Annotated in this window: 45 protein-coding genes (1 of these 45 only partly in view); 15 read left to right on the top strand and 30 right to left on the bottom strand. The window is 48.4% G+C overall.

Going from position 1 to position 57671, the window contains the following annotated elements:
• The 17 genes from BMZ56_RS11950 to BMZ56_RS11870 all read right to left on the bottom strand — a co-directional run.
• A protein-coding gene (locus tag BMZ56_RS11950) for a rhomboid family intramembrane serine protease (RefSeq protein WP_090626855.1) crosses the window boundary here: on the bottom strand, window positions 1-301 show its beginning. It extends 434 nt beyond the left edge of the window; 301 of the gene's 735 nt are visible here — the first part of the coding sequence; its start codon is at window positions 299-301; the stop codon falls past the left edge of the window.
• 15 nt (window positions 302-316) lie between these two features.
• On the bottom strand, window positions 317-2140 hold the full coding sequence (gene mutL, locus BMZ56_RS11945; RefSeq protein WP_090626854.1) for a DNA mismatch repair endonuclease MutL: 1824 nt from the start codon (window positions 2138-2140) through the stop codon (window positions 317-319).
• Between the two features lie 11 nt (window positions 2141-2151).
• Window positions 2152-5019 (bottom strand): excinuclease ABC subunit UvrA, encoded by a 2868-nt coding sequence (gene uvrA, locus BMZ56_RS11940; protein WP_177195137.1) that lies wholly within the window; start codon window positions 5017-5019, stop codon window positions 2152-2154.
• Between the two features lie 238 nt (window positions 5020-5257).
• The gene (locus BMZ56_RS11935; protein WP_245893186.1) at window positions 5258-6580 is read right to left on the bottom strand and encodes a sugar MFS transporter; all 1323 of its coding nucleotides are present in this window, start codon (window positions 6578-6580) and stop codon (window positions 5258-5260) included.
• 38 nt (window positions 6581-6618) lie between these two features.
• Entirely contained in the window at window positions 6619-7716 is a 1098-nt protein-coding gene (locus tag BMZ56_RS11930; RefSeq protein WP_090626852.1) for a mandelate racemase/muconate lactonizing enzyme family protein, read from the bottom strand.
• Between the two features lie 9 nt (window positions 7717-7725).
• Window positions 7726-9234 (bottom strand): SusD/RagB family nutrient-binding outer membrane lipoprotein, encoded by a 1509-nt coding sequence (locus BMZ56_RS11925; protein ID WP_177195136.1) that lies wholly within the window; start codon window positions 9232-9234, stop codon window positions 7726-7728.
• A gap of 23 nt (window positions 9235-9257) precedes the next feature.
• Complete coding sequence (locus BMZ56_RS11920; protein WP_090626849.1) at window positions 9258-12392, bottom strand: SusC/RagA family TonB-linked outer membrane protein; 3135 nt, start codon at window positions 12390-12392, stop codon at window positions 9258-9260.
• A gap of 68 nt (window positions 12393-12460) precedes the next feature.
• Window positions 12461-13447 (bottom strand): formylglycine-generating enzyme family protein, encoded by a 987-nt coding sequence (locus tag BMZ56_RS11915; protein WP_090626847.1) that lies wholly within the window; start codon window positions 13445-13447, stop codon window positions 12461-12463.
• Window positions 13444-15717 carry a glycoside hydrolase family 20 zincin-like fold domain-containing protein gene (locus BMZ56_RS11910; RefSeq protein ID WP_090626846.1) on the bottom strand — a complete coding sequence of 758 codons (2274 nt, stop codon included), beginning with the start codon at window positions 15715-15717 and terminating at the stop codon, window positions 13444-13446. The genes BMZ56_RS11915 and BMZ56_RS11910 overlap by 4 nt, the downstream gene beginning before the upstream one ends.
• Before the next feature lie 244 nt (window positions 15718-15961).
• Complete coding sequence (locus BMZ56_RS11905; protein ID WP_090626844.1) at window positions 15962-17317, bottom strand: Gfo/Idh/MocA family protein; 1356 nt, start codon at window positions 17315-17317, stop codon at window positions 15962-15964.
• A 215-nt stretch (window positions 17318-17532) separates the two neighbouring features.
• Complete coding sequence (locus BMZ56_RS11900) at window positions 17533-18855, bottom strand: M20 metallopeptidase family protein (RefSeq protein ID WP_090626842.1); 1323 nt, start codon at window positions 18853-18855, stop codon at window positions 17533-17535.
• 5 nt (window positions 18856-18860) lie between these two features.
• A complete protein-coding gene (locus tag BMZ56_RS11895) occupies window positions 18861-20141 on the bottom strand; it encodes a 3-keto-disaccharide hydrolase (protein WP_090626841.1) in 1281 nt (426 codons plus the stop codon).
• Window positions 20138-21448 carry a Gfo/Idh/MocA family oxidoreductase gene (locus BMZ56_RS11890; RefSeq protein ID WP_090626839.1) on the bottom strand — a complete coding sequence of 437 codons (1311 nt, stop codon included), beginning with the start codon at window positions 21446-21448 and terminating at the stop codon, window positions 20138-20140. The genes BMZ56_RS11895 and BMZ56_RS11890 overlap by 4 nt, the downstream gene beginning before the upstream one ends.
• A gap of 13 nt (window positions 21449-21461) precedes the next feature.
• Window positions 21462-22457 (bottom strand): polysaccharide lyase, encoded by a 996-nt coding sequence (locus BMZ56_RS11885; RefSeq protein WP_090626837.1) that lies wholly within the window; start codon window positions 22455-22457, stop codon window positions 21462-21464.
• Between the two features lie 213 nt (window positions 22458-22670).
• Window positions 22671-23450, bottom strand: a complete 780-nt coding sequence (gene agaR / locus BMZ56_RS11880; protein WP_090626836.1) for a transcriptional repressor AgaR — start codon at window positions 23448-23450, stop codon at window positions 22671-22673.
• Between the two features lie 112 nt (window positions 23451-23562).
• Entirely contained in the window at window positions 23563-24681 is a 1119-nt protein-coding gene (locus BMZ56_RS11875) for an amidohydrolase family protein (RefSeq protein ID WP_090626834.1), read from the bottom strand.
• Window positions 24682-24717: 36 nt separating this feature from the next.
• Window positions 24718-25728, bottom strand: coding sequence for a D-alanine--D-alanine ligase family protein (locus BMZ56_RS11870; protein WP_090626833.1), 1011 nt, complete (start codon window positions 25726-25728; stop codon window positions 24718-24720).
• Window positions 25729-25903: 175 nt separating this feature from the next.
• Between BMZ56_RS11870 and BMZ56_RS11865 the strand changes: the two genes are divergently transcribed.
• The 9 genes from BMZ56_RS11865 to BMZ56_RS11825 all read left to right on the top strand — a co-directional run bounded on the left by BMZ56_RS11865 (window position 25904) and on the right by BMZ56_RS11825 (window position 38434).
• Entirely contained in the window at window positions 25904-27139 is a 1236-nt protein-coding gene (locus BMZ56_RS11865) for an SIS domain-containing protein (protein WP_218146549.1), read from the top strand.
• A gap of 77 nt (window positions 27140-27216) precedes the next feature.
• A complete protein-coding gene (locus BMZ56_RS11860) occupies window positions 27217-28179 on the top strand; it encodes a carbohydrate kinase family protein (protein WP_090626831.1) in 963 nt (320 codons plus the stop codon).
• Complete coding sequence (locus tag BMZ56_RS11855) at window positions 28163-28984, top strand: class II fructose-bisphosphate aldolase (protein WP_090626829.1); 822 nt, start codon at window positions 28163-28165, stop codon at window positions 28982-28984. The genes BMZ56_RS11860 and BMZ56_RS11855 overlap by 17 nt, the downstream gene beginning before the upstream one ends.
• 46 nt (window positions 28985-29030) lie before the next feature.
• Entirely contained in the window at window positions 29031-30056 is a 1026-nt protein-coding gene (locus BMZ56_RS11850) for an amidohydrolase family protein (RefSeq protein ID WP_090626828.1), read from the top strand.
• A 55-nt stretch (window positions 30057-30111) separates the two neighbouring features.
• On the top strand, window positions 30112-30702 hold the full coding sequence (locus BMZ56_RS11845; protein ID WP_090626826.1) for an RNA polymerase sigma factor: 591 nt from the start codon (window positions 30112-30114) through the stop codon (window positions 30700-30702).
• Between the two features lie 88 nt (window positions 30703-30790).
• A complete protein-coding gene (locus BMZ56_RS11840; RefSeq protein ID WP_090626824.1) occupies window positions 30791-31966 on the top strand; it encodes a FecR family protein in 1176 nt (391 codons plus the stop codon).
• Between the two features lie 160 nt (window positions 31967-32126).
• Window positions 32127-35543: a TonB-dependent receptor gene (locus BMZ56_RS11835; RefSeq protein WP_090626823.1), complete on the top strand. Its 3417-nt coding sequence runs from the start codon at window positions 32127-32129 to the stop codon at window positions 35541-35543.
• 17 nt (window positions 35544-35560) lie between these two features.
• On the top strand, window positions 35561-37021 hold the full coding sequence (locus BMZ56_RS11830; protein WP_090626821.1) for a RagB/SusD family nutrient uptake outer membrane protein: 1461 nt from the start codon (window positions 35561-35563) through the stop codon (window positions 37019-37021).
• Window positions 37022-37033: 12 nt separating this feature from the next.
• The gene (locus tag BMZ56_RS11825; protein ID WP_090626819.1) at window positions 37034-38434 is read left to right on the top strand and encodes a sulfatase family protein; all 1401 of its coding nucleotides are present in this window, start codon (window positions 37034-37036) and stop codon (window positions 38432-38434) included.
• 32 nt (window positions 38435-38466) lie between these two features.
• On the opposite strand, the gene BMZ56_RS11820 is transcribed toward BMZ56_RS11825, so the two are convergent.
• The 7 genes from BMZ56_RS11820 to BMZ56_RS11790 all read right to left on the bottom strand — a co-directional run bounded on the left by BMZ56_RS11820 (window position 38467) and on the right by BMZ56_RS11790 (window position 44076).
• On the bottom strand, window positions 38467-39324 hold the full coding sequence (locus tag BMZ56_RS11820; protein WP_090626817.1) for an N-acetylglucosamine kinase: 858 nt from the start codon (window positions 39322-39324) through the stop codon (window positions 38467-38469).
• A gap of 298 nt (window positions 39325-39622) precedes the next feature.
• A complete protein-coding gene (locus BMZ56_RS11815) occupies window positions 39623-40372 on the bottom strand; it encodes a zinc ribbon domain-containing protein (RefSeq protein ID WP_090626815.1) in 750 nt (249 codons plus the stop codon).
• Entirely contained in the window at window positions 40373-41470 is a 1098-nt protein-coding gene (locus tag BMZ56_RS11810; RefSeq protein WP_090626813.1) for a Nif3-like dinuclear metal center hexameric protein, read from the bottom strand.
• 12 nt (window positions 41471-41482) lie between these two features.
• A complete protein-coding gene (locus BMZ56_RS11805) occupies window positions 41483-41938 on the bottom strand; it encodes a hypothetical protein (protein WP_090626811.1) in 456 nt (151 codons plus the stop codon).
• 143 nt (window positions 41939-42081) lie between these two features.
• Window positions 42082-42540, bottom strand: coding sequence for a GNAT family N-acetyltransferase (locus BMZ56_RS11800; RefSeq protein ID WP_090626810.1), 459 nt, complete (start codon window positions 42538-42540; stop codon window positions 42082-42084).
• An 8-nt stretch (window positions 42541-42548) separates the two neighbouring features.
• Window positions 42549-43295, bottom strand: a complete 747-nt coding sequence (locus tag BMZ56_RS11795) for an alpha/beta fold hydrolase (RefSeq protein ID WP_090626808.1) — start codon at window positions 43293-43295, stop codon at window positions 42549-42551.
• 1 nt (window position 43296) lies between these two features.
• Entirely contained in the window at window positions 43297-44076 is a 780-nt protein-coding gene (locus BMZ56_RS11790; protein ID WP_143072912.1) for a hypothetical protein, read from the bottom strand.
• Window positions 44077-44296: 220 nt separating this feature from the next.
• On the opposite strand from BMZ56_RS11790, the gene BMZ56_RS11785 reads away from it, so the two are divergent.
• Window positions 44297-44854 carry a cupin domain-containing protein gene (locus BMZ56_RS11785; RefSeq protein ID WP_090626803.1) on the top strand — a complete coding sequence of 186 codons (558 nt, stop codon included), beginning with the start codon at window positions 44297-44299 and terminating at the stop codon, window positions 44852-44854.
• A 5-nt stretch (window positions 44855-44859) separates the two neighbouring features.
• Here BMZ56_RS11785 and BMZ56_RS11780 read toward each other — a convergent pair whose 3' ends face one another.
• Window positions 44860-46515, bottom strand: coding sequence for an FAD-dependent monooxygenase (locus BMZ56_RS11780; RefSeq protein ID WP_090626801.1), 1656 nt, complete (start codon window positions 46513-46515; stop codon window positions 44860-44862).
• A complete protein-coding gene (locus BMZ56_RS11775) occupies window positions 46458-47165 on the bottom strand; it encodes an SAM-dependent methyltransferase (RefSeq protein WP_090626799.1) in 708 nt (235 codons plus the stop codon). The genes BMZ56_RS11780 and BMZ56_RS11775 overlap by 58 nt, the downstream gene beginning before the upstream one ends.
• A 79-nt stretch (window positions 47166-47244) precedes the next feature.
• Here BMZ56_RS11775 and apaG point away from each other — a divergent pair, with 79 nt between their 5' ends.
• Entirely contained in the window at window positions 47245-47631 is a 387-nt protein-coding gene (gene apaG / locus BMZ56_RS11770) for a Co2+/Mg2+ efflux facilitator ApaG/CorD (RefSeq protein ID WP_090626797.1), read from the top strand.
• Between the two features lie 14 nt (window positions 47632-47645).
• On the opposite strand, the gene BMZ56_RS11765 is transcribed toward apaG, so the two are convergent.
• A complete protein-coding gene (locus BMZ56_RS11765; RefSeq protein WP_090626795.1) occupies window positions 47646-48212 on the bottom strand; it encodes a DUF6266 family protein in 567 nt (188 codons plus the stop codon).
• 10 nt (window positions 48213-48222) lie between these two features.
• Window positions 48223-48867 (bottom strand): DUF6266 family protein, encoded by a 645-nt coding sequence (locus BMZ56_RS11760; RefSeq protein WP_090626793.1) that lies wholly within the window; start codon window positions 48865-48867, stop codon window positions 48223-48225.
• A 309-nt stretch (window positions 48868-49176) separates the two neighbouring features.
• On the opposite strand from BMZ56_RS11760, the gene BMZ56_RS11755 reads away from it, so the two are divergent.
• From BMZ56_RS11755 to BMZ56_RS11740, 4 genes are all read left to right on the top strand, one after another.
• Window positions 49177-49839, top strand: a complete 663-nt coding sequence (locus BMZ56_RS11755; protein WP_090626791.1) for an oxidoreductase — start codon at window positions 49177-49179, stop codon at window positions 49837-49839.
• Window positions 49836-51698, top strand: coding sequence for an ABC-F family ATP-binding cassette domain-containing protein (locus BMZ56_RS11750; RefSeq protein ID WP_090626790.1), 1863 nt, complete (start codon window positions 49836-49838; stop codon window positions 51696-51698). Before BMZ56_RS11755 ends, BMZ56_RS11750 begins: the two co-directional genes overlap by 4 nt.
• Window positions 51699-51758: 60 nt before the next feature.
• Window positions 51759-53618 carry a tRNA uridine-5-carboxymethylaminomethyl(34) synthesis enzyme MnmG gene (gene mnmG / locus BMZ56_RS11745; protein WP_090626789.1) on the top strand — a complete coding sequence of 620 codons (1860 nt, stop codon included), beginning with the start codon at window positions 51759-51761 and terminating at the stop codon, window positions 53616-53618.
• 212 nt (window positions 53619-53830) lie between these two features.
• A complete protein-coding gene (locus BMZ56_RS11740; RefSeq protein WP_245893184.1) occupies window positions 53831-55366 on the top strand; it encodes an Ig-like domain-containing domain in 1536 nt (511 codons plus the stop codon).
• Here BMZ56_RS11740 and BMZ56_RS11735 read toward each other — a convergent pair whose 3' ends face one another.
• Both BMZ56_RS11735 and nadB read right to left on the bottom strand, forming a co-directional pair.
• The gene (locus BMZ56_RS11735) at window positions 55367-55888 is read right to left on the bottom strand and encodes a gamma carbonic anhydrase family protein (protein WP_090626787.1); all 522 of its coding nucleotides are present in this window, start codon (window positions 55886-55888) and stop codon (window positions 55367-55369) included.
• A gap of 78 nt (window positions 55889-55966) precedes the next feature.
• On the bottom strand, window positions 55967-57553 hold the full coding sequence (gene nadB / locus BMZ56_RS11730; protein ID WP_090626786.1) for an L-aspartate oxidase: 1587 nt from the start codon (window positions 57551-57553) through the stop codon (window positions 55967-55969).
• Window positions 57554-57671: the final 118 nt, after the last annotated feature.

Below are 57671 nucleotides of genomic sequence, written 5' to 3'. Positions count from 1 at the left end.
GTCCTGTAATTAGGTAGTAATTTAGAAAGCGTTTTGACCCGATGACCTGCTCTAGGACCGGGCCGAACATAAACAACGCAAACATGTTGAAAAAGATGTGCCCCAACCCGCCATGCATAAACATATACGTGACAACCTGCCAAATCTTGAAAAACGGAGAGTCGGGATAGTATACGCCAAACAACCGGTTTGCTTCTGGAAAAATCAATGCGCTGCCGATAAAGCAGATGATATTGACAATCAATAGGTTCTTGACAACGGGCGGTATCCCTGAAAACGGTGATGCGGTGTTGTTAAACATAGTATTCTTCAAAAATTAACGCTCGAACCGTTCAGACAGTTCTTGCAATGTAAATGTAAGGATTACGGGTTTACCGCTCAATGACGCATTGGGCATTTCGCAGGCAAACAGCCGATCAATCAATTCAGCCATGTCGTCCGTCGATAGGGCCGTACCCGGCTTAATGGCGGCATGCCGGGCCAGGCTTCGGGCCAGCTTCTCCCGCCTGGGTAATTTCAACGCTGCCTGGTTATTTTTATAGTCTTCCAACAACTGTTCCAATACCTGCCGCTCACTCATTCCCGACGTCAGATCTGCCGGAATGCCCTCTACGACAAATGTATGCTTCCCAAATTCCCGGATCTGGAAGCCCAGTGCCTGTATATCAGGCAATAAGTCGTTAATCAGCTGGAAGTCTGCGGCGTTCAGCGTAACCGTCTGCGGAAATAAGCTTTGCTGACTCGCACCTTGTCGGTTTTCCAAGTGCTGGCAGAACTGCTCAAATAGGATGCGTTCGTGCGCGGCCTGCTGATCGATCAGGATGAATCCCGAATGAATTTGCGATACGATATACCGGTTGTGCAGCTGGAAGGGTTGCTTTTTCCCTGCATGCGGTTGTTCGGCAGACGAATCCGCATCGTTTCTATGAAGTCCCAGCTGAGCGGGCGCTTCTTTCTGCGAAATCTGGTATAACGTGTCCCAATTTTGCGGGATGGGCGATACCTGCCGGCTGCCGCTGGCCTTTCCGCTGTCAAACGGATTGAAATCCGGATTGAACGTAACGGAGGGAGGCGTGATTTCCTCCAGCGGCTTCGGACTGATCATCTGGCTGAACCCCGTCTCCTGGTTAAAGTCCAGGGTAGGTGTGATGTTATACCGTCCTAACGATCGTTTTACGGCCGATTGGATAATGGCATAGATCGCCCGTTCATCTTCGTATTTGATTTCCGTTTTTGTGGGATGGACATTGATGTCGATTTTCGCCGGATCAATCTCGATAAACAACACATAAAGCGGAAAACTTTCCGATGGTAGGATATCTTCATACGCTTTCACCACGGCGTGATTCAGATAGGGGTCTTTCACGAAGCGGCCATTCACAAAAAAAAACTGCTCTCCCCGTGTTTTCTTCGCGTATTCGGGCTTTCCAATAAATCCTTTGAGATTAATGATCGTGGTTTCTTCTTCCACCGGTACCAGCCGTTGGTTATAACCGCTGCCAAAAATATGGACAATCCGTTGTTTGAGACTTTCCCCGGGTAGGTGAAACAATTCATTATTGTCGCTATGAAGCGTAAAGAAAATGCGCGGATACGCCAAGGCCAATCGTTGGAATTCATCCACGATGTGACGCATCTCCACCGGATTGCTTTTCAGAAAATTACGCCTTGCAGGTATGTTATAAAACAAGTTTTTGACCGCAATGCTAGTCCCCGCTGGAAGCGCTTCCGGCTCCTGCCCGACCACATTCGACCCTTCTATCTCCACCCGCGTGCCCAATTCGTCTTCCACGCGCCGCGTTTTCAGTTCCACATGCGCGATGGCTGCAATGGAAGCCATGGCTTCACCCCGGAACCCCATCGAACGGATGGCAAACAGGTCCTCCGCTTTACGGATCTTTGAGGTGGCGTGGCGCTCGAAACAAAGCCTTGCGTCGGTCATGCTCATGCCACAGCCGTTGTCAATCACCTGGATGAGCGATTTTCCTCCCTCTTTCACGATTAGCCGAATTTTGTCGGCTCCTGCATCGATCGCATTTTCGATCAACTCCTTTACTGCCGATGCCGGGCGCTGCACCACTTCTCCCGCGGCAATCTGGTTGGCCACGGCATCCGGCAACAGTTGGATAACGTCTGACATACGCTGCGAAGTTACGAAAACGTCGCTACTCCACGCATTTCCTGGGCAAGAAAACGAGCGGTTTCACTCCGCTTGCAGTAGATTAGGTCTTCCGGTGTGCCGCTGAAAAGGATCTCGCCACCGCCGGCACCACCCTCCGGACCCAGGTCTATCACCCAGTCGGCCACTTTGATGACGTCCAGGTTATGCTCAATAATTAATACGGTGTTTCCACGGTCTACCAACCGATTAATTACTCCCAACAACACATTTACATCCTCGAAATGAAGTCCCGTGGTCGGTTCATCCAAAATATAGAACGTTTTGCCGGTATCTTTTTTGGAAAGCTCCGTGGCCAGCTTCACCCGCTGCGCTTCGCCTCCCGAGAGCGTTACCGACGACTGCCCAAGCGTAAGGTAGCCCAGGCCGACATCCTGCAACGTCTTAATTTTACGGTAAATGGAAGGGATATTTTCAAAAAAGCTGACGGCCTCGTCTATGCGCATGTCCAGCACATCACTGATGGATTTACCCCGGTAGCGGACTTCCAGCGTCTCCCGGTTGTAACGCTTGCCGTTGCACGTTTCACACGGCACCTGCACATCCGGCAGGAAATTCATTTCGATCACTTTCATCCCCGCTCCCTGACAGGTTTCGCAGCGTCCCCCTTTTACATTAAAGGAAAAACGGCCGGGTTTATATCCGCGGATTTTGGACTCGGGCAGCTGCACAAACAACGCGCGGATGTCCGAAAATACACCGGTATACGTAGAGGGATTGGAACGGGGGGTACGCCCGATGGGGCTTTGGTCAATTTCGATCACTTTATCGATGTGCTCCAAGCCTTCGATTTTTTTATAGGGAAGGGGCGTTTTCTTCGCCCGGAAGAAGTGACGGTTCAGGATGGGATATAACGTCTCCGTGATCAGACTTGACTTGCCGCTTCCAGAAACGCCGGTTACGAGCACCAACTTCCCCAAGGGCAATTCAACATTCACCTTGCGCAGGTTGTGACCAGTTGCCCCAGATAGCCGCAGGCTGTGGCCATTTCCTTCCCTGCGTTTTTCCGGTATCCGAATCTCTTTCCGGCCATTGAGGTAAGCAGCGGTAAGCGTATTGGCTTGCATGATTTCGGCTGGTTTTCCCTGCGCCACAACCAGCCCCCCATGCGCGCCCGCCGCCGGCCCCATGTCAATTACGTAATCGGCATGAAGAATCATATCCTTATCGTGTTCCACCACCAAAACGGAGTTACCGATATCCCGAAGGTTTTTTAGGGCGTTGATAAGCCGCTCATTATCCCGCTGATGCAGGCCGATACTGGGTTCATCCAAGATGTAAAGCACGTTGACCAACTGCGACCCGATTTGCGTTGCCAGCCGAATGCGCTGCGCTTCGCCACCCGAAAGTGTTTTGGCGGTGCGGTCCAACGTCAAGTAGTTGAGGCCCACATCCAGCAAAAACCCAAGCCGGGCGCGTATCTCTTTCAGAATTTCCGTTGCAATGATGGTTTGCCGTTCGTCTAACCGTTGCGCCACCTCCCCGAACCACGCTGCTAGTGTGGTGATGTCCATCACCGCCAGTTCGTGGATGTTCTTGTCCGCAATTTTAAAGTGCAGCGATTCCTTTTTAAGCCGTGCACCGTGGCAGGCCGGACAGATTCGCTGTGCACGGTATTCTTCCAAATTCTGCCCATTTGAGCCGAGACGCTCGTTTTGGTCCTCCAGCATTTTGAAAAGCCCTTCAAACAAAATCTTGTAATCCTTGGTATTCCAGCTGCTGTACGTCACCGGCACGACCACTTCTTCTTCCGCGCCGTTGAGGAGGATATTTAATTGTTCGTCCGTAAGCTTTTCGATGGGGGTGGTCAATGAAAAGTCGAACTTCTTGGCTACCGCCTTAAGCACCTGGAAATTCCACGTATCCCGATATTCACCCAGCGGGGCAAGCCCCCCCTTCTGAATGCTGAGCTTGGAGTCAGGAATAACAGCATGGCGGTCGATTTCATACACATAGCCTAATCCGTCGCATTTTTCGCATGCCCCATAGGGCGAATTGAACGAGAATGTGTTCGGCTGCGGTTCGTCATAGGAAATACCCGACGCTGCATCCATCAGGTAACGGCTGTAGAAATGCTCGTTATTGGCCTTATCGCTGATCTTGATGATTCCCTTGGCTGCTTTCATCGCCTGCATCACCGATGCATACAGGCGTTTCCGGTCCTTCTCCGATACGAGTAGCCGGTCGATGACCATTTCAATATCGTGGATCTTATAGCGGTCTACCTGCATTTTCGGTACCAAATCCAGCAACTCGCCATCCACACGCACTTTCACATACCCTTGTTTACGGATCTGTTCAAACAGCTCCCGGTAATGGCCTTTGCGCCCCTTCACCACCGGCGCCAGCACATTGATGGCCTGTCCCTCGAACTGCTGGATGATGCGGTCGACCACCTGGTCTTCCGACATCCGCTCCATTCGTTTGCCTGTTACGTAGGAATACGCTTCCCCCGCCCGGGCAAAGAGCAGTCGCATAAAATCATACACTTCTGTGATGGTACCCACCGTAGAGCGCGGGTTCTTGCTCGTCGTTTTCTGCTCAATGGAAATCACCGGGCTGAGTCCCGAAATCTTGTCGACATCCGGGCGCTCCATGCCCCCGAGAAATTGCCTGCTATATGCACTGAATGTTTCCATGTAGCGGCGCTGTCCTTCCGCGTAGATCGTATCGAACGCCAGCGAAGACTTCCCGCTGCCGCTCAACCCCGTAATGACAACCAGTTCATTTCGTGGAAAACTTACATCAATGTCTCTGAGGTTATGTACGCGAGCGCCGAATACCTGTATTTCCCCACCTTCGTGGGATTCACCCAGATCGGGCGTCATTTGTTTCGTCATGTACCCTAATCAATAAATCATGTGGTACGCAAAATTAGCCAAAATTGCCTTAACAAGCAAGATTATTCGCCATGTCAGTCTTCATTGACAGATGATTGCTACGCAATTAGCAGTCACTAATCAGCCGCTAAAGATAATGGTTTATAGGTGAAATCCACTAATAAATGCTAAAATTATTGGACAAATACATCAAAGAACTCTTCGCAGGGCACTTACTTTTCCCGTACTTTTCTGCTGTTTATCCCTTCCTCACCCTACCTAATCGATGGCCTTTTATAGCATAATAAAAAATTACGAAATAACAGGGCAACATAATTAGGTAAGCCTGTTGTGAAGCATTTGCCGTGGCCATGACCTTGGCTACCCCTGCAGACATTGACTGCTGCACTTGATGGTCAATAATCGCCCCGTAAATAAGTGGAATTAGGGCGCCTCCAGAAATGCCCATGATAAGTAAAGACGACGCAGCCTTGGTATAACGGCCCAAACCCGCGAGCGTCAGTGGCCAGATGGCCGGCCACATAAGCGAATTAGCCAAGCCCAACAAGGCCACCGATCCAACGGATAGGTAGCCCTCCGTCGACACCACACTGATCGTCAGACCGATTCCCAATAAGGCGCTTACTTTCAGTACATTTTCCTGGCTAATGTATCGAGGTACTGCAAAGGTACCAATGATATACCCAACGACCATGGCAACCAATGTGCCGGTAGTAAACAGTTTTGCCGTAGCAAAGGGAACACCTTGTGACAGTCCGTAACTAATAATCGTATCGCCCGCCATCACCTCAACGCCCACATACAGGAAGAGCGTGAAAACGCCTAAAATCACATGCGGAAACTGGAACACACTTTTCTTGCCAACCGCCTGAACGGTCGTGTGATTATCGGCGTTCGTATCGATTTCAGGAAGGCCGGATTTGAATATGAGATAAGCAAGCACCAACAACACCACAATAATGGCAATATAGGGTGGTATAACGCGCATGGCCATTTCATCGAGTGCGGTAGCTTTTGCCGTTGCCGAAAGCGAATTGATGCGAGCCAGCAGGTGATCGGTGTCGTCTAATTTTAAGAACAATCCAAGTATAATCGGCGCCAAGGCGCCTGCCAGTTTGTTGCAGATACCCATGATGCTCATGCGTTTCACCGCTGATTCGATCGGGCCAACAATGGTAATGTAAGGATTAGATGCGGTCTGCAGGATGGCCAGCCCGCTGCCCATGACGAATAAGCCCGTCAAAAAGAGAAAATACATCCGGCTGAATGCCGCAGGAATAAACAGCAGCGCGCCGAATGCCATGATGAGTAGCCCTACGCCCATGCCATTTTTGAAACCAAAGCGACGGAGCGTCGCTGCCGATAGGGGCGCCATTACCAAATACGCCATGTAGAACGCAAATGTGACGAAATACGACTGGAACTTGTTTAGTTCACATGCGATTTCAAGATACGGGATAAGTACCGAATTGAGCCAGGTAATAAAACCAAATATAAAAAACAATGCACCAATGATAGCTATCGGGCTGATGTTTCTTTTATGTTTTATGGTATTTTCCAATGTTAAGCAAATTTAGAAATGAAGATAAACGACGCTGTTTAAATGGTAATCCGTTCGCAGTTTTTCAAAAACTGTTCATCTGCATCGGCTCCCAAGCCTGGCTCATCGTTGATATTCAACGTAAAATCAGTATATTGAACACCGCCGACCACCGGGTCAGCCAAATGACCAATAAGACAGGAATCCATATCATAATGCACAATTCCCCGGCATGCGTAAATCAGGTGTAGGTTTGCACTTAGCGCAATGCGGCTCTCTAACATCCCGCCCATCATACAGGGAATACCTGCATGCTGTGCCACATGATGTAATTGCAGCGCCTCGTGTATTCCACCAGACTTGGCTAGCTTGATATTGATAGCATCACAGGCTCCGGCTGCGATGAGGCGTTGGGCGTCATGGTGATCGTAACAGCTCTCATCCGCCATAATTCTAACTGACGATAAACTTCTGAGTTTCGGTAAAAGATGGTCATTCCAGCTGCGCATCGGCTGTTCACAGAACTCAATATCCAGTTCCCGCATGGCTTGTAATATATTCAATGCGTCTGTATAACTCCAGCCCTGATTGGCATCTACGCGAATGAGAATATCCGGGCCGACCACGCGACGTATTTTAGCTAACCGCTTGAGATCAGATTTAATATCGTTGCCCAGTTTAATCTTTAATATCGTAGCTCCTTGCGCTACAAATTTCATCGCCTGGTCAGCCATTTCATCCACCGTAGCTATGCCCACAGTAACGTCGGTAATAATTTGCCGTTTTTCTCCCCCAAGAAACTGCCATAGCGGCTGACCTGCATTTTTAGCAGCCAAATCATACAGACACATATCAAAAGCACTCTTAATGGTGCTATTGCCATCAATAAAATGGTGCAGCTCCTGCATGCGTGATTCGATATCCATCGGATCGCGGCCTTTCCAGAGCCGGGCGAATTCCCTGGCTACAACCAAGCAAGTATCCTGGGTTTCTCCGACGATCATTGGAAATGCAGAACACTCTCCCACGCCATATCGATTTTCGTTAGTATGAACTCGGATAAATACGTTTTGGGCGTGAAGCATGGTGCCTGTTGCGATTGCAAAAGGCACCATGGGAATGCTAAACCGATAAATATCGATATGGGAAATAATCATGGAAATGCGTTAGTTAGGCGGAAACATTCCTTGTTTCGGATGCGTGTAGGGAAGTCCGGGCTTTTTATCCCACCATACCTTGCTAAGGAACGTGTCGCCGCCCGGAAGCTGATCGATCGCCTGACGAAGATTTTCCGCATTCTTCCCGAATTCATCGATCGGATAGGTCATGCGCCGGGGTATCTGCCCGTTGGTAGCCCCTTTCATGCTTCCAGTCCACATGGCTGGATATCCAGTCCGACGCCATTCGGCCCACGCTTCTGTGGCATTGGGGTAAATGGCGATGTATTTCTGTAAAATAATTTTCTTCAGCTGTTCTTCCTCATCGCCAGCTAAAGCCACCAACGGTTTGGCCGTATAGGCGGCGGCTTCATCTTCAAGGCCCACCTGTGCCATGGATTGTTGAATACCTTGCTGATACATCTGCTGAACATTTTCGGTCGACAAGCCGGCCAGCGCAGCTTCCGCACGCAGAAAGTATACTTCAGCACTATTCATGACCATGATATCCGCAACTTCGCCCGTCAACAGTGGTCCGATTTCGGCCGTATTGGTACGATCGTAGTAATTCCGTTCCTCCTCTCCTTCCAACTGAATGGGTCGGCCTTTATAGCCGCTCACCCCATCGGTAGATGCCACCGCATAGATCGGTAATCGCGGATCATCCCGCTCAATCATCACTTCTGAGATGGCAAAACCGAACCGGATCGGGTTAGCTCCTGAGAGACCGCTGGTGTAAACGGGGTTTACGTTATCCACCGGAGTGGAACCACCCGGCGGCAAGGTTGTTAGTAGCGCATTGTGGGAATTGTCTTCCAACAACGGTGCCGTCACCACTTCCTGGATGTGCTGGCCTGCTAATGTGGCATCCGCATAACGGATGCGCATGGCCATGCGAAGGCGCAATGAATTGGCAAACCTCCGCCACAATTCCGGATCACCTTTATAGATGAGGTCTGCATTGCCGAACGAAATCTGATCCGGCGCGGTACTAAGCATCTGAGCCGCTTCTTTCAACTCATTCAATAGATTCCCATAAATCGAGGCTTGCGACTCATAGACCGGCTGGTTAATGACATTGACGGGGTCCTTTGCTGCTTCACTGTACGGGATATCCCCGTAGGCGTCGGTCATTCGCTGATAAAGGAATGCGTTCCAGATCCGGGCGATGGCCACCTGATTGCTTTTCCGAGAATCTGGAGATACAATCCTGATCAGCTCATTGAGGTTGACAATAAACCGCCGATAGTAATTAAAGGGGTTAGCGCAGTCGCAGGGGAGAAAGATATCACCTGTTTCTTCATAGGCAACATAGCCAGCGTATTCCCGCATGGACCATGGCGTGTTCGGTCCGAAATACTCAAACACCGAATGTTTGAGCGACCACGTGAGCAGCATATCCGGATTTAAATTCTCCTCCTTAACCATCGCGGGATTTGTATTGATCTCCTCGAAATTCTGGGTACACGAACCGCCTAATAACGCGATCAGTGCAAGCTGTAAATATCTCTTTTTCATGTTAAACAAGATCATATGATACATTATAAAGCGAATGATAGGTTGAAGCCAAACGTCCTGGTTGTGGGCATTGCTGCTACCTCATACCCCTGTGCTGCTGCCGTGGGCGCAAAAGCGGTTTCCGGTGTTATGCCCATTTCTTTCATTAAGGGATCTCGTTTCAGATAAAACAAATTCCTTCCGACCACCGACAGCTTAATATGCTGAAAGGGCGTACTTTTCAAAAATCCAGGCCGGAACGCATAACCGAGCGTTAGTTCACGCAAAGCGAGGTAGTCTGCATCCATGATCATTTCTTCACCCACATTCCCCCACGCGCGTTGCCCATAATAGTTTTCAGGCGTCAGCACGATGTCGCTTTGCTTATACGTACCATCTTCCTGCAAAATGACACCATCATTGATCAGGTTTTCCCGATCGTTGGTGAATACACCTGTTCCTTTGGCGTGCTGATGATATCGGCTGAATGAAAACACCTGACCCCCAATTCTTATATCCAATAAACCGCTTAACGACACTCCTCTATAATTAAAGGTACTCGTTAATCCGCCCAGAAAATCAGGCTGTATATTCCCGAGCACAACCTGTTCTGCCGCACGCTGAGCGACACCCGTCTCGCTAAGCAAGAGGCGTCCATCGTCCGTGCGGAGATACGGGAATCCGACGATATTGCCATAAGCTTCGCCAACCCGGGCTTCAATCCGGCCATTTGCATTTTCGATCAGCACGTGCGTCGAAATATTTGGAGCGAGCGAAACGACCTGTGACCGGTTCCTGGATAAGTTCAGTGAAAGGTCCCAGCGGAAACCGCCTACTTCTACGGGTGTCCCATTAAGCAGCAGTTCCACGCCATGGTTCTTTATCTCACCGGCATTGATGACGCGGGTAGCGTAACCCGTAGCCATCGATACCTGGACCGGCAGAATCTGGTTTTTGGTCGATTGTGTATAATAGGTGAAATCGATTCCTAACCGGTTCTTGAAGAACCGTAATTCGGTACCGGCCTCGAAGCCGGTCGTCAGCTCATTCTTCAAATCAAGGAGCGGTACCTGACTGCGGAGGGTAGCATAAGGCAATCCCGGCCCATATCCAACCATGTCAAGTGCGTATCCGCCGGTCGTTTGGAAAGGCACCGCGTCGTTACCCGCCTGCGCGACAGAGAGCCGAATCTTACCGAACGATAATATCGGGTTGTTGCGCATGCCTAGCGCGTCTGTAAAAACGAAACTTGTTGCAATGGATGGATAGAAAAATGAGTTGCTGTTTAGCCCCAAGGTAGAGGACCAGTCGTTCCGACCGGTGACATCCAGGAACAAATAGTCTTTATAGCCAACCTGTCCTGCGAAGTATACGGAATTCATCTGTTTCCGACTCAATGAGTTCCGAGGCCTTACAATCTGGGCATTGCTGATGTGATACACGTAAGGTATATTGAGATTCTCCCCGCTCAATCCTACAACCTCCTGTTTACGGTTTAAGTGATTCGCACCCACAGAGAAGTACCCTTTGAAATCTTCCGATAGGTCACCGTTTGCCGTCAGCAACACGTCAAAATTTTCCTCCTTTACATGCCAGGTGGCATTGTCTACCGTTCCAGGCATCAAGGCGGCAGGCGGCGAATAGGTCCCTTTCCGATCAAATCGGACATCGGTATAAAAATCCGTTCCGGCACGTGCCTGCAAGCTTAACCAACTCGTGAAGGCGTACCTACCCATGAGCATACCGATAACCCGGTCCCGTTTATCATCATTCTGGAATTCGTTCACCAGCCAATAAGGGTTATACGGCGTTCCCGATTTCCAGTTAACCATGGTTCCATCTTCCTTCTTATAGTCTTTGAGCCAGTTTAGGTCGACAAATCGTGGTGTCAGATAAAGACTGTAAGCTGGATTCTGGGTGGTTATACCGGTCGCTTGCCGATTCTCGCCGCCCTGTCGGATATAGTTCAATTTACCTTCGACGAAAAGTTTATCGGTGATGTTCGATGTCGCTCTTAAATTGAAAGTCTGCCGCTGCAGTTTGTTATTGGGTATAATTCCGGTATTCCGCATGTCCGAAACCGATAACCGAAAGGAATTCTTATCTCCCCCGCCTGAAACGGCAATCGTATTCGTCCATGTCTTTCCGGTGTCGAAAAAATCCCGGATGTTATCGGCAGGCTGTGGCGAGTAGGGCCTGGGGCTCCATTCCGGCATATAGGTAAACATGATCAGCTGGCCATCCAGCGGGCCCCCAAACTGGTCGCCATTTCCCGTCTGGGCGGGATAGCTCGTACCTTCATACTCCATAGATCCAAAGCTATTGGTACCACCATACCCAACACCCCACCTATCCTGCATCGTCGGGATGACATTGATGGTTTCCATCACAAAATTGGAATTGAATTCGACGCCAAGGCCTTTCCGGCCTCTACCGCTTTTGGTGGTAATTAAAATGACACCATTTGCTCCGCGTGCACCATAAAGTGCTGCGCCAGCGGGGCCTTTCAGCACAGACATTTCCGCAACGTCATCGGGATTTATGTTATTAATACCATCGCCATAATCCTTACCTCCGAAGATACCGGCCTGATCCAGCGTTTGATTATCAATAGGCACACCGTCTACCACATACAGGGGTTGATTTTCGCCGGCAATAGAGCTGCTGCCTCGGATCACCACAAACGATGATGAACCAGCCCCACCCGTTGTAGCATTTACGTGTACACCCGCAACCTTACCCTTCAGGGAATTGGCGATATTTGATTCCCGGGCTTCCGTAACGGTCGACAGGTCGACTTCCTGAATGGAATAACCTAATGCTTTCTTTTCCCGTTCGATACCAAGCGCCGTCACCAATACTTCCCCGATTTCGGTAGCGCCCTCCTGCAGTTCCACATGGATTACCGTGCGGTTATTGATGGGCACGTGCTGCGTGACAAAGCCCACATACGACACCACCAACACACCGCTGCCGGATGCCGCTGTTATCGAATAGGTTCCGTCTTGGTTCGTCTGCACGGCGGTCGACGTGCCCGCAACCTGTATGGAGGCACCAACAACCGGTTGGCCATTTGCCGTAACGCGACCAGAAATCGCCTGCTGTGCGCTTCCATAAAGCGAAAAGCAACAGGCAATTAGCGTTACCGTCCATAATTTGTTGAGTAGTTTCATTTTCATTTCATAATAGTTTTACGTGTAAAACATGGTTAATTGATTGTCTAACGTGTTAACGGAATAGTGTATGGTTAATAATCGGGTAAGGGTGAAGTGAAATAGGCTTCGATTTGCGCGGCGGTCGGTTGCTTCAAGGGCCGTACGATCCGAAAGCCCACAAATGACGCATCCGTCAACCACCAATCGCTCTTGGGAATCTGGGGGTCACGTTGTTTCCATTCGGGCCGCGATTGTCCGCGGGCAGCGGAACGCAATGCCGGTGCTGGCGCTTCCCAATGCCCACCACGCACCGCGTGCGGATAAAGTCGGGTAGCCTTCGCCCACGGATTTTTGGTGTCGGATCGGGTACGGTAAAAATCGGCCACGTATTGGTCCAGTGTCCATTCGGCCACATTGCCATGCATGTCGTGCAATCCCCAAGCGTTTGGCTTTCGCGTGCCCACTGTATGGTATTTCCCGCCGCTGTTTCCCAGGTACCAAGCGTAGGCGCCCAGTTGGCTCGCATCCGACCCAAAACCATAGGCGGTCTGGGTGCCGGCCCTGCAGGCGTATTCCCACTCCGCCTCGGTGGGAAGCCGGTGGAATTTACCGGTCTTTGCTGTCAACCATTTGCAATAAGCCATTGCCGCATATTGGGTCATATTCACCGCTGGAAATCCACTTTTCCCCATGCCGAAACTCATGTCCATGAAGGGTGGCGTGGGGCGCGTTACGCCGTCAACTAGCGGGCGTGTCGCATCGGGTACCTTGCTAGCGGTCGCCTGCTTTTCCAATTCAGCATAGACAAACAGTTCATATTCATCCCACGTGACCTCACATTTCCCCATCCAGAATGCGTCGACTGTCACCGTTCCTGTCGGTCCTTCGTCGGCGTTCCTTCCGTTTTCGGAGGCGGGGCTTCCCATTTGGAACGTACCCTTTGGGATCGCTACCATGTCAAAGGTGACCGTTGTGCCGGGAATGGTTGCCACGTACGATTCCATCCCCTGAAAAGAGGGGTACCCAACGGAAAGCAAGGCGGAAAACGTGAGCTGAATAAGGGTAACGACAGTTATCATTTTAAATACATTTGCTCCGGTTTGACGATACGTTCGTAAAAAAAGTCCCGATAAGCGGTCAGCTTATCCAGATAGTTTTCGAGTCCCAAAAGCTGTTCGTCATAGATGTGGTAGGTCAGGTCGGGCGTCCGGTTGGCAAAATGGCGGGCACGGTCTTGCTGGAAGAAAAATTTCTTTTCATCCGTATCCATACCTTTGGGCAAACGCGTTTTTTCCCAAACGTTAACCAAGTAATCAAATACTTCTTTGCGTCTTTCTAACTGATCGCTCACCGTAGCTCGCGCTTGATCCAAGTAATAAAGGGTTGAATCGAGATCGAGGAACCGTTGTTGGTGTGCCTTGGTAATCGAATGTTCAAGGGAAGACAGGTCGAGGTACGTTTTTGCGGTATGTTCAATCAGCTTCGCGATGGATGTGAATACCTCAAAATCGTATTTATTATCAATATCAGCGGCTCGGTTATTTTTGCAAATCTGCAACGCGCGCTCCATTTTCCCGAGAAATTCATTCGCCAGGGTTACCCGATGCGCATACTCCGTGTTCCAATAGGGGTTGTATTCCAGTACGTCCGTCCGCGGCAGGTCGGGAATATGGGTTTTCCCGATTTCGCCGTGGTGCCAGACATTGCGCTCAAAGCTTTCCATATAGAAATAGGCGCCTTCATTGAGGAGCGAGAAAAGCTCTTCCATATCCGTAACGTCATCTCCGTAGTAATTTCTAAAGTACTTTGTGGTAAATTCGGCCAGTGACTGATCGGATCGTGCGTTCCATGAGAACTCTGCGGCGGTAATAAAACGCAGCATCCACGTTTGGTTGTGAAGGCCGGAATCGTCCCACGACGTACAGATCATGCCATCAAACACGTTCTCGCCCAAACGCGAACGGAAGAAATCATAGGAGTGTTCCAAACTGCCTTCGATAACCTGCGGATTATTGCGCATGGCTCCCTTTTTTCGGTGAAAATAAGGTACAAAAAGACATTCGATTCCCGCATTCGGGTCATACGCAAAGAGCTGAAAACCCAGCGCCTTCGCCTGCCGTGCGTATTTCAGTTCCGGCGTTTCATAGCCGTAGGCTTCTGTTAATACAATTCCCTCGTGTGGCGTGACTTTGTACCGCGGCGGTAGTTCCTGGCCCACCCCCTCGTCGGTCGTCACGTCCCGCGTCCAGCCCATCGGTCGTTCCCAAACCATCACCTCGCGTCCCGTTTTCTGCAAACGCCGGGCGCTTTTTTCTACAAACAGGTGATACAGGCCATTCCGCCCGATTTCCTTTGCTTTTTCGCGCGTTGTGGGGCCTTTCCCCAATTCAAAGGTTTCGTCCGAGCCTATGTGGATGTACCGGGAACCCGGAGTGGCTTCCATCGCATCGGCCCAAAGATCGAACAGCAATTCATAAGACCCTTCATTCAGCGGGTCGAATTCCCAATTGGAGGCAGGAATCTCCCGCAGGTGCGCGTATTGCGGCCACTTCAGGATGAAGCTGACATGGCCCAACCCCTGCACCAACGGCACGATCTGGACGTGGTAGTTCTGCGCGTACCGGGTAATCTCCTGCATCTCTTGCATTGTGAACGCTCCGGGGGCCCCGACTTCGGGATGGCTGGGATAAGCAAATTTGTCTTCCCATTCCCACACCAACAGGTTTATCTTGTATTTAGCCAAATCACGAATAAACCCTTCGACGTATTCACGTGTGTCCTGATGGTGTTTAGTGTCATAATGGACGGCCCGATGGGTGGTGTGCGGCCAGTCCTTGATGGCCATGCCCTGTACAAAGGGAGACGCGCCATCGCCCGATTGAATGAGTTGGCAAAGCGTCTGTACGCCGTAAAACAAACCCGGTTCACCCGAAGCGCTAACGGTTATGCCCTTGCTCGTCACATGCAATTGATAACCTTGATTCCCATGCTTCCTTTCTGCACCTCTTTTCGTCAATACGATATGTGCGCGGCGCCGATCCGTTGTCAATTCCGTGCGGATGTTCCAGCGATCGCTCAATTGACGCCGTAGCTCGCTGGTGGCGAACTTGTCCTTTTCACTTGCATCGCGATCGATCGTAATCATTAGCGGATTGGGAAGATCAAACGTTTCCCCGGTAAGCTGAACGTCCTGCGGATAGGGAATCAAGGTAATGCCGGCTTTATACAGCGGCGTATCTCCTCGTGCTGGTGAAGGGAAGGACACATACAAAACAAAAAGCAACACAGGTGAGATTACATCGATAAGTCTTTTCAAATAGCTCCAATTCACACAACGGTTTCTTTTCATAATTTGCTTTTTCTATTGACCAGCGAATATTAATCGAATATTCAATAATCAAATATAGATAAAATCTTTTGTTTTAACCAAAAGATTATTTATTTTTCTTTCGTAACCTTTGTTTTTTCGAATTGTATCGATTACGAAAGCAAATAGCCTTTCATGAGGGTGCACCGCGAATCCTCGTGATAGGTGAAAAAGGCAACAAAAATAAACGACGCTTTACGGTTATGGAAGGTGGGTGCAGCGATAATCAAAGAGCGAATATCGGTTTACGGTTTTTCCATTTTCCCCGCGTAAAGTCAGGAATCTTAATCGGGGCAGATCCCTGGGCGATGGATTGCTCCGATAAGGGTCCGATGACCGACCATGCCGCGGCATCGTAGACATCCATTGGTGGTACTGCCTGTTCTCGGATGGCATCCACAAATTCTTTGATCACAAAATAGTCGATACCGTCATGCCCTGTCTTCTCGGCTTCGGCTCCGAATTCTTTCCACAGGCGGTGGTCATATTGTGCGAGGTAGGACTCAAAAGATTCCCATTTGTGATCCTCCGATTCGTGTTCAATGTAAATCTCATTGGGTTCGTACTCGTTTTTATACCGCCATATTCCCTTCGTACCCTGCACGGTATATCCAAGGGAGTACGGACGGGGCAAATTCGTATCATGAGTTAGGGTAATGGTTTCACCGTTGACACATTTGATCATCGTACGCACCACATCGCCTAGCTTGAAAACTACATTGGCATTCGGGTGGTCTTTTCCGCCATTGTCAACGATGTAATTATGGAGCCCGCTGCTTTTGGTGGCCATGGAAACTAGGTGGTCGAACTGATTTCCCCGGTTGATATCTACCATTTCCGCCATCGGCCCCAGCCCATGGGTAGGATATAGGTCGCCATTACGCGCTACTGCGTGTTGGGTGCGCCAGCGTGCTTCGCTGAAGCCCTTGTCGCCGAATTCGACGCCACCGCCATACGGTTGCTTTCCGTTATTAAATTTGACGTGCCGCAGATCATGCAAATATCCGCCTTCCAGTTGGACGACTTCACCCAGTCTGCCTTGCCTAACCATATTCAGGACGGCCAAGATATCCCGCCGATAGCATGCATTCTCAAGGATCATGCAATGGCTTCCCGTCGATTCGTGTGCATTCACCAGCTCCCAGGTTTCCTCCACGGTGATTGACGCGGGCACTTCGAGACCAGCATATTTCCCGGCTTTCATTACGGCCACGGCCATCGGCACATGCCATTCCCAGGGAGTCGATATAATGATGCCATCTAAATCATCGCGGCGGACGAGGTGTTCGAAATCGTGCTCGCCGCTGGTGTAGCTTTTCGCTTCCGGCAACCCGGCTTTCTGCAGGATACGCTGGGTCTCCGCAACGGCGTCCTTGTCAATGTCGCATATGGCGGGTATGACCACGCCGGGAATCATCAAGGCACTTGCTACATGAGCCCGCCCACGTAACCCCACACCAATAAAGCCTAACCGGATTTTTTTAGCAGGCCGGCCGTGGGTAAACTGGGGTGAAAGCAATGCGGCGCCAGCAAATGCCATTGCGCCGTGTTTAATAAATGTTCGTCTTGGAATATGTTTCATTAGAAAATAATTATTGATCTATTGTCTGTTTTTTTCATGGATGATCTATTTCATCGGCATTCAAGCTGCCTTCGGCGGTTAGTTGCATCAGTGAATGCTTCGCAGTTTGTTCTTAATGGCCTAATGGAACCTGCATTTTCATCGGCTTTTGTGCCAGCCGCTGACAGGGCAGCTTTCTTTTTATCTTTTTTGTTTCTACGTTGTTTCCCCCTTTATCAATGATCCTCTAGCTTTTGCTGCAGCAGCGAAAGGACTGCCGCACTCATGGTTTTCACGCCTGTGGGTATGCTTGGATCAGGCACCGGAACATACAACGACCCGTGCAACGGCGGCAATGTCATTTGCCCGGCTGCTGCTGCGGTCACATGGTCCGGGTGTACGGTACCCAATGAATAAATCATCGTGGGTATGGGCGGCTGCTCCCGGCCATACCGCGCAAAATCCTCACCCACCAATTCCCGGGAAAGTTCACGGACGTGTTGTTCACCTAGCGTTTGGCGAAATACAGCTGCCATTTGTTCGGTCAGCTTCGGGTCGTTGTACATGGAAGGGAAGGATTCGCCTTCGTGCTTGATGTGTGGATATTCTTCCGGGGTCAGTCCCGCCGCATGCGCCTCGCCATCAGCAACCCGTTTGATCGCGCGTAGCAAATGCTCCCGAATATGGTCTTCAAATGTCCGGACGGTGAGTGAAATCTCCACTTCACTGGGGATGATGTTGCTGCGCGAGCCGCCGTGAATGGAGCCCACACTGATTACCGCCGGTTCGGTCGGCGCTATCTCCCGGCTGATGATCGATTGGAGCGACAACACGATCTTTGACGTCAACACGATCGGATCAATGGTCTGTTGCGGGGCGGCCCCATGCCCCCCTCGTCCCTTCACGGTGATCGTTAGGTTATCAATGCTCGCTAAAAACATACCCGCATGATACCCCACGGTACCCGCGGGTAATACCGAGCTGACATGGAGTGCGAGTGCGTAGTCCGGTCTTGGAAATCGCGTAAACAGTCCGTCGGCAAGCATCGATTTGGCACCGACGCCATTCTCTTCGGCAGGCTGTGCAACAAAAACGACGGTGCCACGCCATTGGTCCCGAAGCTTCGAAACAACCGAAGCGGTCCCTTTCCATACCGTCATGTGAACGTCGTGCCCACAAGCATGCATGACACCGGGCACGTTGCTGATGTAAGGAACCTCCGTAAGCTCTGTAATGGGAAGCGCATCCATATCTGTTCGTACCAAGACAACCGGTCCGCCGCCATTTTTCATCATCCCTACCACGCCATATCCACCTACCCGCTCCGTGACGTCGAAACCCAGCGCACGAAGCTCATCGGCCAGCACCCGTGAGGTCTCCTTTTCCTGTTCCGAGAGCTCCGGGTGTTGATGCAGCTGCTGGTATAACGCAATCAGTTCCGGAGTTTCCGCGTGGACGATTTCTGCAATTCCACTGGATTGGGGTTGGGCTGCTGCAGGCAGGCAAAAAATCATTGCCGTAACCAAGCAACGGAAGTATATGTCGATGTGAGGTGTCATAATGCTCAATCTAACGGCTTGATGAATACGTTAGCGAATTGAAAGCGGTTGTCATTCCAATGATCATCTTGAAGTGCAATGGGGCCCGCGGGCGCAATGCCAGGGAGTACGGCCTGGTCAATCACCACTTGGCCATTCAATTCCACGGTTATGCGATCACCGACCATGGTGATGATAAACCGATTCCATTCCCCGACTGGCTTATCGGCTTTTACCGTGGGTGTAACGCCAGCGCGGACCTCTGCCGGAAGATTCCTATCCACCCGGTATCCGTAGATTTCACCGGAACCGATGTACCGATTCCCGATGTTGATCTGGTTTTTCGAATGCCCCCGCAGGTAAATGCCGGTATCGCCGAAATAGGGCAAATCTACGGTCTTTGCAGAGCCATCTTCGTTGAGCGCCGGTTCACCGCTAGGCAGGATGACCGGTGCTGGCATGGTTTCCGGTTCGCGCGTAAACCGTACGTCAGCGATGAGCATAAAGTCCATGAATGAGGTTTTGCTCCACAGGCACTTGTCCTTTTCCTCACTTTTACCGTCATAATCGATCAGCCAATCCCTTGCCACCCAATGTCCCCTATGTCCAGGTTTGAGCTCCCAGTGGTCCAGTTGCTCCCCAGAAAACAGGGTAGTCCAGCCAGTACCGGCTGCGGCAACCTGGTTGGCTGTTGGATGATGGGTAGGCAAGCGGTCAACCTTGATGTTGCGATAGGCGATGGTGGGTCCGGTAGCCGCAAACGCGATGTGTCCCTTCCGTGGCATCGCAGCTGTTCCACGGGCAATTTCTTTTCCATTGACTGAAACCACAATCGTTCCACCCAGGCTTTCCAAGCGGTAGCTATTCCACAAACCACCCAGAATAATGTTGCCTGCAAAGCGGCGGGGTTTGATCGATGCACCACCTGTCGCAGCGAGCCCGGCACCCAATGCCGGACCTTTGATGCCACGCGGAAACGGACTACCCACGGCGGGAAGGGCATCACTATGGATAAATAGTTCGGGAAGATCCCGTCCGTTTACTGAAAACCATTCAAAATCAAGAATGTAGTTCTCATACATCTCGTCAGTTCGCAGATAACCTGTGGGAGATCCTGAGCAATATAACGCATGTTCTTTAACGACCCAAGTGTCTCTAGCGGTATTGACATTGGTCCATCCCGCCAGGTTACGGCCGTTGAACAGCCCCTCGGATTTGGTGTTCGTCCGCAATTGCCCGGCCAACGCCGGGGTGAACGCCACGGACGTCAACGCGGTGGCCACCGATAAGATGAATGTTGTCTTCATAAAGTAGGGGATTGACCGGGGATCGGAATCGGGTAGCGACCTTCGTTATCCGGCAGGGTGGGTGGAGCAGCATCCCACGCGAATGTTTCCGGAAGGATGGACAGTTCCGAGTTAAGGGCGTCTTCCCACTCGATCAGCATTCCCGAATGTGCTGCCATCCGACCTAAAATGGTCGTCATCGTGCTCATCGCGGCCCATTCCGTGTCGTTCATGGGGGTGTCTTCCCGAATAGCTGCAAAAAACTGGTCGTGTTGCAGTTGGTAGGAATTCGCGCGACTTTCACTGCGCCACCGTCCGTTTCCCCCTAAGTCGCTTATGGTCTTAGCAGCCGCATCCGCTCGTCCTTCGGTACCGATAAACGTAGCGCCACCGCGGTTCCATGTGCCGGCAATGCTGCGGATCTGACTGTTCAGCTTCGTACCGTCAGCGTATTCGTATTCGATGAAAAAATTATCAAAGATGTCGCCGTACCCCGGCGCATAGGAGCCACTGCGCCCACCCATTCCTTGGGCCCTTACGGGGTAACTTTCTTTTACCCAATTGACGATATCGGTGTTATGGATCTGCAATGCAGCCGGCGACCCCGCCCAAAGCCAATTGAAATACCGCCAGTTACGCATCTGGTATTCCATCTCGGTTTGTCCGGGTAGACGGTCCACATGCCGTACCGGACCGATTAAATAATAGTCGGTTGCTGAAACAATTTCGCCGATTTGCCCGTCCTGCAATCGCTCTTTCAGCTCAATGAATGCGGGGTCGTATCGGTTTTGCAACCCTACGGATACCTTTAGGTTTTTCCGGCTGGCTGCCTCCCCGGTGGCTAACACCTGCCGGATGCCCGGGGCATCTGAGGCAAGCGGTTTCTCCATAAACGTATGCTTCCCCGCCGCTACCACGGCGTCGAAATGCAATGGACGGAAGGCAGGGGGAGTCGCTAAAATCACCACATCTGCCAAAGCGATCGCTTCCTTGTACCCGTCAAAGCCAACAAACATGTGGCTTTCCGGTACCCGTACGGCATCCTTAATGTCTGTAATTTTAAGTAGCGTGCTGTGGGTCGTCGCTAGCTGATCGGCGAAAGCGTCGGCCATAGCCACTAACTGGACGCGCTTGTCGGCCCGTAATGCATTGACTATAGCACCCGCACCGCGACTGCCACACCCGACAAGTGCGATTTTGAGGATGTCGCTACCCGTCAGATGGGCGCTGGCCCGTACCGCGGGGGTGCCCAACAAGGTTGCGCCTGCCAGGGCGGCGGAATTTTTTAAGAATGTCCTTCGGGATGAGGAGAAGTTGTCAGTATTCATCGAAACTTATTTGTTAGTGCTTAATCGGGCCAATGCGTTTGGCAGCAATGACCAAATGACTGTATTGTACATAGTTATGATGCCCTATCGGACTTTTCGTGTCATAAAATTCAAACTTCACGTTGTTCACGTTAAGGCTGGAACGGGCGGCATCACGCCACATAAATCCGTCGAACGGGTCTCCGCCGGTAGCGTGGGTAAATCGGTCACGGTTCCAACTACCTGTTGGGCTACCCGGTTTCCAATGGCCCATTTCCTGCCCATCGTGCCAGACCTGTAGTTCGCCGTCGTGTTTGCCGGGCGTATTCAACTTGACCATGAGTTCCACACAGATCCACCGGTCATAGTCGACGGATTTCCTGCCGGCATTGTTGATCAGGTAATTGCCATAGCATTGGTCGCCCGCTGCGTTTGACGCCCGCATCTCGGGCCAATAAATATACGTTTCCATTTCACCCGCTTGCCCGGTAATTGGTTCGTACGACACGTTGAACCGAGTGGGAAGATCACATACGCCTGCGGTTCCATACGGCCAATCAGACGGCGGATCGTAACCACCGATGCGGACACTGACGTGGTGGAAGTTGTTTCGAGAAGCTTGTGGGTACTTTACATAATAGCGGAGAAAAACGGTGCCGTCAAAACCTGGAGCGAACCGCTTATACAGATGGCCCCCGTCTGTTGTGCCCCCGTTGTTGGTGATGCGGATAGACTTACCGATAAGACTCCCCTCAGGCGCATCCGCTTCTAAAGACATATCCGTTGCGTTTTTGACATCGGTATAACGGGTAAGTACATCCGCCAAGTCGCCTTTGAATAGTTCCGCAAAGAGCACATGGGGGTCGGTTTCGATGCCTGTATCATTCGGATATTGGTCGGCGAGCAGCGAGTCGGCTATCACATCCCCCCGATCGTCGTTGGTCCGTGTACAACCCGTTGGCACACCCATATAGCTGATGACCAGCAACAGCACAGTACACGATCTTAAGCGGCCTAACCTCTTTTTCATAATTCAGTAACTTTGCGAAAGCTCACTAAAACAAAAGTAAAAGTAAGAAAAAAATTTTTCAAAACATTTATTTATTAAAAAAAAGAAAGGATAAGTGTGTTAATTAGGGGGAGCTAAAGAAAGAATAAGCGGTTGATGAGCTTCGATTTCATCAACCGCTGCGGTTTCCTATAGGAAGGTAAAAGGATCGTAGGGAACGGGGCAAACGAGGCGCTAAGAAGCGATAACCACTTCGATCCCGGCGTTTTCCAGTTTCCGCCGATCCTCCATCGGAATACCTTCATCCGTGACGACGACGTCAATCTCAGAAATCGAGGCGATAAAAGCCAGGCTTCGCTTGTTGAATTTGCTTGAATCGGTTACGACGATTACTTTTTTGGAAATGGCAATCATAATCCGGTTGAGGTGGGCTTCTTCGACGTTTGGCGTGGAGAGCCCAAAGTCGGCACTGATCCCATCTACTGCCAGGAAAAGCTTGTCACAAAAGTAATTTTTAAGGCTATCTTCGGCTCCGGCACCCACTAAAGACAGGGAATTTTTCCTTAAAAACCCACCGGGCACAATAACGGCCACGTGTTCATGGTCGGCCAGTTGATTCACGACGTTAAGTGCATTCGTAATGACCGTTAATCCAGCAACACGCAGGTTTTTGGTAATCTCCAATGTCGTGGTACCCGAATCAAGGATAATCGTGTCTCCATCCTCAATAAGCTCGGCAGCCGCTTTCCCAATACGGGATTTCTCCTCGTAATGATGCCTGTTCTTATCAGATAGCGTAAAATCTGCGCTCACACGGTCCACTTTAATTGCTCCACCCCGCGCCCTGATCAGCATATTTTTTTGCTCTAGCCGCGCGAGGTCGTTCCGAATGGTCACTTCGGTTACGCCAAGCTCCTTACTAAGGGAAATGACATCGACTTGCCCGTCCTGATCTAGCTTCTCAAGGATGATTACCCTACGTTGTACCGTTGATTTCTTATTTTTTATGCTCATGAAGATACTGCAATTTTCAAATACTTTCGAAAGTTAACGATAAATTTTTAACGCTGCAATTCAATTTGGATGCGTGTACACGTGACCCCGTACCTTGCACAATTGAGCTCGGTCAGTCACGGTCAAGACCTAATAGCTTCAATGCATTCAAACGGTATACTTTTTCCAATACGCCTTTATCGAGTCCGTAGCCATTCATTGACCAATGATACGTCGAAATTTTATGATCATAGAAGTGTTCATCTTCCGTTTCGAGAATCCGGATGGTGGTCTTGTACATTTCTTCGTCGACCCCCATGTCTGTGCCGTACACGATACGGTCTGCATACCTTTTATAGAATTTTGCAGTTGTTCGGGGTATGACCGATGTTTCTCCGTACTGCGCGGCGTTGTCTACGTAAAGGTTTGGAAACCGATCAAGCAGTACGGCTAGCGATGCCAAATCATGGGAAAGATTAGCGTAGTGGCACGCAATAAAAGTGACTCGCGGGTTTTCCCCGACCACATTCGCCAGTACCTCCATCATGCCGGCATGATCCAAGATCGCTTCTTTATTGTCAAGACGCCATTTAAACGCATTCATTAATCCGTCATTCAGCGAGTCCATGGGTTGGTACATCCAGATCGGATCTGCCACATGTATACTCACCGGCAAATTCAGTTCGGCACATTTATCCAGCAATGGTTTCATCCGAGCATCATCCGGATGCATACCCAAGGCCTTTTGCGGCTTGGAGTACATTTCGCCCCAGCCTTTGTCGCCAAGCTCGCCCACGCCCTTTGCTCCCATCGCTACGCACCTTTCAAGCTCTTTGATCGCCGCGGGGCCAAAGTCGGCTTGATCGTATCCCGTATAATCGAATCCGCAAAACAAGATAAACCGGTCGCTATATTTGGAGTACACATTCACCAGTGAATCAAATCCCTTGCCGGTCTGGCCTGTGAGCAGGACGGTCTTCGCGATGCCAAGCCTATCCATTGTCATTACCCATTCATCAATGCCTTCAGGCGTTCTCGGATAGGCATGCGAGTGCATATCGATCACGGGAAAAGCCGCTCGCTCGATGGGTGTTTCCGCGGTTTTGTGGAGGGATCGGGGCTTAAAATCTTTCAGCAACAGGCTTGTCGCCTTTTCGTTCTGCCCGGATGTTCCGTCGTCGGACGTTTGGCGGTCAGAAGTGCAGGCAAGCATCATGACACTAAATGCTAACAGCAGGTGTTTACTTTCCATAACGATTTTAGTATTGGTTTTTACTTATTAAATAAATTAGCGCTCCGTGACCACCGCTGCTTCGATCAATTCTTCGTAAAACAACGACAAATCCATGCCTGCGGCACGTACTTGCTTTGGAATGAAACTATGGTCGGTCTGGCCAGGAATGGTGTTAATTTCAATAAAATAGAACTTTCCGGTTTTATCTTCAAGGAAGAAATCAACCCGTACCATGCCTTTACAAGCCAAGCGCTTGTATACCGCAATCACCACCTCTTCCACCAGGCTGCGCTGGAAAGGACTCAACATTGCAGGTGTCATATCTGGGGATATTTTCGACAGATACTTTGCTTCGTAGTCAAAAAAACCATCGGCTACCATCACCTCGGTAATGGGCAGTACAACCGTCTTATTGCCTCGTTTAAAAACCCCTACGGAGAATTCCCTACCTGTCACAAACTCCTCCACAAGAATCTGGCTACCCGCATTTTTCGTGCTGAATGCACGGTCTAATGCTGCTGGCAATTCGTCCCGCGACTTCACTTTGCTCATACCAATGCTGCTGCCGCCGCAGTTGGGTTTTACAAAATACGGCAAGCTAAGCCGCTCGGTGACCAACTGTTCTGCCACGTCCCTTTCCGACGAGTCTATTTGAACAGATTTAGCCACAAACAGGTTATCGATATCGGCGATTACCGCTTTGGTGTACGCTTTATTCATGGTAATGGCGGATGTTGCCGCATCACAAGATGTATAGGGGATACCCAATAACTCCAGGTATGCCTGAAAGCAACCGTTCTCTCCCGGAATGCCATGAAGCATGATGAAAGCAACGTCAAAATGAACGATCTCATGACGTAACCGGAGGGTAAAATCGGCACGATTTACGGGGTGTACAGCAAGGGTGTCGTCCATATACACCCACCGGCCCTCGGAGACGACTATTTTATACACGTCATACTTTGTGTCGTCGAGTTGGCCGATCACGAAATCAGCGCTCAATAAGGAGATGGCAAATTCATCTGTGTGGCCTCCCGTAACCAATGCAATTCTTTTTTTCTGCATACAAGGCGTTTTATCAGCTTATCAAATTAGTTAGTTTATCAAAGATCAACACTGCAAACAAACGAAAAATAAATACAAAACCAAACTAAAGCAAGGAAAAATAAAAAATATCAATAAATATAAAAGGAAATAAAAATTTATATATTTGCGTTTGAAACGTTAAACGTATTTAGGAATGGATAAGGAGCGTATGACCGCTGAAACGACAAAAGAGAGGAAAACGTGGCTCGGAATGGATGAAGTGCAGTTACAGGAAGCCGGTGGAACTTTTACTGCCAAAGAGATTACACAGCAACCGCTATTATGGAAAAATACCTGGGCGCTCGTCAACAAAAGCAAAGCAGCCTTGCAGGCCTTTCTTAACGACATATATACGATTACGGATATGGAAGTCGTCTTGACCGGAGCGGGTACGTCTGCCTATATCGGAAGTATATTACGCGACCCTTTTCAGAAAAGTTCACGTAAGAATACATGGGCCGCACCTACCACCGACCTGGTATCCCATCCCCATCACTACTTCCAACCCGATCGCACGTTACTACTCGTTTCCTTCGCACGCTCAGGAAACAGCCCCGAAAGCGTCGCCGCTATCAACCTGGCCAACGCGATATGTAAAAAGGCGTTTCACCTCATCATTACCTGTAATCCCGAAGGCGACCTGGCCCGCATGGGGGACCGGCCCGACTGCTTCGTTTTTCATTTGCCAGAGGAAACGAATGATCGGGGCTTGGCGATGACAAGCAGTTTTACGTGCATGTTATTAGCCGGACTCCTCATCACCCGCATAGACCGGATCAACCGCTACGCGGAAACGGTTTCACGTCTTGCAGATTACGGTGATCGCATCATCACCCGTTACACTCAACCGCTGAAAGACATGGCATCGCTTGATTTTAACCGCGCCCTCTTCTTGGGCTCGGGGCCCCTGCAAGATGCCGCACAGGAATCACAGTTGAAATTACAGGAGCTTACAGACGGCAAAGTGATTTGCAAACACGATTCATTTTTGGGATTGAGGCATGGACCCAAAGTGGTCATCGACCATAAAACTCTGATATTTTTCTTGTACTCCAATGAGGACTACGTACACTTATACGAGGCTGACTTGGTCAAATCCATCTTAGCTACTGAAAAAGGAATTGGACAGGTCGGTATCAGCGAGTTTCCAGACAACGATCTACAAGCCACACTGGCTATCTCCTTTTCCGAGTACGAAGAAAAAATAGAAGAGGACTTTCTATCCGTTTGCAGTGTCCTCCCTGCCCAGATCCTGGCTTTCTTTAAATCGGTTAATCTGGGGCTCAAGCCAGATGCTCCATCGGCAAACGATACGATTACCCGAGTCGTACAAGGCGTCACGATTTATCCATACCGCGCAGATCATATCCATTCATTTAACCGCTTATAAAGTAATGACTATATTTAGGGTCACATCATACAAACAACATGCTCAGCCCACTTAGCGCCCCCAAACCACCCAAACGTATGGAAAACAACTACGATGTCATTGTCGTTGGCGAACTGAATGTCGATCTCATCCTGAATCATATCAGCACCTTCCCACAAATAGGCAAGGAAGTATTAGCACGCGATATGCAGATGACACTGGGGAGTTCTTCTGCTATTTTCGCCAGCAACCTCAGTACATTGGGAGCAAAAGTGCTCTTCAAAGGGGCAACGGGAAACGATATGTTCGGAGATTTTGTGATAAGCGAATTATCGGAACGCGGAGTTGATACCTCCGCCATTGTACGGAACAGGCAATTAAAAACGGGTGCTACCGTGGCGATTAATATCGAAGATGACAGAGCGATGGTTACGCATCCAGGCGCAATGGAACACTATAGCGCCGAGGATGTCGACGTCGCTTTACTAAGCCGTGCGAAACATCTTCATATCTCGTCCGTGTTTTTGCAACCTGCTTTGAAACACAACCTCCTCACCCTTCTTAGCAAAGCAAAGTCCTGCAACCTGACAACCTCTCTTGATACACAATGGGACCCCGCCGAAAAATGGGAACTGGATCTCCCCAACGTATTACCGCTGGTCGACGTTTTCCTCCCCAATGAGGCCGAAATAAAATGCCTTACTCATCAACCTACCGTTGAAAGTGCGCTTAATCAAATCGGCAGATATGCGAATACGGTTGTCGTAAAATTGGGCGTACACGGATCGATATCCTACTACAAAGGCACACCGAACAACATACCTCCTTTTTTAAATAACGCTGTAGTTGACGCCATCGGTGCGGGAGATAGTTTTAATGCAGGATTTATCTATCGGTATCTTTCGGGAGCTCCCATCAATGATTGCCAACGGTTTGGCAACGTTATGGGCGCCCTCTCCACTACAGCACCCGGGGGAACCGGCGCATTTACCAGCCGGGCGGCCATTATGAAAAAAGCAAAAGACCACTTCAACTATACAGAAAATGACGTTAAAAGATAAGCTGCAAGAGCTTCATTCATCAAGAGGCTGTTTACTGGCCACTAATTTTTATAACTTTGAAACACTTGCCGGCATAATTGCCTCAGCATCCCTGCTGCAGCAACCCATTATCCTTCAGGTAACCAAAGCATCTATTGACTATTTGAGCTTACCCATGGTAGTGGGTATGGCTAAGGCAGCTTTTGCAGGCCACGAAGCGGGTGGCTGGCTCCACCTCGATCATGCGGAATCCTATGATTTAATCGCACGCTGCCTCGATGCAGGGTTCGACTCGGTCATGATCGATTACAGCGAACAGCCATTCGATGAAAATGTTGCAATGACAACAAAAATCGTAAAGCTTGCGGAACAATATAATGCTAACGTAGAAGCTGAACTGGGGTATGTTGCCAAGCTTGGACAGTCAAAAGAAAAACTAGGTTTTACCGAGCCCGAAGAAGCGAAACGTTTCGTTAGCGAGACGGGCGTACATGCGTTGGCAGTAGCAATCGGTTCAGCCCATGGTTTTTACAAAGCCACACCAAAACTCGATCTCGAGCGCTTGAGTGCAATTAAAGAAGCGACACAAATTCCATTAGTACTCCACGGCGGGTCAGGTATTCCAGCAAACACCTTGCGAGAATCAATACGCCGAGGAATATGTAAAATAAATCTAGCCACTGAGATCAAAGATACTTTTATGCGTAATTTGCACCGGCTTCTGGCGGAAAACAACGAAATTGACTTACGAAAAGTATTTCCTCCCGCTATCCAAGCCGTTTCAGCATTGGTGAAAGAAAAACTTGGAACCGTTAGCAGAAACTAGCAGATTACCAAACAACTCTTTAAGTTACCAGAGAATCCGAAAAGAAATGACAACACAGAGCCAAGATTTTTATTCCACCGAAGATTTTCCATCCGTACCCAAATACGATGTTCATACGCATGCGAACATTCCCGGTGAAAGACTCATAGATTTTTCGAAATCCAACAATTTTAAGCTGCTGAGTATAAACCTCATTGCCCCCGGATTCCCATCCTTGGATGAGCAATTGTCCATCAGTGCAAAACACTTGCATAACCACCCCGCCGATTTTGCATTTGCATACAATTTCCCGGTCGACGATTGGGAAGAGGAGGACTGGCCAACGATGACTACCGCTCGCATCGAGCACGCACGTGCGAAGGGCGCAGTGGCCGTAAAAGTCTGGAAAAATATCGGCATGGAACTACGTAACACATCGGGACAGTTCGTAATGATTGACCATCCGAAGTTCGATCCGGTCATCGCGTATTTGGTTCGTCACGATATCCCCCTCATCGGCCATTTGGGTGAACCCAGAAACTGCTGGCTCCCCCTTGAAGAAATGACCGTCAGCAGTGACCGAAGCTACTTCGAAGCCTACCCCCAATATCATATGTTTCTACACCCATCGTATCCCTCTTACGACGAGCAGATACGTGCCCGGGACCGTCTGCTGGAAAAATTCCCGGAACTTCGTTTCGTGGGAGCCCACTTAGCCAGCCTGGAATGGAGTGTCGACGAATTGGCGGGGCGGCTGGATCGCTATCCGAACATGATGGTGGATACCGCGGAACGCATATGCCACCTCCAGCACCAAGCGGTCACGGAGTGGCGCAAGGTCCATGATTTTTTTATTACCTACCAAGACCGAATCATGTACGGGACCGATATTGTTGACGATGGGAACGAGAACGATGAAAGCTTTCAGAAGCGGATAAACGCGATCCGACAAAGACACTGGCAGTTTTTCACTACAGCAGATGAGATGGAAGCCCCTAAAGTAAGCGGAATGTTTCGTGGACTGCACTTGCCACGCAATGTGGTCGACAAAATATATCGCACCAACGCAGAAAAGACATTCTTTTCACGTTGAACTCCAAATCGAGACCCCTTGGTTTTGAGGATTTTTTTAATGTTATTTGTTGGCTATGGGTTCCTCACGTACCGACGATTTACTACTGGGCTTCCGCCAGGGGGACCTAGAAGCATTGCGGGGTGTGGTGGGCCGATATTCGCGCGAAATCCATTATTTTGCGATAAAGCTACTCAAGGATCGCGAAACGGCGGAAGAAATAGTAGACGACTGCTTCCTGAAAGCTTGGAATGTGCGCCAACGGTTCCAATCGTCAGCCGACATCAAGGCGTTTTTGTATGTGGTAGCACGCAACGCATGTCTCGATCATATCAAATCTCCGCGCAGCCGCATACTCGAAAGAATCGATGAACATACCGACAACGTGGCAAGCAACGAAAATATCGAAGCACAACTGATCTACACCGAATTAATAAGTACCATATACAATGAAGTAAAAAAACTCCCAAAGAAGCAACGACAAGTTTTCCTACTCAGTTACTTCGACGGTCTTTCAACGCAAGAAATAGCCGAACGGATGACTATATCACGAAATGCCGTATTTATCAATAAACATGAGGCCATAAAGGCCATACGTCGAGTCTTTCAGGGAAAAGACATCCTTCTGTATATCCTATTTTTGCATTACGTGGAAGGCATCCATTAATTTTCAAAAATTTTTATCTTTTTTCCAAAGATCTTCACCAACATTCTCGTTGTCCTATTTAGTGGGCTCTTTTGCCGCTTAGCTAAATATGGAATTCGATAAGGAACAGGTTATTTTATTGCTGCAGAAATATTTGCGCGGCGAATTGCAACCAGACGAATACACGCATTTACAAGAATGGGCGAATAGCCACGCTGCATATCGAAGAGTATTAAATCAGATTTCAACTCAAGGCCGATTTACGGCAGACCTAATGGAGTTTTATAATTTGCCCGTCAATGAAAAGCGAACCGTTGATTATACAATAGCAAATCAAGCCATTCGGGAAACCCCAACAATCAAAATCCGCCATACATTTTGGCGCCGGGAGTCCCGTGTAGCAGCCATATTGGTAGTTGCCCTGCTGGCGTTCGGCTCGTATTGGTACCTAGGCCGCGAAAAACACAGCCCAAGCACGTACACTGGTGCTCCGGATAAATCCCCCGGCCGGAGCCAAGCCGTACTCACACTGGCGGATGGTCGGGCAATTAATCTGAGCGAAGCGCAGACGGGGATAGTCATTAGCGACGAAGTAACCTACCTCGACGGCAGTCAAGTTACAGAGGATGACAACTCCCATGTTCAATCCTCAAAACAGCATTCGATAGCCACCCCAAAGGGCGGAATGTACCAGATCACACTCGCGGACGGCAGTAAAGTTTGGCTCAATGCCGCATCCACACTAAAATATCCAAGTCGGTTTACTAGTAAGGAGCGCGTAGTAGAGCTACTGGGCGAAGCATATTTTATCGTTGCGAACGATAAAAAAAGACCCTTTAAAGTGATCACCAACGGCCAGCAAATCGAAGTCTTGGGCACGGAATTTAATATCTCGGCGTACGACGACGAGCCGGAAATAAAGACCACCCTGGTCGCCGGCGCTGTACGTATCGCAGTTACTGCAGACCACCACTCGCCAACCGTATTACGGCCCGGCGAGCAAGCTACACTCCGTGATGACGCGATCATGGTACAAAAAGTAGACGTAACCCCATACACCGCATGGAAAAATAGCGTGTTTCATTTTAAGAATACGCCATTTGAAGAAATGATGCGTCAAATAGCTCGTTGGTACGATGTAGACGTCATCTATGCCAACAAAGTACCTAAAGAAACATTCACAGGCGAAATGAGCCGGAATCTGTCACTGATAACCGTATTGGATCTGCTGAACGTATCTGAGGTGCGCATACAGTTTACCGGGAACCAACTAATTGTGGAATAAACTAAAATATAATAACCAATTAAAAACCAAAACAATATGGAATACGGATAATCCAATCAAAAGAAAACAAGTAAGGGAAGTGCAGTGAACACCTCCCTGATTGTCTGGACAGAGCCTTTCATTTAATCAGTTTTAAAACTTATCCAAACGTACAAACGTAATGATAAATTATGAATTTTCCGTATGGCGCGGCCACGCGTGGCCCAGCGGAAAGATGAGCCAGTTATTGCGAATTATGAAATTAACGTCACTTTTGCTTTTATGGGCAAGTTTACACTTAGCCGCGGCAACGAAGTCACAAACGGTTACGTTAAAAGTAAAAAAACAACCGCTGCCGGAAGTATTAGCGTCCATTAAAGCACAGACTGGTTACCTGATCCTTTATAACGACCGCTACGTAAATCCGCAAATGCTTGTTTCTATTGATGTAAACAACCAGCGGTTAGAGACGGTATTAGATCAGTTGTTGAGTCCCCGGCAACTCACGTACTACATCAAAGACCAAACTATTGCGATCCGGCGACCCAAAACAACATCCGCCCAAATAACACGTCCAATGCCGGTGCCCGAAGTGCAACAGCCTGAGGTATCGGGTACGGTCACCGACGAATCTGGGCAGCCACTAGAAGGGGTTACCGTTGCCGTAAAAAATTCACGTGTGGCCACCATTACAGACTCAAACGGAAATTATCGTATACCGATTTCCAAAGACGGTACGACACTGGTTTTCACCATTGTCGGATTTGATGCCCAAGAACACCGTATGGGCACCCGGCGGGTTTTTGATTTGAGGCTGAAAGCATCGTTGAGCGATTTGGATGAAGTGGTTGTTGTAGGATATGGAACCACCAGAAAAAGCGACCTGACTGGGTCAATAGCCTCGGTGAAGTCCGAAGACCTCAACATCGGTATGGTACAATCGGCCGATATTGGATTAAGAGGTAAAGTAGCCGGTGTGCAAGTTACGCAGATTTCCGGTCAACCGGGAGCCGGAACCACAATCCGAATCCGAGGCACAAACTCTATTCAGGGAAACAATGAACCCCTGTATGTGGTGGATGGTATTCCGCTATCTGGCGGGAATAATGCCGAGGGGCTTGCCACCGGAATAGACGCTTCCACTTCGGGTCTAACCCACATAAGCCCATCAGATATCGAATCGATAGAAATCCTGAAAGATGCCTCCGCCACGGCTATTTACGGAGCACGTGGAGCCAGCGGTGTGGTACTCATTACGACGAAAAGAGGGAAGGAAGGGGCATCTAACGTAAACTTTAACGTTTATACAGGGATGCAGCAACTCGATAAAAAGGTTGAACTCACTTCGCCCGAAGAATGGGCAATAATGTGGAACGAAGCTGCGGAATACCTGAACCTCCCTACGCGATATGACGTAAATAATCTGCCTGCAAGAACGGACTGGCAAAATGAGATTTATCGAAAGGCACCCATACAGAATTATGAATTGATGTTTTCAGGCGGCAACGAGAAAATGCGTTATATGCTTTCTTCGGGATATATGGATCAGAAAGGGATCGTCGTCAATTCGTCATTCAAGCGGTATTCCTTCCGGCTTAACCTCGATAGGAAGGTGTCTGATCGGTTAAACATTGGTGCTAATTTTTCAGTGGTGGGAACCAATAGCAATGTGGCTGAATCGGCAAACGAAAATGCTACGGACGCCGTGGGCGCTACCTTACTGGCGTCGCCCACGCTATCGGTTAAAGAAAATGGCGAATATATCTTATACGTTGATATGGATAATAAAAATCCGAACCCCGTATCTAAATTGCGAGAATATGTCAATAAAGATATTCGCAGCCGACTGCTTGGAAACATCTTCGGTGAACTTGACATTATTCCCGGACTGAAAGCGAAAGTGAGCTTTAGTATGGACGTTTCTAATGGCAAAGCAAACTTCTATGCTCCAAAAAGCACAACCGTCGGTAAACTAAATGAGGGACTCGCTCGCGTGGGCGTCGTTAACACCGTGTACTGGAACAGCACGAACACCTTGACCTATACAAAGGAAATTAATGACATCCATCGGCTCACGGTTATGGGAGGCGTTACCTGGGAAAAAAGTGTCGGCGAAAGTTTAAGCAGTACGGCTTCTGGTTTTGTGACCGATCTGCTCACGTTTAACAACCTCGGGTCGGCAACCAACCTGAGCACTGCCTCCGGAAACCCAAATATGTTTTCTATTCATTCGTATATTGGTAGAGCAAACTATAGCTTACTGGACAGGTACTTGCTTACATTCACAGGACGAATTGACGGCTCTTCCCGTTTCGGCGCCGAAAACAAGTATGCCGTCTTTCCCTCCCTAGCGTTGGGCTGGCGGCTTTCAGAGGAACCTTTCTTTCAACCACTTAAAGCTACGGTGAATAACTTGAAGCTCCGCGTCAGTCATGGTGTCACAGGAGAACAGGCGATTCCCAGTTTCCGTTCACTATCAAGCTTAACCTCTAGCGTGATTATCCTTGGAGAGGATGCAAATGCGGTCGGATTCTACCAAACCCGTCTCCCCAACCCAAACCTCAAATGGGAGAGGACAAGACAAACCGATTTGGGTATCGACGTCGGCTTTTGGAACAACCGGTTGTCGCTAGTCGTTGACGTATATAAGAAAAAGACGACCGACTTGCTCTTCGCGATAGATATCCCGCGCACCAGCGGCTTCCAGTCGGCACTTCAGAACATTGGCAGCATTGAAAATAAGGGACTGGAAGTTGGCGTCAGCGCACAGCTATTAAGTGGTAAATTCAGTTGGGACATGACCATTAATAATTCCTTTAACCGCAATAAGCTCTTAGCCCTTTCAAGCGGAATTCAGGAAATCTACAATCCCACTGGGGGTATTATATCCGGCGACACCAAAAGTCAGCCTACGCTATTACGTGTGGGTATGCCGCTGGGAATATTATATGGCTATGTATTCGACGGAGCGATTCTGGATGAGGCCGAAGCCGCTACGATTAAACAATCCCGGTCAGCACCGGGAGAGCTGAAGGTCAAAGATATCGATGGGGACGGTGCGATCACGGTAGCTGACAAAACCATTATCGGAAATGCAAACCCGAAATATACCGGAGGATGGACCAATAATTTCAGTTATAAGGGGTTCGGCCTTATGGTATTAACCCATTGGTCTGTTGGTAACAATATTTACAGTTTGCAGCACGTGATGAACACGTTTATGGACCGTGGATATAATATGGCAAAGGATTTTTACCTAAATCGCTGGACTGCGGAAAATCCGAACAACCATACACCACGGTCTGGTCATGATGCGCGAAACTATGTCGATAATTCATGGCATGTCTTCAATGGCTCTTTTTTCCGGATAAAGAACATCACGTTGTCCTATGACATTCCCGTGAACACATTGGATATAAAGTTCCTGCGAGGTCTGCGGGCTTATTTGAGTGCCGATAATGTGCATACATTTACCAAGTACCCGGGATACAACCCTGAAGGGAGTGCTTTCGGCAACAACTCATTGGCGCAGGGGGTAGATATCGGCGTATATCCCAATGCAAAGGTGTTTATGCTGGGATTAAATGTAACTTTTTAGTATTAAAAAAACAATTTATGAAATCCTTTATCGTTCTTTTACTGATATCGTCGCTATGCATTTCATCCTGTGCAGATAAGTTTTTGGAAGAGCAACCTCGTGGCGAGGTAACCTCCGAATTCTATTACCGAAACGATAGCGAAGCGCTTGCTGCCGTTTACGGCATTTACGGCATGGTATTTTTCTACAATGGGTTGCTCAGGCAAGACATGTATCTTCGGCCCGAAGCAAGCAGCGATTTATTTACCTATAAACCGGGTGCGGCGTTTAATGCGCGGTCATTTCCACAATATTTTGTGGATTCGGAAAATCCGTTGCTGCTTGAAATGTGGAGCAGTGCGTATGATGCGATCGGAAGATGCAACGCGGTGATCGGAAATCTCTCCAAAGATCATCCCGGTATCAGCGAAGATATCAAAGCAAAGCTGATTGGAGAAGCTTTGTTTTTCAGGGCACTCATGAACTACTATTTGGTGCAGATTTGGGGAAATGTACCATTGGTGGTGGAAGAAAAGACGGATCTGGGTGAGCTGAATGTGGAACAGGCCGATCCAGCCGATGTTTGGCAACAAATTATTGAGGATGCGGTTGCTGCGGTAGCGGCCCTTCCCGAAAAGAGTGAGTATGACAATATCCAACGGGCACGGGCGTCAAAGGGCGCAGCCCGGCTATTGCTGGCCAAAAGCTACATGGCATTGGGTAACTGGAATGCAGCCGATGAGCAGATTGACCAAATTATTGGATCGGCCGAATATGGGTTAGAAGCCACAATTGTTGACGTGTTTAAGGTGGCCAATGAAAATGGTTTGGAATCGATCCTCGAAGGAAACTACTCGGAGGGATTTACGCCCCGCAAGCACAATTCTAGTATGAGTTTTTGGTTACCTAGGGAAGGCTTTCTCGGAAATTCAACGTATAGTCCCAATGATTATGCGTTGGCTATGTACAATCCAAACAGTGCACGATATAAGTATTACTTTTCCGGTAAAGGTGTCATGGTAAGCCCGTATGGGGAAGCGATCACCACGATCGAAAAACGCGTATATTTGATGAAGTTTTACGACTTTGAGCATCGGGGGGGATTTGCACCCACAAACAACGACAACCCTTTTAATAATAAAGTGTTTCGGTATGCCGATGTTTTGCTGATGAAAGCGGAAGTGGAAAATGAGCTAAGAGGACCTACGCCGGTTGCCCATAATATGCTCAATCAGATCCGGGGGAGGGCAGGCGAAGAACCGGTGGAGGGAATTACGGATAAGGGCGCTTTTCGTGAAATCGTATTTACCGAAAGAGCGATGGAATTAATTGGAGAGAATCATCGCTATTTTGACTTAAAACGTCGCGGTAAGGAATATTTCTTGGACAAAGTCCGCCAAAGCCGTCCAGACGAAATCAAGGACCACCAATTTTTGTTACCCATCCCGGAGGCAGACTTACGCGTCAACCCATTGTTGGAGCAAAATCCGGGGTACTAAAAAAAGGCTATTATGAAACAAGTTCCGTTCTTTTTACTCTCATTACTGACGCTCATCGCGAGCTGTACGTCAGCTAAGGAACCCGCTCACGTGAATTTTCTGGTAATCGTAGCGGATGATTTAAATTGGAGCTCAGTAGGAGCTTTTGGAAACCCGATGAAGGATGTTACTCCCCATATTGATCAATTGGCAGCAGAAGGCATGCGTTTTAATCATGCGCATGTTACCGTTGCCGTCTGTCAACCTTCCCGTGGAGCGCTAGCCACGGGAAGGTATCCGCATAAGTCAGGCATAGAAGGCTTTTTTCATACCGAAAAAAATATACCGAACCTCGTTCCGGTTTTGAAAGAAAACGGGTATTTCTGTGGGATTTTGAGTAAGGTCGAGCATTCGTCGCCCCGGTCGGATACACCGTGGGATTTCATTGCCGACATGGAAGCGCTTGGTATGGGACGTGATAAGGAGCGATACCGCACCGAAATGAAGAAGATCATCAACCAATCCCGGGCGAACGGAAAACCGTTTTATTTAATGCTCAATTCAAATGATCCGCACCGCCCTTTTTCTGGAAGTGACCAAGAAAAAAAAGCATGGCCTGATATACATCTTGCGCCGCCGTCCAAATCATACAAGCCCGAGGAGGTTTCGGTGCCGGACTTCCTGCCCGACCTTCCGGAAATACGATTGGAGTTAGCTGAATATTACAGTTCTGTAAAGCGACTGGATGATCTCGTCGGCGTTGTGCTTGATGTACTAGACTCCGAGGGGTTAGACGAAAATACGATGGTTATGTTTCTTTCTGATAACGGCATGGCATTCCCGTTTTCAAAGACGAATTGTTACCTAAACAGTACAAAGACGCCGTGGATTGTGCGCTGGCCTGGACATGTCCCTTCGGGTAGTGTAGATGAAGAACATTTTATTTCAGGAATCGATTTCTTTCCGACGATATTGGAGGCAGGAAATATGCCTATCCCCGAAGGTATTGACGGCATTTCGTTTTTGTCGGTTTTAGAAGGAAATGAACAACCCGGGAGGTCTCAGGTCTTTACCCAATTTTACGAGACCAGTGCCAAAAAAAAATACCCCATGCGATGTATCCAAAATAAGCGATATGGCTATATCTACAACTTTTGGGCGGATGGTGAAAACGCGTTTAGAAATGAGTCACAATCCGGGCGTACCTGGTCTGCCATGAAAGTAGCCGGTGAGGAAAGGCCTGATATCAAACAACGGATTCAATTTTTCTCCTATCGGACCCGCGAAGAGTTATACGATTTGGAAAAAGACCCCGATGCGTTGAACAACCTGATCGGCAATCCTGAATACGCGGATATGGCTGCAGAGATGAAAGGAGAACTTATTCAATGGATGGAAGAAAACGAAGATCCTGAAGTGGAAAAAATCCGTTAGGGGTTCCCCCGCAAATCGCATCGATGAAGCGGTTACAATGCTTCCCGAATGCCTATATGAAATTTCACTAAGTCGTCAATGGGAGAGCGGATAATCTCTCCCATTTTCATACCATATTCCTTTACGGTTTCCTCGAGAATGTTTCTGAACGTGTAGGCAACGGAGCCTATGCAGTTAAATGTATATTCTCGATAAGCGGGATAGTGACGGACCAAATTGCGGAAAAAGTCATCAAACGACGATCTAACAACTTCCATCGAATACCCTACATTAACCGTGTTATCGTAAACAAACCTGCTGAAACTTGCACAAAACCGATTAGCCAACGGCTTCATATAAACAGATTCCATGATATCGTCAGGCGTAAGGTGATAGGTTTCCCAAAATTTTTGATGTACTTCCGTGGGCATATATCCTCTCACATAATCTGTCAATATCTTCTTTCCCATGTAGCATCCGCTTCCCTCATCTCCAAGTATATAAGCTGCAGAGTCTATATGGTGTGTGATCTCTTTGCCATCATATATGCAAGAGTTCGTCCCCGTTCCCAGGATAGCTACAAACCCAGATTTATGGCCCAAAAGCGCGCGCGCGGCCGCCAGCAAATCATGGCCTACAAAAACAGCAGCATTTGCAAAAACGGTTTTGATTGCACGGCTAACGGTGTTGGCTTTGTCTTCCCCGTGAACGCCCGCACCATAGTAATTGACCTCCGTGATTTTCTCCAAGGGCAAATCGGAAGGTAATCCCTCCTTTAAAGACCTAACGATATAGGAGATGTCCACGAAAAATGGATTGTAACCCTCTGTATTGAAATGAACCCTGCTCCCGCTTTCTTGAATAAGACACCAATTAGTTTTGGTAGAGCCTCCATCTGCAACTATAATCATATTACTCTGATAATATTTTGCTCAAATAGCACATTAATGTCGTGCAAGATACGATTATTATAGATATCCTGAAAGCAGAAATAACCACTTAAGCTGATGAATTCCCCAAGGACGATTTGACATAAAACGCCTTATTGCTGTTCCCTTACGATTTGGTTCAACCGGTACGCATTCTATGATTCCCTACCCGGACGTTCGATGGTAGGAAGGGTAGGATATAGGGCTGGCGCCGCTACTCCACAGTTCAGCTACAAAAGTATCAGGTTATATCGCTTATTGCTGGGAGTAAGCCCGTCAATCAATCCACTGCAGGCGCTTCCTCGTGTACCAACGCTTCGTCAACCAGTATACGGCCACAGTGCTCGCATACGATGATTTTTTTCCGTTGGCGGATTTCCAGCTGCATTTGGGGTGGAATCTTGTTGTGACAGCCCGAGCAGCTGTCGCGGTCGATCGAAACGACGGCCAGTCCATTTTTATAGGACGTGCGCAACCGGCGGTATACTCGCAGCAACCGATCTTCGATATTCTTTTCGGCTCCTTCCGCTTGCCCCGCCAGCTCATCCTCATCCTTTTGGGTTTCCCCCGTGATGGTATCGAGCTCCCCTTTCTTCACGTCAAGGTCTTTCTTGGCTGTTTCCAGGGTAGCCTGGGTAGTTTCATACGTTTCCGTTTTATTCTTAATCTCGAACTCAAACTCACGGATTTTCTTTTCACTCACCTGAATATCTAATCCCTGGATTTCAATTTCCTTCGTGATCGCGTCATACTCGCGGTTGTTCTTCACCTCGTTGAGCTGACCCTCATATTTCTTGATGGCCGCCTGCGCGTCCTTAATCATGTTGCGGCGGTTGACGATAGAATCCTCCAACTCATCCAACTCACCCCTGATTTTTTCAATGCGGGTTTCCAATCCGGCAATCTCGTCTTCCAAATCACCCACTTCCATCGGCAATTCACCCCGTACCTGACGAATTTTATCGATCTTGGTGTGTATGGTTTGCAACTGCCAAAGTGCTTTCAGTTTTTGTTCTATGGTCTGTTCCATTTAACTGTAGTATTTTATCGGGTTCGTGTCTATTCCCGTCAAACGGACTGCAAAGGTAGGAAATTTTTTTCGAATAATTTCCAACAATAATTCCTGCGTAAATTGTTCGCTTTCAAAATGTCCCACATCTGCAATCACGGTTTTTCCCTCGGCGTCAAAAAACTCATGGTATTTATAATCTGCTGTCACAAACACATCGGCTCCAGCGCGGATCGCCTCCCGCAGCAGAAAGCCACCGGCGCCGCCGCAAACTGCTACGCGCGCTATGGGTTTGCCGCGGAGTTCGGTATGACGGATGACCCCGGCATTCAGCTGTTTTTTCAACAAACCGAGGAACTCCCGTTCGGACAGCGGCTGTTCCAATTGGCCGATCAAGCCGCTTCCTACCTGCTGATGCGCGTTTTGTAACCGATATATATCGTATGCCACCTCTTCATAGGGATGCGTTTCAAAAAGCGCCAATAAGATCGCACGTTCCCGGTTGGCCGGAAATATCACTTCCACGCGCACTTCTTCTTCCCGGTGCTGTTCGCCGGGCTTGCCGACAAACGGATCAGTGCCTTCGCCACCGCGGAACGTCCCATATCCTGCGGTGTTGAAACTGCACTCGTCGTAGTTGCCCACCTGCCCGGCACCAGCCGCAAATAGGGCCGCTCGTACGGCCTCCGTATGATTTACCGGCACAAAAACAACAAGTTTCCGAAGCAGTTCTGATTTGGGGCTCAAGATTGCCGTATGGCGAAGTCCCAACCGCTCGGCCAGCTTGCTGTTGACGCCTCCGGTTACATTATCTAAGTTGGTGTGGATGGCATAGAGCGCTAGGTCGTGCTTGATTGCCTTCATCACCACCCGTTCCACATAGGTCTTCCCATTGAACCGCTTCAGCCCTTTGAATACAATGGGGTGGTGAGAAATAATGACATTGCAGCCCAACTCAATCGCTTCATCCACTACCGCTTCCGTACAATCCAGCGATATCAACGCCTGGGTAACTTCCTGGTCTGGACGGCCTACCAACAACCCAGCATTGTCGTAGGATTCCTGATAATCCAACGGGGCCCATGATTCGAGGTGATCTGTCAATTCGCGCAATAACATAAGCGATCTGTATTAGGAGTTATTTCTGAATTTTTCATGCTCAGCCAGCAAATTTCTGAAATTGCTCACCTTCACCCAATAAACAATAAAGTAGATGATACTTAGTAAGAAAATAGTAATGAGGATAAAGGGTGGGAGCGGAATGTTCGTCAGCAGAAACAGCCAAGCATACCACATGCCGCCCGCCCGTCCCGGGTTTTCTTCCTCTGCGATCTTACGGTCGTAAAATTCATTGGTCAGCGAGTCAGCCAGCCGCGAAGCCACGGTAAAGTTCCAGTAAATATTGAAAAAGGGTACCGCCAACAACCAAGCTTGATTGGGGGTCATCAACCGGTTTTCGGGCGCAACCAATAAAAGCGTCCGTCGGATAGTATTGGCATAAAACACCCAAATAACCACCCGGATCAGGAACACGGCAACGGCCACCTGAATCATCTCAGGCGACAGATTTTCTAAATCAATACTCATTCGCAATTGTTTGCTTTAAAAGCCTCATGGAATCCGCACTTACATCACCTTTTCTTAAGGCGTTGCACCAGCGGGTTTCACGGAGCTAAATTACGGCGATTCGGGCACAAAACCCAATGTGTTCGTGATTATCCGCGTTCCATCTACAAGCGGGTCATCTCGATATGCGCAATTCCTGCATCTAGATACGGCTCGCTGGTCTGCTCGAAACCCAAGCGGTTATAAAACGCTTTCAAGTGCTGCTGGGCACCGATTTTGATCGGGTGGCGTCCAAAAAGATCTTGTGTACCCGCGATGCTACGTACCATCAGCTCCTTGCCAACTCCCTCTCCGCGAAATTCGTTGGCCACCACTACCCGGCCAATGCTCACGGCATCGGAATAAGAAATACCATAAGGGATCAGTCGTGTATAAGCAGCCAACGCATCACCGTGCCAAGCCATCAGGTGAGCTGATTTTCGATCCTTGTCGTCCAGATCGTTGTAAACACATGCCTGTTCCAAGACAAAAACCTCCTGCCGCAATTGCAAAATTTTATAGAGCTCATCCAGCGAAAGTGCGTTAAACGGTTTTATTTCCCACGTCAAAATCGGATTCTCCATCGCTCCTCTTACTTTTCACGCCCAACTTTACCGAGCAATTCCGCCAGCTTATCGGGCATATTCATCTGTGGATTATGACCGGCCTGCATGTGAATGATTTCCCAGCCGTACCCTTTTGCCCGGTCGGCGAAAAAGGCAAACGCATCTTTCCCGGGATCATCGCCCTCGTAAGTCAAAATATACGCAGTCGGTATTTCCAGCCGATCTTTGTTTTTCAGTGGAAGCGGCTGGGAAAATGTCTTCGCCGGTTGCGGCACATCCCGAGGGAAAGCCAGGCTATCCGTGTTCCAGAACGGGTGAATCAAGCCATCTTTGGCCGGCATTTCCCTACCCGTCCTTTCCTGTCCATGTGCGGTGGCTACACTTTGCCCATCTTCCGGTACAAAGGCATCCAGATAAATCAACTGCTTGATCCGTTCCGGGATGCTGTCGGCCACGCCGGTTACCACCATTCCCCCGTAGCTGTGCCCCAACAAAACCACATCGTGCAGGTTTTCGAACAGGATGGTGTTAACCACGTCGGCGATGTGCGTACGTAAGTCGATCTCAGGCGACGCCAAATGCACCCGTTCGCCCAAGCCCGACAGGGTAGGGCGGTAGACAATATTTCCCTGCAAGCGGAGCAATGAATCCGTTTGTTTAAAAGACCAACCGCCACCCCATGCGCCATGCACAAGCACGTAGGTCTGCTGCGCCTGCACGCCGGTGGTCAGTAACAGGCCGACCATCAGCCATAAATACATGAATTTACGCATATCAATTAACCTCAAATGAAACTACCTCATTCGTCGCCCGTCGTATCCCGTAAAAGACAGATGCGTCTTTGATCGATCGATCAATGGCCACCCCCTGGCCATGTATAGGCGCCGGGATTGTCGCAATATGCCGAAGCGTATACCCCGATTGGGGTATTTCCAACACATATAGTTCACCATTGTCATGTCCAGTACAATAAAAATAACCATCCGGGCCAATCGAACCTCCCGAATTACTGTGGTCTTTAAATGCTTCAACGATGTGTTCAGGAAACGTCCAAGACTGTTTACTATGCCAATTACGGTCATATTGTACAACTGTCGTCCACCGATTATCGCGCTCATCGGTACGTAGCTTTTCATCCGAATAGTGGGCAAATCCCATATACCATTGTTTACTTCGCTCGTCATAGTCTATCCAGGTCAGGGATCCATAAACTGAAATGCCTAAACTGTAGCTAGATGCATGTTTCATTGTCCGTGTATCAAACACTTCAACAGAACTCTTCATGGGAAGCTCCGGAAAGTTTGAATGTGCGCAATATAACTTGCCGTGATAAACCACGCCGCTATTTAGATGATGCAAGCCAAGCGATGTTCCATCGAAACGCGCTATCAGTTCGCCGCTCTTCTTATCGTGTTTCGTGATCGTCTTATTATTTATCACATAAAAATGATCGTTATCCACTGCCACCGCTTGTTGTGCTTTTGGTACATTGAAAACGGTTAACTCTTTCGATCGTTGCCCCATTACCAGATTACTACTTCCGATAAAAGACATCAAAAATAAAAACAGTTGAAAACGAATCATTTCAAAAATAAGGTAAATCTATCAACGTATTGCTCCATTACAAACCTACTAAAATTTAACTGAAAGATGCCCTTTACACTTCTTAACAACTTGACAACAAATACATATCTTTGCCTGGCTGAAGCACAGGTCACAAGCCTAAACGAACGCTTAAAAAAACTACTATATTTAAACTTAAACAAAAGAAGCCATGCCAACGAAAGGACAAATCATCACAAACCCAGCGACGGGCGACTCTTATGAGTTTCTTGAAACAGCCAAAGATACCAACGGCGTTGCGGTGACCATGAGGGCGACCATAAAAAGTAAAGGTCCGCTTGTGCCAAATCACCGCCATGTTTTCCAAGATGAGACATTTGAAATCATATCCGGCCAGCTAACCATCTTCAAAGATGGTAAATCAACGACATTCGCGGCCGGTGAAAAAATAGCCTTCCCGAAAAACACACCACATAATCATTACAACAATAGCGAGGAGGAACTGGTTTACATACATTCCGTAAAACCAGCTCTGGATTTCGATTACCTGATTGAAAACTTGGTTGGGCTCGCGGCTGACGGTAAAAGTAAAAATGGCAAATTCGGACTTGTTCAAGAATTAGTGACATTGAAATACCTCGAAAGCAAGACGTACCTTGCAGACATTCCAATTGGTGTACAAAAGTTTTTGATGCATACCGTAGCTCCCATCGGGCGGATGTTCGGCTATCGGGCTATCTACAAAAAGTATTCAGGGATAGAAAAATAAGGATGCTATGAAATCCATCCCAGTACCTCTTCCATATACGTATCGATCAAACCTACATTCAGCACATCATTGATGTAGCCGATATACATATCCGGCCGGATAAGTACGGCTTTCGTACCATCCGGTTTGACTTCAAACGCATCAAACACCAACTGATTTTGTGATGAAAAGGGCAGGTAATACAGATGCATCGTTCGGGGATATTTCTGCCGCATCCATTGTCCGACAACATGGAGCTGATGAGCACCTACCGTGCCCAGCACCAAAAGCACAAAGCCGGGCTTTTCGCACCAACGATGCAGGTCGGTCTGCTTTTTGGCCTTCTCATCAAATACGGGCAGGAAGGGGAGACGGTCTCCGGCCTGCACACGCCGACCGGTCGCATAATGCACGGAAAGGGTTGCCTTGCGGTAATGGATGTTCAGCTGGGCCAGTTCCTCAAACATTCGCTTTAGCCAACCGGGCCTATGGCCGATGTAACGAATTACCCAAACAAAGAAGAGATCAGTTAATGACGTTAACCAAAAAGGCATGGCCCTTATCCATCCAAATGCACGATCAGTATCCCGTAACGTTGCCTTAGCCACCGGCAACCGCTCCTCCTGATAGGTATGCAACAACCGGAAATCCAACCGTCCGGATATGACTCCAGCCAACTTCCATGCGAGGTTTGCCGCATCCTGCATTCCACTGTTCATTCCCTGTCCGCCGATGGGCGAATGGATATGCGCCGCATCGCCGATCAGAAAACTGCGTTGGCGGGCAAAGGACTCTGCAATCCGTTTATGGAGAAAAAACCGGTTGATCCAGAGGCATCGGTTTACCGGAAATTCGAAACCCACCGCCTCGTCGACCAGTGCCTTCACGTCGGCATACTGGATAGGGGCCTCCTTTTTTGATTCCAAAACTGGCAATGGCCCCATAAGCCGGTATCGGCCTTCCGATCCGTATGGAAATACCCCGAGAAAACCTGTTGCCGATAAAAAGAAATGAACCCGCCGATGATCCGCTCCATTGACCTGCACATCCGCTAGAAAAAACTGCCCCGGATAGCTTTTTCCTTCAAAAGCGATATTGATATGTGCCCTTACGGCACTGTTTGCTCCATCGGCTCCGATAACCCATTTGCACGCCCACTGTTGAACCTTCCCATCGTGCTTCAGTTCCACAGCGGCCTCCTTATCGTCCTGCCTGAGGGACACCAGTTGTGTTTCCCACCTCACTGGGCAAGCATTTTCCGTGAGCCGGTCAATCAGCAATTTTTCCGTCTTATCTTGACCAACCAGGTAGACGAAGGGAAATGCTGTCTCAGGTTGATCCATCTGTGCGAAATCCAGCCCGCCTAATTGCTTCGTGCCTCGTTGCAGCTGCACGCCATAACTGGTGTTACCCTGGGCCATTAATGCGTCGGCCAGTCCGATCTGCCGAAACATTTCCAGCGACCTGGCATGTACCGCAATGGCTTTGGATGTCCGGTCTGGTCCGGGTTTTGCGTCGATGATTGTGGGTTGTATGCCGAAGCGCAGCAGTTGTGCCGCCATCATGAGTCCCGAAGGGCCTGCCCCTACAATAAGCACATCGGTATGTCGGACGGATTCCACAGTCAGAAGAGAAGGAAAATGGCCGGCTTCTTCTGGAAATCGTAATTTTCCTTTTTCCATTGATGAATCGGCTGACTGACAATCTGCTGGTCGGTCGACGTTAGGTTACAGGCCACACACAGGCGCGTCTGCGGCTTGCTGATACGCAGGATTTCCGTCAGCAGCTGCTGGTTGCGGAAGGGCGTTTCGATAAAAATCTGCGTCTGCTTTTCCCGCTGTGCCTGCTGCTCCATTGCCTTGATTTTCTTGGCCCGCTCACCCTTGTCAATGGGCAGGTATCCGTGGAAAACAAAGCTTTGCCCGTTAAATCCGGAGGCCATCAGCGCCAGCAAAATGGAACTCGGCCCTACCAGTGGAACTACCGGAATTCCTTTGCGGTGCGCTTCCGCTACAATGTCTGCACCTGGATCTGCCACGCCGGGACACCCCGCTTCGCTCATGAGGCCCACATCCTTGCCCGATAACAATCCGGCAAAATAATCGGTCACTCCTCCATTATTTCTGGCGTGTTTGCCGTAATCATGTAAGGTCAGCTCATTTTGTGGTCGCTGAATACCCGCCTGTTTCAGGAACTTCCGCGCTGTCTTTTCATTCTCCACGATGTACTCATCGATGGCATTCACCACCTGGACCAAATAGGGGGTATAAGACGCAGCAGCGGCTTCGTCAGCCAATGGCACAGGAATCAGGTACAGCGTTCCGTAGGACATGAGGGCAAAGGTAGTGAAAATTGTACTTTACTTATTGGCCGACATTTGCTAAATTGGCCGACAAATACCGCTTACGCACATGGCCACGCAAATTACAGACGGGGTAAAAGTTTCGGTTGAAACGGTCTATCAGCCTGAATATTCCAATCCGGAAAACGAACACTATATGTTTGCGTATCGAATTGTCATTGAAAACCTGGGAGACTACAGTGTGCAGCTCTTGCGTCGCCATTGGTACATCTTCGACTCTAACGGTACCCGCCGGGAAGTGGAGGGAGAGGGGGTTGTCGGCGTGCAACCCATCATCGACCCCGGAGAACAACACGAATATGTGTCGGGTTGCAACCTGAAAAGCGATATGGGCACCATGACAGGTACGTATCAAATGCTACGCGAATTTGACGGCAGTCTCTTCGAAGTAAAAATCCCAAAATTCGATCTGATTGCACCCCACCGATTGAATTAATCCTCCAGGTTGTATCAACCTTCCAATTGTCCGAGGTAGACACTTCTGCTGAACTGCTTTTTCTTCATATTATGCAGGAATAGGTAGGTATGGAAACGTTGGGACCGCAGTTGAGCAGGTAACTTCAAACGGATATGGCCGTCTTTCCGGAAAAACACTTCAGTATTTCGGCCCGCAACGCCTACTTCGGGACTGTAAACAACCAACACTACTTCATCGGTGCTGCTGGCCATAGGCGTCGATTCATCCGAGAAATAAACCTCCAGCACACGGTCACCACACACCACATCCTCCACATGAATCGCTGGCAATAGCCCGGAACTAACCAGCACGCGTTCGGCCGCAATGCGTTGGTCGGGATAGTGCCCCTCCATGGCTTCCTGCATCAACGCTTTCAGTGCCTGTCCAAAAGCCTTGCTACGGTTGCCTTTGCCCTGGTTCAGCCAGCTCTCCGCGATGATCGGCCGTAGGGGATGGAGAAATGCCATCGCCAGCCGCATCCGCTGCTGTACCGCTAGTCTCCCATACGACTGTTCCTTCTTTTTCGGTTTACTTCTGTCGTAGAAAAAATCAATATCCATGTCGTTTTTGTTAAGACTCCGGATTCGCTATGGGAATATACACCGTTTTGGAAACCTGTTTTCCCGCTCGGTCAACAAAGAAAAGCCAGAGGTGAAGCTTAAGCGGACGCTGTGTCAGCACTTTATTCACAAACTGTGTAGCGCCTTCATGACGCAGCGGACGGCCAACGGAATAAAAAATTCCCCGGATCTCCTCGTAAAGTACCATACGTGCCGTGTCATCCAGCGATCTTCCCATGCCGTACATATCCGGATCCCAGGTAATGTGAAGCGTATCGCCATCCACCCATGCCTGTTCGTCACCTGCTGTGAAAAGTGAGCCGTGACTGAACTGCAATGCCGGATAGTCGAGCGTTACATGCGTTTCATCGATTTGGAACGCATGGTCATAATTATAACGAATAGCTACGTTTTTACCGGTAGCGCGACTTGTAAACTGTCTGAAACCGATTTCCAATACCGTAGAAATCGGATCGAAAAAACGGTTGAGGAGGGCGAATTTCTTACGTTCCAGCAATTGGTCAGTAGATGCAGCCCGCTTGTTTTTAAAGCGCGGTAATCCCTTGATATAATTGACTTTACGCCAGTTGCTACCGATGACGCTACCGGCTTTGCCCCGAAAGGGGCCGTTGATTCCATCGTTAATGGTTCCCATGGTCTATTCGGTTAGTTTCGGAGAACGCAAGATAATAAATTCCACAGAAAGCTCCAACAAAAGAGGGAAATTTAACGGAAATACATCGGCATAAAAACCGGCTCTGAGATCTCTTTGTACAGTAATGATCATTTATCGGTCGTTCATAAGACGACCAAAAAACGATTGTGAGACGACCGAAAGACGACTAAATTCACAATTAAGTCCGTTATATAAGCGTTTCTTTTCTGTTTTTTGTCAGGGAAGGGTAGGTCAATTTCAGGTGATCTCTCTAATGCTCATATAATTCCGTATTTTTGCAGGAACTTTATGACGGCTCAGAAATCAGCTTTGGTATTCGGCGCGACGGGGCTCATCGGCAGACAGCTGCTACGCGAACTGCTGGGTAGTCCTGAGTATGGCCAAGTCATCGTCGTGACACGCCGTGACATGGGTATCAAGCACCCAAAGCTAATGTTGTTAGTAGCTGATTTACAATCACTTAATAACATTAAAGAGCAACTTGTAGCAACAGATGTGTTTTGTTGTCTGGGTACGACACGGAAGAAAACCCCTAATTTACAGGACTATTACCGTGTCGACCACGATTATCCGCTAAGGGCTGCAACCCTTGCTAAAGAAAATGGCGCGAAAGGCTTTCTTTTCGTTTCTGCAGTAGGCGCCAATGCCGGCTCGTCAAATTTCTACCTCCGGATAAAAGGTGAGACCGAGCGGGATCTAGCTGCCGTAAGATATAAAAAACTGCATATTTTCCGGCCGTCTTTACTTACAGGACGACGAAATGAGGCGAGGTGGGTGGAAAGGCTTTCGGAAGGATTGTTTTCGATTGTCAATCCGTTACTAGTGGGTGGATGGAAGCGATATCGAAGTATCCCAGCAACCACAGTAGCTCATGCGATGTACCGGGTCGCACAACAGGATAGGAATGGAACCCATATCTACTATGGGAATGAAATGAGGAACATAACGTGAATATAGTATCAACCGAACGGTTAGGACACAGCTACCACGATAGGTGGTTATTTAAAAATCTCCATTTCGGATTACAAAAGGGGGATCGCGTAGCCCTTGTGGGAGCCAATGGAACGGGTAAGTCGTCGCTGCTGAGTATCCTTGCCGGCCAACTTGATCCGCTGGAAGGGATCGTCGCCAAGGAAAAGGGAGCCCGCATCGGCTTTCTTTCCCAAGACCCAACCTTTAACGCCTTTAAATCAATCAACGACTTCATATACAGCACAGACAACCAACAGCAACAGCTCATCCGCGCGTACGAAGAGCTAGTTTCCGATCCCGATGCCGATCCACGAAAATTGGCTAGTTTAAGTGACCAGATCAGCGCAATTGACGCGTGGGAATACGAACATAACATCAAGAGTATTCTTACCCGGCTTCAAATCACCGATTTCTCACAGGCAATCGATACGCTATCCGGAGGTCAGAAAAAACGCCTGGCCCTGGCAAAATTACTCATTGACGAGCCGGACGTCTACATTCTTGACGAGCCCACTAATCACTTGGATATCGAAACCATTGAATGGCTGGAAAAGTTATTAACCATGGGTCAAAAAACGGTATTATTGGTTACCCACGACCGTTATTTTCTGGATGCGGTATGTACGGAAATCCGCGAGCTGGACAAGGGACGGATAACCGCGTATTCGGGCAACTATCGGTATTACCTTGAAAAGAAGGCCGAACGGGAGGAAGCGGAGCAGGTACTTCTGGAACGGAACCGGAATCTGCTGCGAAGAGAGTTGGAATGGATGCGGCGGCAACCGCAGGCGAGGGGAACCAAATCGAAGGCCCGGATTGATGCTTTTTATGAATTGGAAGAGAAGACAAAAACCCAAGGGAAGCAAAGCGACTTGCAGTTAAGTGTTAAAATAAGTAGGCAAGGAAGCAAAATCCTCGAATTGGAAAAAATCTTCAAAAGCTTTGGAAATAAGCTACTCATCGAAAATTTCTCGTATGTGTTCAAAAAAGGTGACCGCATTGGCTTAGCAGGCCGGAATGGAACAGGAAAGTCCACCTTTCTTAACCTGATCACCTCGGTTGAACGACCCGACGCCGGCAACATCGAGGTAGGAGAAACAACTGTCTTCGGATATTATCGACAAGGGGGGCTCGTCGTACAAGAAGAAGACCGGGTGATTGATGTCGTGAAATCCGTTGCTGAATATATCCGGATGGCCAATGGAGACGAGCTTACCGCTTCGCAGCTACTCACGTTATTTCTTTTCCCTCCCGAAAAGCAATTTGGTCACGTCAGCAAACTGAGTGGAGGCGAGCGCAAGCGGCTGCAATTGATGCGCGTATTAATACAGAATCCAAATTTCTTGATTCTGGATGAACCCGCTAATGACTTGGATATCGATACATTAAATATTCTGGAGTCGTTTTTACTAAACTATCCAGGTGTTCTTTTATTAGTTTCACACGATCGTTATTTACTTGATCGATTAACCGAGCAACTCTTTATCTTCGATGGAAACGGAAAAGTAACGATCTATAACGGTAATTACGCAGATTACAAGGAAGAGCAAGCAGCTATTGCTGAAGCGAATAAACGGAAAATTGAACATAGAATTATAGAAACACCACCATCACAATCGGACGTCAAAAGGAAATTAACGTTCCGAGAACGTGAAGAATATAAATTTCTTGACGAGGCAATACCAAAACTAGAGCAAGAGATATCCACGCAAACACTTGCGTTAACCAACACAACCGACCACCTACTGCTTACTAATATTGCAACAGAGATAGAGCGGCTAAATCAGGAATTGGATACTAAAACCGAACGGTGGCTTGAATTAGGAGAATATATATAATGTTCCACGTGGAACCTTAAAAACAATACGATGTTCCACGTGGAACCTTAAAAAAATAAAATGTTTAATAAATATAACGTTATCGTAGTAGGAGGGGGGCACGCCGGTTGCGAAGCAGCAGCGTCGGCTGCCAATTTAGGCTCTTCCGTTTTATTAATTACGATGAACATGGCAACGATTGCTCAAATGAGCTGCAATCCTGCTATGGGAGGCGTAGCTAAAGGACAAATTATCCGTGAAATTGATGCTATGGGAGGTTATTCAGGGATTATTGCTGATAAAACCACGATTCAATTTCGGATGCTTAATCGCTCCAAAGGTCCCGCCATGTGGAGTCCGCGTACACAAAATGACCGGATGCGGTTTGCCGAAGAATGGCGTCTACAGCTCGAATCCATGCCGAATATCGATATCTGGCAAGACACGGTGAAAGAAATTATTGTAAGAGATGGAAAGGCATCGGGCGTTGTTACATCCCTCGGTATCTCCATTGAAAGTGACGCTGTAGTCCTCACAAATGGAACGTTCTTAAACGGTACCATTCACATCGGCGAAAAACGCTTTGGGGGGGGGCGTACTGCAGAAAAAGCGGCAACGGGATTGACAGAACAACTTGTTAATCTAGGATTCGAATCTGGACGCATGAAAACGGGGACGCCCCCGCGGATAGATGGGCGTAGCCTGAATTATACTTTAATGGAAGAACAGTGGGGCGACGAAGAACGGGGTAAATTTTCGTTTACCGATGTACCGCTTCCTACTGAACAGCGGTGCTGTTGGATTACCTATACCAACGAAGCGGTACACAATGCACTCAAGGAAGGTTTTGAAAAATCACCCATGTTTACCGGCCGGATAAAGGGGTTAGGACCGCGTTACTGTCCGTCAATTGAAGACAAAATCAATCGTTTCGCCGAACGCGACCGCCACCAAATATTTGTAGAACCCGAAGGATGGAGAACCGTTGAAATTTACGTAAACGGATTTTCGACCTCACTTCCGGAAGATGTGCAACTGAAGGCACTCCGACTGATACCGGGGTTCGAACAGGCACGCATGTTTCGGCCAGGATATGCGATTGAATACGATTATTTCCCACCGATGCAGTTAGATCTAACTTTGGAAACGTTACGCATTAAGCATCTATTTTTTGCTGGCCAAATTAATGGCACAACCGGCTACGAAGAGGCCGCAAGCCAAGGATTTATTGCTGGCATCAATGCGCATCAACGAATAACCAATCAACACGAATTGATTTTGAAAAGGTCAGAATCGTATATCGGTGTATTAATTGATGATTTGGTTACCAAAGGTACCGAAGAACCCTATCGCATGTTCACATCTCGAGCCGAACACCGCCTTCTCTTACGTCAAGACAATGCAGACGCCCGATTAACTCCCATCGCGCACCAGTTGGGATTAGTATCCGATGAACGCTTGGAACACGTGAAAAAGAAAGTGAATGCAGCCGACAATCTCGTCGATTACATGCGAAAACAATCGATTGGCCCGGACGCTATCAATCCTGTACTGGCTCGATTGAATTCCAGCCCAGTCTCTCAAAAAACCCGTCTGTTCCATATCTTGTCCAGACCACAAATAAATATCTATGACATTGCCGCGGCCGATAATTCATTCCAAATGCTGCTAGCGCGACATAACAAGGAAACCATCGAACAGGCCGAAATCAAAGTAAAATACGATAGCTATTTTGAAAAAGAGATTGAAATAGTTAACAAAATGCGCCGCATGGAAGATCAGGAAATCAATCCAAATTTTGACTATACAAACTTGGTGTCGTTATCAAAAGAGGCGCGGGAGAAATTAATTAAAGTAAAACCCCGTACATTGGGTCAGGCTTCCCGAATTTCCGGTGTTTCACCATCAGATATTTCAGTTTTGATGATACATATGGGCTAAATTATTGTAAACTAGATAGTTAATTAAAAAAATAATTGAGCTTAATAAAACACTTATAAAACACTTTCTCAGAATTTCCGATGCAGGACTCATCAATTATAAAAAGTCGCTTAAAACGCTTAAAAATAAGCTCTAATCCAAAATGGTTTATTTTACTGCTTTTTTTCCTCCTCTTTACGCTGACTTGGCGTTGTGCAAGTGTTCAGCAACCCATGGGCGGACCTAAAGATTCGATTCCACCCAAAATACTGAATGAAACGCCACCCAACCTGACACGGAACTTCGATGCAGAAAAAATTATCATTGAATTTGATGAATATGTAAAACTCAACAATACGCAAAAGGAAGTCAGCGTATCTCCAGACGTAGAACAACCGATCAATCCGCGAGTCAAACGAAAAACCATTGAAATTACATTACCGGACTCCCTCGAAGAGAATACTACTTATACCATCAATTTTGGCAAAGCCATCGGCGACTTCAACGAAGGAAACCCTCTACTTAACTATAGCTATGTCTTCTCTACGGGAGACATCATCGACTCGCTATCCATAACAGGCAAAGTAACCAACGCACTTACCAAGTTGCCCGAAAAGGAACTAACCGTTATCTTAATCCCTACTCGGCAAGATTCGATATTCGGAAAACGAAAAGCCAACATTTTTACCCTTACGGATACCTCAGGAAATTTTCAACTGAAAAACCTACGAGAAGACACCTACCGGATATACGCGCTCAAGGAAGAAAATAGCGACCGCGTCTACAATGCACCAGGCGAATACATTGGCTTCCTCAACGACTCGATCGTATTAAATAAAGACACTGCCGGAATACTCCTCCAAATCTCCAAAGGGACACCGAGGGACTTTCGGCTGCTCGACCGGAAAATAGAGCCAAGCGGTAAAATTACCTTCGTGTTTAATAAACCGCTGAAAAATCCCGACATCGCCGTCATCCATCCGTCACAACTGGATGAAACCAAGCAGATAACTTACAACGCCGCCAAAGATTCCGCAACGGTTTGGCTGTCTGAATTGACGTTCGATTCACTGAAAGTCCGTATTTCAGACAATGGAAAAATTCTCGATTCGGTTACCTTAAGGCGTGGACGAAATGAAAAATATGATCGGGATTTCATCATCCAAGACAATCTAACTGGCAATAAGGTTACGCGAGTGAAACATATCATGCTCACCGCAGGGGCCCCGGTACAGTCGATTGACCGGAGCAAAATAATCCTGACCGAAGACTCGATACCGCGGACCAACTTCCAGCTGGCTAAAGATACAACCGCCCCTTGGAGATATATACTGCGATATAATTGGCGACCCAAACGTAATTACCAACTCACCCTGGAAGAAGGGGCATTTCTCGGATTTTTCGGCGACAAAAATAAGTCGGTATCCAAAACATTCACCATGAATGAAACCGAGAACTTTGGCGATATCGTGCTGGACGTAAACCTACCGGACACCAATCACCAATACCTGGTTCAATTGATTAACGAAAAAATGGACTTCATACACCGCAGCGTCCCGATACGGAAATCTGGGAAAATACCGTTCCGTCAATTCCCTGGGGGAAAATATACCGTACGCATCGTATACGATGAAAATAACAACAATGAATGGGATCCGGGGGATGTATACGAAAAAAGGCAACCCGAACGCGTTTGGTACCTGGGCAAAACATTCATCATCCGTGCAAATTGGGAACAGGAGGAAATTATTAACGTACCGCCTGAGTGATCAGGAGTCCATTTGGGGAAACCAGCTGGAATACATCACATACCGATCGGGCAATTCATCCAGCAATTTCCGCTGCTCTGCGGACAGCGGTTTGACCTTTCTCGCTGGAACCCCGGCGTACAGGTATCCACTTTCACATCGCGTATGCTCAAGCACCACAGCTCCAGCAGCGATTATTACATACGCTTCAATCACCGCATGGTCCATGACAATCGCACCCATCCCAACCAACACCCGATCATGCACCGTACATCCGTGGATTAACGCCTGATGCCCTATATTCACATAACTACCAATATTTGTTGCCGCTGTTTGATACGTACAATGGATAACCGCACCATCTTGAATATTGGTATAATGACCTATTCGTATAGCATTCACATCTCCACGGATCACCGCATTAAACCACACGGAGCAATGTTCACCTATTTCGACATCACCCACAATCGTCGAATTATCAGCCAGAAAACAATTCTCAGCAATTATCGGAGAAACATCTTTTACAGGAAGAATCAGCGCCATTTCTCTTAATTTTCAACGGTAAATTACCAATGATTAATTATCCGTGTTCTATTTCTTTACTTTCTATTTTTTTAACTCCTAAAAAACCGTATTCACCAGCTCTTCGGACCGTTCAGGGTAATCCGTTGTGTAATGCAATCCACGGCTTTCCTTTCGAGCCATCGCCGATTTAATCACCAAATAAGCCACCTGGATCACGTTTCTCAACTCACACAATTTTACGGATAGCTTGGTATTCTTATAAAAGCTCTCCGTTTCATCATACAGCAATCCCAGCCGACGCATGGCACGCTCAAGACGGAAGTCCGACCGCACGATTCCCACGTAGTCGCTCATCACCTTCTGTGTCTCTCGGAGGTTGTGCGTTACCAAAATATCTTCATTAGAAAGGGCCGTGTTCGAGTCATCCCAATCCGGAATACCTTCCGGTATAAAACTGGATTCTACCTGTGAGATCGCGTCGACAAATATGCGATGCGCAAATACTGTAGCCTCTAATAATGAATTGGAAGCCAACCTATTAGCTCCATGAAGTCCCGTTGACGCACACTCCCCGCATGCGTACAGATTCCGGATGGAAGACCTTCCATATTCATCCACCATAATGCCACCGCACAAGTAATGTGCTGCAGGCGTTACCGGTATATAATCCCTGGACATGTCAATACCGATGGAAAGACACTTCGCATAAATATTCGGAAAATGCTTCAAAATATCTTCCTTGCTACCATGCGTTATATCGAGAAACACAAAATCATCACCCGACTTCTTCATTTCGGCATCAATCGCCCGCGCCACAATGTCCCTGGATGCCAAAGACCCCCGGCGATCATACTCTTCCATAAACGGATCGCCATTCTTCCTGCGGAGTACTCCTCCAAATCCACGCACAGCTTCAGAAACCAGAAATGCCGGATACTCCCCGGGATTATACAGTGCTGTCGGATGAAACTGGATAAACTCCATATTACGCACTTTGCCCTTAGCCCGGTATACCATGGCAATCCCATCGCCCGTGGCAATCACCGGATTCGTCGTGCTCGCATATACATGTCCAGCGCCGCCTGACGCCATCACCGTGACTTTACTCACTACCTTTTCCACACGATTCTCTACCGTATTTAAGGCATAAACCCCATAGCACGTAATATCCTTTGTGCTTTTATCCACAAACTCACCCAAATGGTGTTGAGTAATCAGATCTACTGCAAAATAGTGCGTTAATACTTCTATATTGGGATTTTCATGTACCTTCTCCAGCAATGCCCGTTCAATCTCAAATCCCGTCACATCCTTATAATGCAAAACCCGATGCTCGGAATGCCCGCCTTCTCGCGCCAGGTCATATACGCCATCTTTTCGTTTATCAAAATGTGTCCCGTAATCGATGATCTCCTGCACCCGTTTCGGCCCTTCCCTAACAACGTTCTCCACAACTTTCACATCGCATAACCCATCTCCAGCGACCAGTGTATCAGCGATATGCTTCTCAAAGGAATCTGACTTATCCACAACTACGGCCACTCCGCCTTGTGCGTATTTCGTATTTGACTCGTCTTCGTTGGATTTGGTGATAATCATCACTTTGCCGTGTTTAGCAGCCTTCAATGCAAAGCTCAATCCAGCAATGCCAGAACCGACAACCAAAAAATCTATCTCGTGCATAAACGGAACAACCTAAAATCTGTGGATAACCTGTAGACTATCCGTTGAATAAAAATGAAAAGTCAATGATTCCGCAATTTTCCTTCTAATTCTACACACCCCGCTCCCGAAAATCCCC

The sequence above is a fragment of the Parapedobacter indicus genome (assembly GCF_900113765.1).
Lineage (GTDB): Bacteria > Bacteroidota > Bacteroidia > Sphingobacteriales > Sphingobacteriaceae > Parapedobacter > Parapedobacter indicus.
Note: the sequence above shows the minus strand (reverse complement) of the source record. Positions and strands in the feature narration are given on the sequence as shown.

What these genes read in the sequence shown, in the direction of transcription:
- mutL (WP_090626854.1), bottom strand. Translation starts at nt 2,140, where the DNA reads ATGTCAGACGTTATCCAACTGTTGCCGGATGCCGTGGCCAACCAGATT.
- uvrA (WP_177195137.1), bottom strand. Translation starts at nt 5,019, where the DNA reads ATGACGAAACAAATGACGCCCGATCTGGGTGAATCCCACGAAGGTGGG.
- BMZ56_RS11930 (WP_090626852.1), bottom strand. Translation starts at nt 7,716, where the DNA reads ATGATTATTTCCCATATCGATATTTATCGGTTTAGCATTCCCATGGTG.
- BMZ56_RS11925 (WP_177195136.1), bottom strand. Translation starts at nt 9,234, where the DNA reads ATGAAAAAGAGATATTTACAGCTTGCACTGATCGCGTTATTAGGCGGT.
- BMZ56_RS11920 (WP_090626849.1), bottom strand. Translation starts at nt 12,392, where the DNA reads ATGAAAATGAAACTACTCAACAAATTATGGACGGTAACGCTAATTGCC.
- BMZ56_RS11915 (WP_090626847.1), bottom strand. Translation starts at nt 13,447, where the DNA reads ATGATAACTGTCGTTACCCTTATTCAGCTCACGTTTTCCGCCTTGCTT.
- BMZ56_RS11910 (WP_090626846.1), bottom strand. Translation starts at nt 15,717, where the DNA reads ATGAAAAGAAACCGTTGTGTGAATTGGAGCTATTTGAAAAGACTTATC.
- BMZ56_RS11905 (WP_090626844.1), bottom strand. Translation starts at nt 17,317, where the DNA reads ATGAAACATATTCCAAGACGAACATTTATTAAACACGGCGCAATGGCA.
- BMZ56_RS11900 (WP_090626842.1), bottom strand. Translation starts at nt 18,855, where the DNA reads ATGACACCTCACATCGACATATACTTCCGTTGCTTGGTTACGGCAATG.
- BMZ56_RS11895 (WP_090626841.1), bottom strand. Translation starts at nt 20,141, where the DNA reads ATGAAGACAACATTCATCTTATCGGTGGCCACCGCGTTGACGTCCGTG.
- BMZ56_RS11890 (WP_090626839.1), bottom strand. Translation starts at nt 21,448, where the DNA reads ATGAATACTGACAACTTCTCCTCATCCCGAAGGACATTCTTAAAAAAT.
- BMZ56_RS11885 (WP_090626837.1), bottom strand. Translation starts at nt 22,457, where the DNA reads ATGAAAAAGAGGTTAGGCCGCTTAAGATCGTGTACTGTGCTGTTGCTG.
- agaR (WP_090626836.1), bottom strand. Translation starts at nt 23,450, where the DNA reads ATGAGCATAAAAAATAAGAAATCAACGGTACAACGTAGGGTAATCATC.
- BMZ56_RS11875 (WP_090626834.1), bottom strand. Translation starts at nt 24,681, where the DNA reads ATGGAAAGTAAACACCTGCTGTTAGCATTTAGTGTCATGATGCTTGCC.
- BMZ56_RS11870 (WP_090626833.1), bottom strand. Translation starts at nt 25,728, where the DNA reads ATGCAGAAAAAAAGAATTGCATTGGTTACGGGAGGCCACACAGATGAA.
- BMZ56_RS11865 (WP_218146549.1), top strand. Translation starts at nt 25,904, where the DNA reads ATGGATAAGGAGCGTATGACCGCTGAAACGACAAAAGAGAGGAAAACG.
- BMZ56_RS11860 (WP_090626831.1), top strand. Translation starts at nt 27,217, where the DNA reads ATGGAAAACAACTACGATGTCATTGTCGTTGGCGAACTGAATGTCGAT.
- BMZ56_RS11855 (WP_090626829.1), top strand. Translation starts at nt 28,163, where the DNA reads ATGACGTTAAAAGATAAGCTGCAAGAGCTTCATTCATCAAGAGGCTGT.
- BMZ56_RS11850 (WP_090626828.1), top strand. Translation starts at nt 29,031, where the DNA reads ATGACAACACAGAGCCAAGATTTTTATTCCACCGAAGATTTTCCATCC.
- BMZ56_RS11845 (WP_090626826.1), top strand. Translation starts at nt 30,112, where the DNA reads ATGGGTTCCTCACGTACCGACGATTTACTACTGGGCTTCCGCCAGGGG.
- BMZ56_RS11840 (WP_090626824.1), top strand. Translation starts at nt 30,791, where the DNA reads ATGGAATTCGATAAGGAACAGGTTATTTTATTGCTGCAGAAATATTTG.
- BMZ56_RS11835 (WP_090626823.1), top strand. Translation starts at nt 32,127, where the DNA reads ATGATAAATTATGAATTTTCCGTATGGCGCGGCCACGCGTGGCCCAGC.
- BMZ56_RS11830 (WP_090626821.1), top strand. Translation starts at nt 35,561, where the DNA reads ATGAAATCCTTTATCGTTCTTTTACTGATATCGTCGCTATGCATTTCA.
- BMZ56_RS11825 (WP_090626819.1), top strand. Translation starts at nt 37,034, where the DNA reads ATGAAACAAGTTCCGTTCTTTTTACTCTCATTACTGACGCTCATCGCG.
- BMZ56_RS11820 (WP_090626817.1), bottom strand. Translation starts at nt 39,324, where the DNA reads ATGATTATAGTTGCAGATGGAGGCTCTACCAAAACTAATTGGTGTCTT.
- BMZ56_RS11815 (WP_090626815.1), bottom strand. Translation starts at nt 40,372, where the DNA reads ATGGAACAGACCATAGAACAAAAACTGAAAGCACTTTGGCAGTTGCAA.
- BMZ56_RS11810 (WP_090626813.1), bottom strand. Translation starts at nt 41,470, where the DNA reads ATGTTATTGCGCGAATTGACAGATCACCTCGAATCATGGGCCCCGTTG.
- BMZ56_RS11805 (WP_090626811.1), bottom strand. Translation starts at nt 41,938, where the DNA reads ATGAGTATTGATTTAGAAAATCTGTCGCCTGAGATGATTCAGGTGGCC.
- BMZ56_RS11800 (WP_090626810.1), bottom strand. Translation starts at nt 42,540, where the DNA reads ATGGAGAATCCGATTTTGACGTGGGAAATAAAACCGTTTAACGCACTT.
- BMZ56_RS11795 (WP_090626808.1), bottom strand. Translation starts at nt 43,295, where the DNA reads ATGCGTAAATTCATGTATTTATGGCTGATGGTCGGCCTGTTACTGACC.
- BMZ56_RS11790 (WP_143072912.1), bottom strand. Translation starts at nt 44,076, where the DNA reads ATGTCTTTTATCGGAAGTAGTAATCTGGTAATGGGGCAACGATCGAAA.
- BMZ56_RS11785 (WP_090626803.1), top strand. Translation starts at nt 44,297, where the DNA reads ATGCCAACGAAAGGACAAATCATCACAAACCCAGCGACGGGCGACTCT.
- BMZ56_RS11780 (WP_090626801.1), bottom strand. Translation starts at nt 46,515, where the DNA reads ATGGAAAAAGGAAAATTACGATTTCCAGAAGAAGCCGGCCATTTTCCT.
- BMZ56_RS11775 (WP_090626799.1), bottom strand. Translation starts at nt 47,165, where the DNA reads ATGTCCTACGGAACGCTGTACCTGATTCCTGTGCCATTGGCTGACGAA.
- apaG (WP_090626797.1), top strand. Translation starts at nt 47,245, where the DNA reads ATGGCCACGCAAATTACAGACGGGGTAAAAGTTTCGGTTGAAACGGTC.
- BMZ56_RS11765 (WP_090626795.1), bottom strand. Translation starts at nt 48,212, where the DNA reads ATGGATATTGATTTTTTCTACGACAGAAGTAAACCGAAAAAGAAGGAA.
- BMZ56_RS11760 (WP_090626793.1), bottom strand. Translation starts at nt 48,867, where the DNA reads ATGGGAACCATTAACGATGGAATCAACGGCCCCTTTCGGGGCAAAGCC.
- BMZ56_RS11755 (WP_090626791.1), top strand. Translation starts at nt 49,177, where the DNA reads ATGACGGCTCAGAAATCAGCTTTGGTATTCGGCGCGACGGGGCTCATC.
- mnmG (WP_090626789.1), top strand. Translation starts at nt 51,759, where the DNA reads ATGTTTAATAAATATAACGTTATCGTAGTAGGAGGGGGGCACGCCGGT.
- BMZ56_RS11740 (WP_245893184.1), top strand. Translation starts at nt 53,831, where the DNA reads ATGGGCGGACCTAAAGATTCGATTCCACCCAAAATACTGAATGAAACG.
- BMZ56_RS11735 (WP_090626787.1), bottom strand. Translation starts at nt 55,888, where the DNA reads ATGGCGCTGATTCTTCCTGTAAAAGATGTTTCTCCGATAATTGCTGAG.
- nadB (WP_090626786.1), bottom strand. Translation starts at nt 57,553, where the DNA reads ATGCACGAGATAGATTTTTTGGTTGTCGGTTCTGGCATTGCTGGATTG.